55 protein-coding genes and 1 tRNA gene (1 of these 56 cut by a window edge) are annotated in these 56,572 nt (G+C 63.1%); 13 read left to right on the top strand and 43 right to left on the bottom strand.

Features of this window, described 5'->3' with window-relative positions:
* The 7 genes from QQS14_RS05580 to QQS14_RS05550 all read right to left on the bottom strand — a co-directional run.
* On the bottom strand, positions 1-460 hold the 5' end (the start) of the coding sequence (locus tag QQS14_RS05580) for a 2-oxoacid:acceptor oxidoreductase subunit alpha (protein ID WP_285905954.1). The gene continues 1,244 nt to the left of window position 1, outside the view; 460 of the gene's 1,704 nt are visible here — the first part of the coding sequence; it begins with the start codon at positions 458-460; the stop codon falls past the left edge of the window.
* Between the two features lie 89 nt (positions 461-549).
* Positions 550-1,056: a ferritin gene (locus QQS14_RS05575; RefSeq protein WP_285905953.1), complete on the bottom strand. Its 507-nt coding sequence runs from the start codon at positions 1,054-1,056 to the stop codon at positions 550-552.
* 146 nt (positions 1,057-1,202) lie between these two features.
* Positions 1,203-3,413 carry an SF1B family DNA helicase RecD2 gene (gene recD2 / locus QQS14_RS05570; protein WP_285905951.1) on the bottom strand — a complete coding sequence of 737 codons (2,211 nt, stop codon included), beginning with the start codon at positions 3,411-3,413 and terminating at the stop codon, positions 1,203-1,205.
* A 16-nt stretch (positions 3,414-3,429) separates the two neighbouring features.
* Entirely contained in the window at positions 3,430-4,035 is a 606-nt protein-coding gene (gene recR, locus QQS14_RS05565; RefSeq protein WP_285905949.1) for a recombination mediator RecR, read from the bottom strand.
* 11 nt (positions 4,036-4,046) lie between these two features.
* The gene (locus tag QQS14_RS05560) at positions 4,047-4,358 is read right to left on the bottom strand and encodes a YbaB/EbfC family nucleoid-associated protein (RefSeq protein ID WP_285905947.1); all 312 of its coding nucleotides are present in this window, start codon (positions 4,356-4,358) and stop codon (positions 4,047-4,049) included.
* Between the two features lie 43 nt (positions 4,359-4,401).
* Positions 4,402-6,462, bottom strand: coding sequence for a DNA polymerase III subunit gamma/tau (gene dnaX, locus QQS14_RS05555; protein WP_285905946.1), 2,061 nt, complete (start codon positions 6,460-6,462; stop codon positions 4,402-4,404).
* 120 nt (positions 6,463-6,582) lie between these two features.
* The gene (locus QQS14_RS05550; RefSeq protein WP_285905945.1) at positions 6,583-7,506 is read right to left on the bottom strand and encodes a branched-chain amino acid transaminase; all 924 of its coding nucleotides are present in this window, start codon (positions 7,504-7,506) and stop codon (positions 6,583-6,585) included.
* A 190-nt stretch (positions 7,507-7,696) separates the two neighbouring features.
* Here QQS14_RS05550 and QQS14_RS05545 point away from each other — a divergent pair, with 190 nt between their 5' ends.
* The 6 genes from QQS14_RS05545 to QQS14_RS05520 all read left to right on the top strand — a co-directional run bounded on the left by QQS14_RS05545 (position 7,697) and on the right by QQS14_RS05520 (position 13,263).
* Entirely contained in the window at positions 7,697-8,908 is a 1,212-nt protein-coding gene (locus QQS14_RS05545; RefSeq protein ID WP_285905944.1) for an aminotransferase class I/II-fold pyridoxal phosphate-dependent enzyme, read from the top strand.
* 165 nt (positions 8,909-9,073) lie between these two features.
* On the top strand, positions 9,074-10,372 hold the full coding sequence (locus QQS14_RS05540) for a homoserine dehydrogenase (RefSeq protein ID WP_285905942.1): 1,299 nt from the start codon (positions 9,074-9,076) through the stop codon (positions 10,370-10,372).
* A gap of 11 nt (positions 10,373-10,383) precedes the next feature.
* Positions 10,384-11,583, top strand: coding sequence for a cofactor-independent phosphoglycerate mutase (locus tag QQS14_RS05535; protein ID WP_285905940.1), 1,200 nt, complete (start codon positions 10,384-10,386; stop codon positions 11,581-11,583).
* On the top strand, positions 11,580-11,999 hold the full coding sequence (locus QQS14_RS05530) for an acyl-CoA thioesterase (protein ID WP_285905938.1): 420 nt from the start codon (positions 11,580-11,582) through the stop codon (positions 11,997-11,999). Before QQS14_RS05535 ends, QQS14_RS05530 begins: the two co-directional genes overlap by 4 nt.
* Before the next feature lie 133 nt (positions 12,000-12,132).
* Positions 12,133-12,969: an amidohydrolase family protein gene (locus tag QQS14_RS05525; RefSeq protein ID WP_285905936.1), complete on the top strand. Its 837-nt coding sequence runs from the start codon at positions 12,133-12,135 to the stop codon at positions 12,967-12,969.
* A 66-nt stretch (positions 12,970-13,035) separates the two neighbouring features.
* Positions 13,036-13,263 (top strand): YgdI/YgdR family lipoprotein, encoded by a 228-nt coding sequence (locus QQS14_RS05520; protein WP_285905934.1) that lies wholly within the window; start codon positions 13,036-13,038, stop codon positions 13,261-13,263.
* 98 nt (positions 13,264-13,361) lie between these two features.
* Here QQS14_RS05520 and dgt read toward each other — a convergent pair whose 3' ends face one another.
* The 9 genes from dgt to QQS14_RS05475 all read right to left on the bottom strand — a co-directional run bounded on the left by dgt (position 13,362) and on the right by QQS14_RS05475 (position 22,949).
* Positions 13,362-14,639 carry a dGTP triphosphohydrolase gene (gene dgt, locus QQS14_RS05515; RefSeq protein WP_285905933.1) on the bottom strand — a complete coding sequence of 426 codons (1,278 nt, stop codon included), beginning with the start codon at positions 14,637-14,639 and terminating at the stop codon, positions 13,362-13,364.
* Between the two features lie 43 nt (positions 14,640-14,682).
* Positions 14,683-16,218, bottom strand: a complete 1,536-nt coding sequence (locus tag QQS14_RS05510) for an ABC transporter ATP-binding protein (protein WP_285905932.1) — start codon at positions 16,216-16,218, stop codon at positions 14,683-14,685.
* Positions 16,219-16,221: 3 nt separating this feature from the next.
* On the bottom strand, positions 16,222-17,139 hold the full coding sequence (locus QQS14_RS05505) for an ABC transporter permease (protein WP_285905931.1): 918 nt from the start codon (positions 17,137-17,139) through the stop codon (positions 16,222-16,224).
* 5 nt (positions 17,140-17,144) lie between these two features.
* On the bottom strand, positions 17,145-18,215 hold the full coding sequence (locus tag QQS14_RS05500; protein ID WP_285905930.1) for an ABC transporter permease: 1,071 nt from the start codon (positions 18,213-18,215) through the stop codon (positions 17,145-17,147).
* Positions 18,216-18,227: 12 nt separating this feature from the next.
* Complete coding sequence (locus QQS14_RS05495) at positions 18,228-19,412, bottom strand: BMP family ABC transporter substrate-binding protein (protein WP_285905929.1); 1,185 nt, start codon at positions 19,410-19,412, stop codon at positions 18,228-18,230.
* Between the two features lie 124 nt (positions 19,413-19,536).
* Positions 19,537-20,019, bottom strand: coding sequence for a xanthine phosphoribosyltransferase (gene gpt, locus QQS14_RS05490; protein ID WP_285905928.1), 483 nt, complete (start codon positions 20,017-20,019; stop codon positions 19,537-19,539).
* 142 nt (positions 20,020-20,161) lie between these two features.
* Positions 20,162-21,169: a glucokinase gene (locus QQS14_RS05485; protein ID WP_285905926.1), complete on the bottom strand. Its 1,008-nt coding sequence runs from the start codon at positions 21,167-21,169 to the stop codon at positions 20,162-20,164.
* Between the two features lie 149 nt (positions 21,170-21,318).
* Complete coding sequence (locus tag QQS14_RS05480) at positions 21,319-22,203, bottom strand: motility protein A (protein ID WP_285905924.1); 885 nt, start codon at positions 22,201-22,203, stop codon at positions 21,319-21,321.
* Positions 22,204-22,220: 17 nt separating this feature from the next.
* Positions 22,221-22,949 carry an OmpA/MotB family protein gene (locus QQS14_RS05475; protein WP_285905923.1) on the bottom strand — a complete coding sequence of 243 codons (729 nt, stop codon included), beginning with the start codon at positions 22,947-22,949 and terminating at the stop codon, positions 22,221-22,223.
* Between the two features lie 220 nt (positions 22,950-23,169).
* Between QQS14_RS05475 and QQS14_RS05470 the strand changes: the two genes are divergently transcribed.
* Positions 23,170-23,787 (top strand): Maf family protein, encoded by a 618-nt coding sequence (locus tag QQS14_RS05470; RefSeq protein WP_285905922.1) that lies wholly within the window; start codon positions 23,170-23,172, stop codon positions 23,785-23,787.
* Between the two features lie 83 nt (positions 23,788-23,870).
* On the opposite strand, the gene QQS14_RS05465 is transcribed toward QQS14_RS05470, so the two are convergent.
* Both QQS14_RS05465 and QQS14_RS05460 read right to left on the bottom strand, forming a co-directional pair.
* Positions 23,871-24,806: a hypothetical protein gene (locus QQS14_RS05465; protein WP_285905920.1), complete on the bottom strand. Its 936-nt coding sequence runs from the start codon at positions 24,804-24,806 to the stop codon at positions 23,871-23,873.
* 348 nt (positions 24,807-25,154) lie between these two features.
* Positions 25,155-25,805 (bottom strand): LysE family translocator, encoded by a 651-nt coding sequence (locus QQS14_RS05460; protein ID WP_285905918.1) that lies wholly within the window; start codon positions 25,803-25,805, stop codon positions 25,155-25,157.
* Positions 25,806-26,103: 298 nt separating this feature from the next.
* On the opposite strand from QQS14_RS05460, the gene QQS14_RS05455 reads away from it, so the two are divergent.
* Entirely contained in the window at positions 26,104-26,577 is a 474-nt protein-coding gene (locus tag QQS14_RS05455; protein WP_285905916.1) for a phosphatidylglycerophosphatase A family protein, read from the top strand.
* A gap of 113 nt (positions 26,578-26,690) precedes the next feature.
* Here the strand turns inward: QQS14_RS05455 and pal are convergent, their stop codons facing one another.
* From pal to cutA, 12 genes are all read right to left on the bottom strand, one after another.
* Positions 26,691-27,083, bottom strand: a complete 393-nt coding sequence (gene pal, locus QQS14_RS05450; RefSeq protein ID WP_345782787.1) for a peptidoglycan-associated lipoprotein Pal — start codon at positions 27,081-27,083, stop codon at positions 26,691-26,693.
* A gap of 287 nt (positions 27,084-27,370) precedes the next feature.
* Positions 27,371-28,681 carry a protein tolB gene (locus QQS14_RS05445; RefSeq protein WP_285905912.1) on the bottom strand — a complete coding sequence of 437 codons (1,311 nt, stop codon included), beginning with the start codon at positions 28,679-28,681 and terminating at the stop codon, positions 27,371-27,373.
* 6 nt (positions 28,682-28,687) lie between these two features.
* Complete coding sequence (locus QQS14_RS05440) at positions 28,688-29,599, bottom strand: TonB family protein (RefSeq protein ID WP_285905910.1); 912 nt, start codon at positions 29,597-29,599, stop codon at positions 28,688-28,690.
* A 23-nt stretch (positions 29,600-29,622) separates the two neighbouring features.
* Positions 29,623-30,048 (bottom strand): protein TolR, encoded by a 426-nt coding sequence (gene tolR, locus QQS14_RS05435; protein WP_285905908.1) that lies wholly within the window; start codon positions 30,046-30,048, stop codon positions 29,623-29,625.
* A 9-nt stretch (positions 30,049-30,057) separates the two neighbouring features.
* Positions 30,058-30,759, bottom strand: coding sequence for a MotA/TolQ/ExbB proton channel family protein (locus QQS14_RS05430; protein ID WP_285905906.1), 702 nt, complete (start codon positions 30,757-30,759; stop codon positions 30,058-30,060).
* 78 nt (positions 30,760-30,837) lie between these two features.
* Complete coding sequence (locus tag QQS14_RS05425; protein WP_285905904.1) at positions 30,838-31,500, bottom strand: histidinol phosphate phosphatase domain-containing protein; 663 nt, start codon at positions 31,498-31,500, stop codon at positions 30,838-30,840.
* A gap of 7 nt (positions 31,501-31,507) precedes the next feature.
* On the bottom strand, positions 31,508-32,002 hold the full coding sequence (locus tag QQS14_RS05420; RefSeq protein ID WP_285905903.1) for a bifunctional nuclease family protein: 495 nt from the start codon (positions 32,000-32,002) through the stop codon (positions 31,508-31,510).
* Positions 31,996-33,366 carry a tRNA (N6-isopentenyl adenosine(37)-C2)-methylthiotransferase MiaB gene (miaB, locus tag QQS14_RS05415; protein WP_285905902.1) on the bottom strand — a complete coding sequence of 457 codons (1,371 nt, stop codon included), beginning with the start codon at positions 33,364-33,366 and terminating at the stop codon, positions 31,996-31,998. Before miaB ends, QQS14_RS05420 begins: the two co-directional genes overlap by 7 nt.
* Positions 33,367-33,437: 71 nt before the next feature.
* Entirely contained in the window at positions 33,438-34,022 is a 585-nt protein-coding gene (locus QQS14_RS05410; RefSeq protein WP_285905901.1) for an adenylyl-sulfate kinase, read from the bottom strand.
* The gene (locus tag QQS14_RS05405; protein ID WP_285905899.1) at positions 34,019-35,110 is read right to left on the bottom strand and encodes an aminoglycoside phosphotransferase family protein; all 1,092 of its coding nucleotides are present in this window, start codon (positions 35,108-35,110) and stop codon (positions 34,019-34,021) included. Before QQS14_RS05405 ends, QQS14_RS05410 begins: the two co-directional genes overlap by 4 nt.
* 74 nt (positions 35,111-35,184) lie before the next feature.
* Positions 35,185-36,120, bottom strand: coding sequence for a carbohydrate kinase family protein (locus tag QQS14_RS05400; RefSeq protein ID WP_285905898.1), 936 nt, complete (start codon positions 36,118-36,120; stop codon positions 35,185-35,187).
* A gap of 90 nt (positions 36,121-36,210) precedes the next feature.
* On the bottom strand, positions 36,211-36,546 hold the full coding sequence (gene cutA / locus QQS14_RS05395; protein WP_285905896.1) for a divalent-cation tolerance protein CutA: 336 nt from the start codon (positions 36,544-36,546) through the stop codon (positions 36,211-36,213).
* A 143-nt stretch (positions 36,547-36,689) separates the two neighbouring features.
* Between cutA and nth the strand changes: the two genes are divergently transcribed.
* The 4 genes from nth to QQS14_RS05375 are packed head-to-tail and all read left to right on the top strand — an operon-like array spanning position 36,690 to position 39,975.
* Complete coding sequence (gene nth, locus QQS14_RS05390; protein WP_285905894.1) at positions 36,690-37,328, top strand: endonuclease III; 639 nt, start codon at positions 36,690-36,692, stop codon at positions 37,326-37,328.
* A gap of 1 nt (position 37,329) precedes the next feature.
* Positions 37,330-38,448 carry a tRNA guanosine(34) transglycosylase Tgt gene (gene tgt / locus QQS14_RS05385; protein ID WP_285905892.1) on the top strand — a complete coding sequence of 373 codons (1,119 nt, stop codon included), beginning with the start codon at positions 37,330-37,332 and terminating at the stop codon, positions 38,446-38,448.
* Between the two features lie 2 nt (positions 38,449-38,450).
* The gene (locus tag QQS14_RS05380; RefSeq protein WP_285905891.1) at positions 38,451-39,131 is read left to right on the top strand and encodes a YdcF family protein; all 681 of its coding nucleotides are present in this window, start codon (positions 38,451-38,453) and stop codon (positions 39,129-39,131) included.
* 52 nt (positions 39,132-39,183) lie between these two features.
* On the top strand, positions 39,184-39,975 hold the full coding sequence (locus QQS14_RS05375) for a TSUP family transporter (protein ID WP_285905889.1): 792 nt from the start codon (positions 39,184-39,186) through the stop codon (positions 39,973-39,975).
* Between the two features lie 81 nt (positions 39,976-40,056).
* On the opposite strand, the gene QQS14_RS05370 is transcribed toward QQS14_RS05375, so the two are convergent.
* The 12 genes from QQS14_RS05370 to lysS form a co-directional block, all read right to left on the bottom strand.
* A complete protein-coding gene (locus tag QQS14_RS05370; RefSeq protein WP_285905888.1) occupies positions 40,057-41,469 on the bottom strand; it encodes a YhjD/YihY/BrkB family envelope integrity protein in 1,413 nt (470 codons plus the stop codon).
* Between the two features lie 99 nt (positions 41,470-41,568).
* Positions 41,569-44,718 (bottom strand): AsmA family protein, encoded by a 3,150-nt coding sequence (locus QQS14_RS05365; protein ID WP_285905887.1) that lies wholly within the window; start codon positions 44,716-44,718, stop codon positions 41,569-41,571.
* Complete coding sequence (locus QQS14_RS05360) at positions 44,715-45,635, bottom strand: damage-control phosphatase ARMT1 family protein (protein WP_285905886.1); 921 nt, start codon at positions 45,633-45,635, stop codon at positions 44,715-44,717. The genes QQS14_RS05365 and QQS14_RS05360 overlap by 4 nt, the downstream gene beginning before the upstream one ends.
* A gap of 252 nt (positions 45,636-45,887) precedes the next feature.
* Positions 45,888-46,721 (bottom strand): LpxI family protein, encoded by an 834-nt coding sequence (locus QQS14_RS05355; RefSeq protein WP_285905885.1) that lies wholly within the window; start codon positions 46,719-46,721, stop codon positions 45,888-45,890.
* 200 nt (positions 46,722-46,921) lie between these two features.
* On the bottom strand, positions 46,922-47,734 hold the full coding sequence (lpxA, locus tag QQS14_RS05350) for an acyl-ACP--UDP-N-acetylglucosamine O-acyltransferase (protein ID WP_285905884.1): 813 nt from the start codon (positions 47,732-47,734) through the stop codon (positions 46,922-46,924).
* Positions 47,734-48,195 carry a 3-hydroxyacyl-ACP dehydratase FabZ gene (fabZ, locus tag QQS14_RS05345; protein WP_285905883.1) on the bottom strand — a complete coding sequence of 154 codons (462 nt, stop codon included), beginning with the start codon at positions 48,193-48,195 and terminating at the stop codon, positions 47,734-47,736. Before fabZ ends, lpxA begins: the two co-directional genes overlap by 1 nt.
* Positions 48,188-49,234 carry a UDP-3-O-(3-hydroxymyristoyl)glucosamine N-acyltransferase gene (gene lpxD, locus QQS14_RS05340; RefSeq protein ID WP_285905882.1) on the bottom strand — a complete coding sequence of 349 codons (1,047 nt, stop codon included), beginning with the start codon at positions 49,232-49,234 and terminating at the stop codon, positions 48,188-48,190. The genes fabZ and lpxD overlap by 8 nt, the downstream gene beginning before the upstream one ends.
* Before the next feature lie 5 nt (positions 49,235-49,239).
* Positions 49,240-49,761 (bottom strand): OmpH/Skp family outer membrane protein, encoded by a 522-nt coding sequence (locus QQS14_RS05335; RefSeq protein WP_285905881.1) that lies wholly within the window; start codon positions 49,759-49,761, stop codon positions 49,240-49,242.
* A 29-nt stretch (positions 49,762-49,790) separates the two neighbouring features.
* Positions 49,791-52,502 carry an outer membrane protein assembly factor BamA gene (gene bamA / locus QQS14_RS05330; RefSeq protein ID WP_285905880.1) on the bottom strand — a complete coding sequence of 904 codons (2,712 nt, stop codon included), beginning with the start codon at positions 52,500-52,502 and terminating at the stop codon, positions 49,791-49,793.
* Positions 52,492-53,175 carry an ABC transporter ATP-binding protein gene (locus tag QQS14_RS05325; RefSeq protein ID WP_425607915.1) on the bottom strand — a complete coding sequence of 228 codons (684 nt, stop codon included), beginning with the start codon at positions 53,173-53,175 and terminating at the stop codon, positions 52,492-52,494. Before QQS14_RS05325 ends, bamA begins: the two co-directional genes overlap by 11 nt.
* A complete protein-coding gene (locus QQS14_RS05320) occupies positions 53,168-54,397 on the bottom strand; it encodes a lipoprotein-releasing ABC transporter permease subunit (protein WP_285905878.1) in 1,230 nt (409 codons plus the stop codon). Before QQS14_RS05320 ends, QQS14_RS05325 begins: the two co-directional genes overlap by 8 nt.
* Positions 54,398-54,429: 32 nt before the next feature.
* Positions 54,430-55,938 carry a lysine--tRNA ligase gene (gene lysS, locus QQS14_RS05315; RefSeq protein WP_285905982.1) on the bottom strand — a complete coding sequence of 503 codons (1,509 nt, stop codon included), beginning with the start codon at positions 55,936-55,938 and terminating at the stop codon, positions 54,430-54,432.
* Between the two features lie 275 nt (positions 55,939-56,213).
* Between lysS and QQS14_RS05310 the strand changes: the two genes are divergently transcribed.
* Positions 56,214-56,289, top strand: a tRNA-Asn gene (locus QQS14_RS05310).
* A gap of 116 nt (positions 56,290-56,405) precedes the next feature.
* Here the strand turns inward: QQS14_RS05310 and QQS14_RS05305 are convergent.
* Positions 56,406-56,572, bottom strand: a 167-nt coding sequence (locus tag QQS14_RS05305) for a tail fiber assembly protein (RefSeq protein WP_285905980.1), incomplete at its 5' end; no start/stop codon positions are given.

Here is a 56,572-nt window from a genome sequence, read left to right as displayed (position 1 = left end):
TATCGCCCTTCTTGCCAAAGGTCTGCCGCAGCAGGTCCTCAAGGATGGTCACATCGCCGCACACGGCCGCGCCGAGCACGCCAAGGGCCACCACGTTGTGAAACAGCGGCTTGGGAGCCAGCTCCTTGAAGGGCACGCGCAATGCGTTCAGCCCGGCTGTGTCGAGGGCCTCCCCGGCGATGACGATGGCCCCCGCGTTGAGCTGGTCCCGGTGCTCGTCGATAGTCCGCCCGTCCAGGGCCACAAACACGTCGATACCCTCGGCGATTGCCATCACCGGCTCCGGCCCCATGCGGATGGAGAAGAAATTGTGCCCGCCCCTGATGCGCGACATGTAGTCCTGGTTGACCAGCAGATGATACCCGGCCCGCGTGGCCGCCCGAGCCATGAGCTGGCCCACCGTGGCCAACCCCTGCCCGGCTTCGCCGCCGATGACGATGTTGATGCTTGTGTCCGGCATGGCTGCCTCCCGTGGCTGTTTTAGCACCGTGTTTCCGTGAAGGAAAAGGCCGGAGGGATGCACCGTCCGGCCTTGTGGTTCAACCCGCTTTAGGCGTTGGTCGGCGGCGTGAAGACCCGGGTGCCCAGGTCGCGGTCGAGCATGAACAACCCGCCGCCGTCGCCCACCATCTTGAGCTTGCCCACGATGTCGCCCACCGAGTCCTCTTCCTCCACCTGCTCGGAGATGAACCACTGCAAGAAGATGCCCACGGCGTGGTTGCGCTCCTCGATGGCCAGGTCGGCCAAGGCATTGATGCGGGCGGTCACGCCCTGCTCGTGCTCCAGGGCCTGCTCGAAGGCGGCCAGGGGCGACTCCCACGAATAGGGCGGAGCCTCGATGGTGCCAAGCATGGCATGGCCGCCAGCCTCGTTGATGTAGTTGAAGAAGCGCATGGCGTGGAACATTTCCTCCTGGTACTGGGCGTTCATCCAGGTCGAAATCCCGGCCAGCCCGGCACCGGAGAAATGAGAGGCCATGGAAAGATAGATGTGCGCCGAATATATTTCCCAGTTCATCTGGGCGTTGAGCGCGTCCTGCATTTTTTCGCTGAGCATGAAGACTCCCGTGCCTTGCGGCGGATTGATTGGTTTATCCGGCCCGCATGACAACGGGCCGGGCATGGCTGCGTGACGTGAAACGTCACCAACCAATACACCATCTTTCAGGCCGGTTTGCAAGGGAATGCGAAGAAGACGATCCGTCAGGCGAGGCTGGCCTGGGCGAACCTGTTGCGCAGCCGGTGGGCCAGATTGGTGTTGCGCTGCCCGGCCGTGGCGTTGTTCAGGCCGATCTGGAAGGCGCGCTCGCTGCCGATAAGCACGGCCAGCTCGCGGGCGCGGGTCAGCCCGGTATAGAGCAGGTTGCGTTGCAGGAGCATGAAGTGCTGGGTGACGATGGGCATGACCACGGCCCGGTACTCGCTGCCCTGGGATTTGTGGACGCTCACGGCATATGCCAGCCCCAGTTCGTCCAGCTCCGAGGTCTCGTAGTGGACATGGTTGCCGTCGAACTCCGCGACCAGTTCCTGGGCCTCGGTGTCCACGTCCACGATCCAGCCGAGGTCGCCGTTGAACACTTCCTTGTCGTAATTGTTCTTGAGCTGGATGACCCGGTCGCCCGCGCGGTAGGTGACGAACTTGCGCTTGAGTTCGCGCACATGCGGGCCGGGCGGGTTGAGCCGCTCCTGCAAGGCGGCGTTCAGGGCCTGGGTGCCCACCTCGCCCTTGTGCATGGGGGTCAGCACCTGGATGTCGCGCAGGGGGTCGAGGCCGTAGCGCTCCGGGATGCGCTCGCACACGCTGTCGAGGATCAGGCGCTGCACCTTGGCCGCGTCCTCCTGCGGAATCCAGAAGAAATCCGCCTCCGGGGCCTGACACGGATGCTGCCTCGGGAACTGCCCGCTGTTGATGCGGTGGGCGTTGACCACGATGAAGCTCTCCTGGGCCTGCCGGAAGATATGGGTCAGCACCGCGCAGGGCACGCGCTCGGAGTTGATCAGGTCGGCCAGCACGTTGCCCGGCCCGACGCTAGGCAGCTGGTTGATGTCGCCCACCAGGATCAGGCGGCAAGTGTGCGGCAGGGAGCGCAGGATGGACACGAACAGGTGCGCGTCCACCATGCTCGCCTCGTCCACCACCAGCACGTCCGCCTTGAGTTTCTGGTCCTCGCAGTAGTGGAACCCGCCGTCTGGCTGGTACTGGAGCAGCCGGTGGACGGTCAGGGCCGTGTGGCCCGTGGCCTCGGCCATGCGCTTGGCCGCCCGGCCCGTGGGCGCGGCCTGCTTAATCTTGAGGCCCAGCTCCTTGAGGGTGAGCATGATGGCCCGGGTGATGGTGGTCTTGCCCGTGCCCGGCCCGCCGGTGATGATGAAGACCTTGTTACTGCACGCCTCGAAGACCGCCCGGCGCTGCTCGTCCGAGAGCTTGAAGCCGAGCCTGTCCTCCACCGTGGGCAGGGTCTTCTCGATCTTCTTGCGGCTCACGGGCGTGGGATGGCTGACGAGTTGATGGAGCCGCTGGGCTATCTCGTTCTCGTAGTGATAGAAATGCATCAGATAGACCGCGTCGGCCACGCCCTGGTCGGCCAGGGTCTCGATGCGCACCCGCTTCTTCTCCTCCAGCGAATAAAGCGCCAACTCCAGCCTGTCGAAATCCGTGGTGTCCAGCATCCGGGCCACGTCCGAGAGCAGCGTGTCCCTGGGGATGAACAGGTGCCCGCCCCGCTCGCAGGCGGTGAACAGGGTATAAGAGATGGCCGCCTCCAGCCGCTGGGCGCAGTCCGGGGCAAAGCCGAGCTTCATGGCCATCTGGTCTGCGGTGCGAAAGCCCACCCCGCGAATCTTGTAGGCCAGATCGTAGGGATTGTCGCGCAGCTTGCGCTCGGCCTGGGCACCGTGCAGGTGGAATATCTTCCCGGCAAAGGTGGTGGGCACGCCGTGGGTCTGGAGGAAGACGAGCAGGTTCTTGATCTCGCGCTGACGGCTCCATGAGTCGATGATGTCCGTGAGCTTGTTCTTGGAGATACCCTTGATGGTCAGGAGCTGCTCCGGGTCGTCGTCGAGCAGGTCCAGCACGGACACGCCAAAGGCCTCCACCAGCCTCGTGGCGGTCTTCTCGCCCACGCCCTTGATGGAGGATTGCAGGAAGCGGATGACCCCGTTCTCCGTGGCGGGCCGGGCCTGCTCAAAGGTGCGCACCTCGAACTGGCGTCCGAACTTGGGATGCGTGGTCCAGACGCCGTGCAGGTCCAGGGTGGACCCGGCGGTCAGCTCGCCCATGGTGCCCACGATGGAGAACTGACCCGGCTCGTCGCGCAGGCGGCAGCGGGCGATGGCGTAGCCGTTCTCATTGTTGTGGTAGACCACGGACTGCACCTCGGCACCAGAGAGGAAGGTCAGTTGCTCCCCAGTCATGGCCGCTGCCCGCCCCTCACACTTTCTGCCTGTGGACCAGGGATTGCCGCAGCGTCTCCCGGTCCATGAACTTGACCTCCCCGCCCATGGGGATGCCCTGGGCCAGACGGCTGACATTGACGCCGGAAAACTCCGCCTCAACCATGTTCTTGATGAAGGATGCCGTGGCCTCGGCGTCCAGCGTCGCGCCCAGGGCCAGGATCAGTTCGCGCACGTGCCCGGCGCGCAGGTGGCGGCGCAGGCGGTCGGTCTCCAAGTTGGCCGGAGACACGCCATCAAGAGGCGAAAGCAGGCCGCCCAGGACCAGATAGCGGCCCCGGTACACGCCCATATCCTCCATGGCCAGGAGCGCGTCCCACTCGGGCACCACGCAGAGCTGGTCGGTCTCGCGGGCCGGGTCCGCGCAGATGGCGCAGGGGCTGGCCTCGGCCAGACAGGCACACTCCTCGCACAGACACAGGTTCTCGCGCAGGTCGAGGATGGACCGGCCCACGCCGTTGGCCCGCTCGCGCGGCATCTTGAGCAGGGTCAGGGCAATGCGCAAGGCCGATTTTGGCCCCACCCCGGGGAGGCTGGAGAGTTGCTCCACCACCTCCCTGAGGGGACCGGGAATATTCTGCAACGCGGTTTCTCCTAGAACATCCCGGGGATGTTCAACCCGCCGGTCACGGCCGAAAGTTCCTTCTCCATGAGTTCCTTGGATTTCTTGAGCGCCTCGTTGGCTGCGGTCAGGACCAGGTCCTGGAGCATCTCCACGTCCCCGGCCTCGACCACGCTCGGCTCGATGGACACCCCGACCAGTTCCTGGCCGCCGGTGACCGTGACCGTGACCATGCCGCCACCGCTGGACGCCTCCACGGTCATGGATTTGAGTTGTTCCTGCTTCTCGCTCATCTTGCGCTGCATGATCTGCGCCTGACGAATCATCTCGTTCATGTTTTTCATGGAATTCTCCGTTGTGTCTGAATGGGGTTGCCCGATGTGTCGGTCACTGCCTGCGGTGGCCCACCGAGAGCATCTGCGCGCTGAAGGCTTCCATCACCTTGAGCACGCCCGGATGGTTCTCGGCCTCCTCCTGAAGCTGCCTGTCCGTCTTGGGGACGGCAATATCGCCTGTTTCCACGCGAACTTCAACCTCGGAGCCGAAATATTCCCCGGCAAGGGCCGCCAGAGAAGAAAACGTCGTATTGTCAGAAAGTTGCGAGCAATGCATCCGCGATTTGCAGCGGATGACCAACTCGGCGTCGCCCACCAGCCCCTCGGTCAGACGGAGCATGGCCACCCGCACCCCGGCCTGCCCGTTGCGCTCGGCAACGAAGTCGAGGAAGCCGTTCCAGTCACGCGGCCCGGCCAATCGAGATGGGACCGGTCGCGATGGAGCCGGTCGGGACAGGGGGACTTCCACCCGGGATAGCTCAGGCGCGGACGGCGCTGGCGTGTGGGCCGGGCCAGAGGCCGCATCCCACTGGTCATTGCCGGACGCAAAGGCCGGAGCCTCTGGCGGGCAGTCATGATCGTCGGGCGGTCCGTCATCGTAGGACGGCGGCATCGGCTCATGTGACGCGGAAGGCGATGCGGCCACGGGGGCCGAACTGACCGGGGCTGCGGCCGGATTCATGACGGAATGGGGTCGGGAATCGTCCTGACTGGCGGACGGCTCGCCTGCCGAAGCGTCCGGCTCGCTTCTCTGCCCTCCCCCGCCAGGAGCCCGGCCCTGGGGCGCGGACGGTGCCGGACGCGGCGACGCTGCCTGCGGAGGCATCTGGGTCGGGGAAGCCTGGGCCGGGGGCGCTTGCCGGGGCGGTGTGAACCGCTGCCCCGGGCCAGAGCCGGAAGGCGGACCTTGGGAAAAAGAGCCGGACGGCGGACCTGATCCGGGAGTGCGGCGCGGCGGGATACCCTGGCCGGGGGTGCCCCCCTGTGTTGCCGGGCCGGTCATGGCTTCAAGGTCGATCAAGTCGGGCAGGCTGGCCTGGTTGAGCAGGAGCAATTCAAGCGCCAGGGCGGGTTCAAGGCTGGTCATGACCTTGCGCTGGCCGTCCAGGGTCATCTGCCAGCAGGCGTGGATGTGGGCGGGCGAGAACTTCCCGGCCCAGTCCATCCAGGCCCGGCTCTCGTCGTCCGAGAGTCCGAGCAGGGGCAGCGCCTCCGCCCCTGCCTGTCGCAGCAGGAACATGTTGCGCCAGCAGGTGGTCAACTCGCGCAGGAAAAAGCCGAGATCAAGTCCCTGGTCGAGTACCTGGCGCAGGACCATGCCCACGGCCACGAGATTGCGCGAGTGCATGGCCTCCATGAGCCGGAAGAAGACATCCTGCCCGGCAAGGCCGAGGAAGCCGCGCACGCTCTCCTCGCGCAGCACCTCCTCGCCCATGGCCAAGGCCTGACCGAGCAGCGACATGGAGTCGCGCACGCTGCCCGCCCCGCGCTTGGCGATGATCTGGAGCGCGCCCGGCTCGTATTGCAAGCCTTCGGCGTTCATTATTTTTTCCAGATGGTCCACCAGCCTCTGCTGGGAGAGCATCTTGAAGGTGTAGTGCTGGCAGCGGCTGACGATGGTGGCCGGAAACTTGTGCGGCTCGGTGGTGGCCATGATGAAGGTGGCGCGCGGCGGCGGCTCCTCAAGGGTCTTGAGCAGCGCGTTGAACGCCTCCTTGGTCAGCATGTGCGCCTCGTCGATGATGAAGACCTTGTAGCGGCACTCCACGGGCGCGTAGCCGATGTCCTCCTTGAGGCGGCGGGCGTCGTCGATGCCCCGGTTGGACGCGCCGTCGATCTCGATGACGTCCACGGCCACCCCGGCGGTGATCTGTCGGCAGTTGGAGCACTGGTTGCACGGCTCGGCCGTGGGCGCGTTGACGCAGTTGAGGGCCTTGGCAAAGATTCGGGCGATGGTGGTCTTGCCCACCCCGCGCGTGCCCGAGAAGAGATAGGCCGGAGCGACGCGGTCCTGCCCGGCCGCCCTGGACAGGATGGCCTTGATGGCCTCCTGACCGGCCACATCGGCAAAGGTCTGGGGGCGGTACTTGGCGGTAAGATTCGATGTGCTCATGAGCCTGCCTGATGCTTGTGCGCGGCCACGCTGTCCGGGAAAAACGCATGGAAATGGGGGAAACCCGACCAGCCGCGCCGGATTTCCCCCTTGTCTAGCAGATGATGGACCGACTTGCCACTAGATGGTGTAGCGGTGGAGCCAGTGCTCGTAGTCGGGATTTTCGCCCTTGACGATCTTGAAGTACTCGGTCTGGAGCAGCTTGGCCACCGGCCCGGCCTTGCCCTCGCCGATCTCCCGGCGGTCGATGGAACTGACCGGGGTCAATTCAGCAGCGGTGCCGGTGAAGAAGACCTCGTCCGCGATATAGAGCATGTCGCGGGTGATGGGTTCCTCGCGCACCTCGTAGCCCAGGTCCGTAGCCAGAGTGATGATGGAATCGCGGGTCAGGCCGCCCAGCACGCCGTCGGAGTGCGGGGTATAGATGATATCGTTGACCACCATGAAGATGTTCTCGCCCGAGCCCTCGGATACGTGACCGGTGGTGTCCAGCAGCACTGCCTCGTGGTAGCCGTCGGCCACGGCCTCGGTCTTGGCCAGCACGGAGTTGACATAGTTGCCGCAGGCCTTGGCCTTGGTCATCATGACGTTGACATGGTGGCGGGCAAAGGTGCTGGTCTTGATCTTGATGCCCTTCTCCAGCGCCTCGTCGCCAAGGTACGCCCCCCAGGGCCATGTGGCGATGACAGTGCGGATGGGGTTGTTGCCCGGATGCACGCCCATGACCCCCTCGCCGATGAAGACCAGCGGGCGCAGGTAGGCCCCGGCCAGTTTGTTGCGCTTCAGGGTCTCGATGGCGGCCTCGCACAATTCGGCGGGGGTATAGGGCACCTTGATGCCCAGAATCTTGGCCGAATTCACCAGCCGAATCATGTGCTCTTCGAGACGGAAGACCTCGGAGCTGCCGTCCGCACACTGGTAGGCCCGGATGCCCTCGAAGACGCCCGCGCCGTAATGCAGTGTGTGGGTCAGGACGTGGACATTGGCCTCGTCCCAGGGGACCTGTTCGCCATCAAACCAGATGGTTTCCGATTTTTGAACCATGAAATTCGCTCCTTGGGAAGTGGGTGGCAACAAGCCGCAACAATGCACGAGTAAAAATTGAAAAGTATGAAAAAGCGACCACAAGGTCAAGACACGATGACGGCCACCACGGAATTTCATTTTGACAGGCATGGGCGTCGAGAGTAAGAAAACTACTCTTGCACCCATACATTTTCAGGAGTTTCTTGCCATGTCCAAATTCGCGAGAGTCGATCGGCTTCCCCCCTACGTCTTCGCCCAGGTCAACGAGTTGAAGATGAAGATGCGCCACGCGGGCGCGGACATCATCGACCTTGGCATGGGCAACCCCGACGTGCCCACCCCCAAGCCCATTCTCGACAAGATCACCGAGGCCGCGTATCGGCCGGGTAACTCCAAGTATTCGGCATCCAAGGGAATCAAAGGCCTGCGCAAGGCGATTCGCGACTGGTATCTGCGCCGCTACGACGTCTCCCTCGACGACAATCAGGAGGTCTGCGTGACCATGGGGGCCAAGGAGGGGCTGGCCCATCTGGCCCTGGCCATGCTCAGCCCCGGCGACGTGGTGCTCGCCCCGGACCCGGCCTACCCAATCCACCCCTACGCCTCCATCATCGCGGGCGCGGACGTGCGCCGCGTGCCCATCGGCCCGGGCCAGGACTTCTTCGAGAACCTGGAGACGGCTGTGCGCCACACATGGCCCAAGCCCAAGCTCCTGATCATCAACTTCCCGCACAATCCGACCACCCAGTGCGTGGAACTCCCCTTTTTCCAGCGCATCGTTGATTTCGCCCGCGAGCACGGGCTCTTTGTCATCCACGACCTCGCCTACGCGGACTTCGTCTTCGACGGCTACGTCGCCCCGAGCTTCATGCAGGCCGAGGGGGCCAAGGAAGTGGGCGTGGAGTTCTTCTCCATGACCAAGAGCTACTCCATGGCTGGCATGCGCGTGGGCTTTTGCGTGGGCAACCCGGACATGGTCCAGGCCCTGACCCGCATCAAGAGCTATCTCGACTACGGCATCTACCAGCCCATCCAGATCGCGGCCACCTGCGCCCTCAACGGCGACCTGGGCGAGAACCCCAAGTTCACGGTCGAGGACATGGATCAGGCTGTCAAGGACATCATGGCCGTGTACGCCGACCGGCGCGACGCCCTGTGCGAGGGGCTCAACCGCATCGGCTGGGCCGTGACCCCGCCCAAGGCGACCATGTTCCTGTGGGCGCCCATCCCAGAAGAATTCAAGCACATGGGCTCGGTCGAATTCTCCAAGATGCTCCTTCAGGAGGCCGAGGTGGCTGTCTCGCCCGGCCTCGGGTTCGGCGAATACGGCGACGATCATGTGCGCTTCAGCTTTGTGGAGAACCGCCACCGCACCAATCAGGCCGTGCGCAATCTTCGGAAATTCTTCGGAAAGGGTTAACAGACCGTTGAAAAAGTCCAAACATGCAGGCTGTTCAAAAATGGTGAGATGCTAGGCGCAAAAAAAGTTCAAGACTGAAGCGTACTTCCTGTACGCGAGGGTTTGAACTTTTTGAAGCAACGACGTAGATCGCCGTTTTTCGACAGCCTGATAATCGAGGTTTTCATGGACGTGATACGACTCGGCCTGGCCGGTTTCGGCACTGTCGGCTCCGGTCTGGCCCGGATACTGGATCTCAACGGCGAACGCATTGAAAAGCGGCTCGGCAAACGCATAGAAATCAGGCGCGTCCTCGTGCGCGATCTCGCCAAGGCGCGCGCCTTCGACCCCGGCCCGGGCGTGAGCTTCACCACCGACCCCGACGCCCTGGTCAGCGACCCGAACATCGACATCGTGGTCGAGCTGATGGGCGGGCTGGACGCGGCCAAAGCGCTGATCCTCAAGGCGTTTGCCGCGGGCAAGCATGTGGTCACGGCCAACAAGCACCTTTTGGCCGTGGACGGCCTGGAACTCTTCGAGGCGGCCAGCGCCAGCGGCACGGGTCTCATGTTCGAGGCCAGTTGCGCGGGCGGCATCCCCATCGTCCAGACCCTCAAGGAAAACCTGGCCGGTGACGAGATCGTCAAGATGCTCGGCATCATGAACGGCACGGCCAACTACATCCTCTCGGAGATGACGACCAAGGGCATGGATTTCACCACCGCCCTCGACGAGGCCAAGGCCCTTGGCTACGCCGAGGCTGACCCCACCTTCGACATCGAGGGGTTTGACACCGCCCACAAGCTCTGCGTGCTCATCCGCATGGCCTTTGGCGTGGACTATCCCCTGGACGAGTTGCCCGTGCAGGGCATCTCCATGGTCACGCCGCTGGACATCGAGTTCGCCCGCCGCTTCGGCTACCGGGTCAAGCTGCTGGCCCACGCCAAGGTGGTGGGCGACAAGCTCGAAGCGGGCGTCCACCCCGCCCTGGTGCCCTACACCTATCTGCTGGCCCGGGTGGGCGGCAACTACAACGCCGTGCGCCTGGAGGGCAACGCGGTGGGGCCGATCATGCTCCACGGCCAGGGCGCGGGCGATCTGCCCACGGGCAGCGCCGTGCTGGCCGACATCATGAGCCTCGCCCGGCAGACCAGCGGCCGCTGCGACATGCTCGACAACACCGGCTTCCGCAACCAGCCCATCCCCAAGGCCAGGATCGTGCCGCCGGGGGAATCCGAGTCCAAGTTCTATTTCCGCTTCACCGTGGCCGACCGCACCGGCGTCATGGCCGCCATTGCCAGCTCCATGGCCGTTCATGGCGTGTCCATCGCCCAGGCCGTGCAGGACGGCGAGGCCGGAGCCAAGGGCGTGCCGCTGGTCATCATCAGCCACGAGACCCGGGCCGAGGCCGCCGACGCGGTCATCGCCGAGGTGGACGCCATGGACTTCAGCGTCGAACCTTGCGTCTGCTTCAGAATCCTCTAACGGGACTATTCATGAAACTTCTCTATCTCGTAGCCGACGGCATGGGCGACTGGCCCCTTGAGGAACTGGGCGGCAAGACATGCATGGAGGCGGCGCACACGCCCCACATGGACGAGCTGGCCAGAACCGGCGTGGTCGGCCGCGCCCAGACCGTGCCCGTGGACATGCCCCCTGGCTCGGACGTGGCCAACATGTCCCTGCTCGGCTTCGATCCGGCCCGCCACCACACCGGACGCGGCCCCATCGAGGCGGCGGCCCAGGGCCTCGTCCTCGACCCGGACGACCTGGTCTGGCGGCTCAATCTGGTCACGGTCTCCAGGCTGACCATCGACGGCTACATGCGCGACTACTCCTCGGGTCACATCCCGAGCGAAGTCTCGCGCCCGGTCATCGAGGCCCTGCAACAGCGGCTGGGCAACGAAACCTATGTCTTTTACCCCGGCATCCAGTACCGCCACCTGCTGGTCCAGAAGGGCGGCGCGCTGACCGACGACGCGGGGCTCAAGATCAACCCGCCCCACGACATCACGGACAAACCCATCAAGTACGACCTGCGCGCCTTCTCACGCAGTTCCCCGCTGTGGGACCTGGTGTTCGAGGCCGCAGACCTGCTGGCCGACCGGGACATCAACATGAGCATGGCCAACGCCATCTGGCCATGGGGCCAGGGCCGCCCCCTCATGCTGCCCGACTTTGCCGAGACCTTCGGCCTGCGCGGCGCGGTCATCTCGGCCGTGGACCTGATCAAGGGGCTGGGCAACGCCTCGGGCATGCGCGTATTTGACATCGAGGGAGCCACCGGCCTGCTCGACACCAACTACCAGGGCAAGGTGGACGCCGCCCTCGACTTCCTTGAGGACAACGACTTCGCCTTTGTCCACCTCGAAGGCCCGGACGAATGCGGCCACGGCGGCAACGCGGCCGACAAGGTCGAGGCCATCAGCCGCTTCGACGCCCGGGTGGTGGCCCCGCTGCTGGCGGCCCTCAAGGGGCGCGACGTGGGCTTCATCGTCACCTGCGACCACTTCACGCCCATTGCCGAGCGCACCCACACCACGGACCCGGTGCCCTTCATCATCAACGGCCCCGGCTGCCCGGCCTCGGGCGTGGACGGCTTCTCCGAGAAGACCGCCGCAAGCACGGGCCTCATCCTGGACAAGGGGTACGAACTGCTGCCCTTTGCCCTCAAGACCCTGGGGATGCGACCATGAGCGCCATCGTGCAGTTCCCGGCCTCGTCCAGTTGGTATCGCCACTTTGTCTCCTATGGCGAGACAGACACCATGGGCGTGCTCTATTACGCGGAATACCTGCACATCTTTGAGCGCTCCCGGAGCTTCTTCATCCGCGAGCACGGCATGAGCTATGCCGAGGTAGAAAAGCGCGGCATCATCCTGCCCGTGCGCGAGGCTCAGTGCCGCTACCGGGTTCCGGTCCGCTTTGACGACGAAATCCTCGTCCATGTGGGCATCACCCAGTGGAAGCGCGCCTCCATGACCTTCAGCTACGAGGTCATGAACCGCGACAAGAGCGTGCTCCACGCCACGGGTATGACCGAGCACGCCGCCGTGGATTCAACGGGCAAACCGGTGCGCGTACCCGACTGGCTGCGCCAACTGTTCGACTGATCAAGCACCTGTTCCCCGATCGGTTCAATCCTTCCTTTTTTTCTCTGAACACTCTGGAATCGCGGCTGTTTCTTTTTCGGAACCACCTCAAACAACCGTTTACATACCGCCCCGCGTCTGGCACGGTTTCCCCATGTTCATCGATGTCCACATGCACGCCTTTCATCCCAAGATCGCGGACAAGGTGCTCAATCAGCTTGAGGATCACTACGCCATCGCTCCGGTGGGTACCGGCACGGTGGACGATCTGATTGCGCGGCTCAACCAGGCGCACCTGGACTCGGCCGTGGTCCTGACCGCAGCCACCACCCCGGCCCAGGTCATCCCGGCCAACAACTGGTCCCTGTCCATCAGGCGCGAGCACCCCCGGCTGATCCCCTTCGGCACGATCCACCCGGGCTTCGAGGGCATGGAGGACGAGCTGGACAGGCTGGAGAGAAACGGAATCAAAGGGCTGAAATTCCACCCGGATTTCCAGGGGTATCGGCTGGACGATCCGGCCCTGTACGATGTCATGGAGATGATCGGCGACCGCTTCGTCTGCCTCTTCCATGTGGGAGACACCCTGCCGCCCGAGGACAACCCGTCGTGCCCGAAGAAACTGGCCCAGCTGCGCAAGGTCTTCCCGGGCCCGGTCATGATCGCGGCCCACATGGGCGGCTACCGCCACTGGGAATACGCCCTGGAGCATCTGGCGGCCACGGACGTGCTGGTGGACTCGTCGAGCACCCTCGCCTTTGTGGACGACACCCTGCTGCTGCGCCTCTACCGCGCCTTTGGCAGCCGCCGCATTCTCTTTGGCAGCGACTATCCCCTCTTCGACCCGGGCCGCGAAATCGAGCAGCTCGCGAGGCGGCTCCAGCTCTCCACCGGCGAGCTTGAGGCCATTCTGGGCAACGCAGGAGACATCCTCATCCAGCATGCCGTAACCGCGCGGCCAAAAGAACAGCAACACACAAAAAGCTGTTGATGAAATCGTCCCCGAACGTGTATGGAAAAGATGTCACAGAATTTCAACCGGGGGGGGAAAACGGAAATGAAACGTTGCATCACGGCCTTGCTTGTGCTGCTCATGCTGGCTTTGCTGGCCGCCTGCGGCAGCAAGAACTATCAGGTCACCACAAAGACGGGCGAGACCTTCCACACCCAGGGCGCGCCAGAATACGACCTGAAGAGCGAGACCTACAAGTTCACGGACGAAAAGGGCGAGGAGGTCATCCTCAACCGGATTGATGTGGACGTCATCCAGGAACAGAACAAGTAGCGCCATCGCCACGAGGCCGCCGACCAGCCCCCTGCTTTCAGGCCGGGGGCTTTTTTACGCCGATCCTCCGACTCGGCCGCCGACAGGACGCCGCGCACTCAGATCAAGTCGATGATGGAGCCGAAGCCGGGGTCAAAGAGCCGCCTGTGGGTGCGGATGACGAAGCCGTCGGTCATACCCGAAACATAGTCGCAGAGCATGCGCCGCCGATGATGCTCGTCGTCGTGTTCGAGAATGGCCATGTGATAATGGTCCGGCAGCAGCCGCAGGGAAGGCTCCTGCTTGGCCACATACTCCTCCTCGAAGACCGCGAAGACCTTGCGCAGAATGGTGCCGCCCTTGTATTCGAGCTGGTGCACCTGCGGGGTGCGGAAGACAAGGTCCCTGGCCAGCTTCTGCATGAGCTTGCAGCGCTGGCGCAATTCCGGGATCACCGCGATGTCGTAGCGGTAGCGGTTGGTGCGGTCGGCCAGCGGATTGTCACGCCGGGCCAGAGTGGTGGCGTGGATGAACTCGCCGATGAGCCGGGCCAGGAAAGGGCCGAACCCATCGTCCATGACCGCCTCGGTCAACTCGTCGAGAAACAGGATGTCCGCCGCGTCCAGGCCTGACGCCTGGGCGTCCCGCCAGTTGCGCAGCTTCTTGACCGAGATGAACCCGGCCCGGATGGAGTCGTCCAGGTCGTGGACCGAGTAGGCGATGTCGTCGGCCCAGTCCATGATCCGGCACTCCAGGGACTTGAAGGTGTTCAACGTCTTCTCGGAGTCGAAGAGATCGCCAAAGCGGGCGTCCGGGCTGACGAAATCGAGTATCGCCTCCTGGGGATCGTAGAGAAAGTGCTTCTTCTTGTCGGCCGAATCCCGGAACAGGGTCTTGTACTTGAGCATGCCGTCGAGAAAGGCGCGGGTGGGCTTCATGCCGCTCCAGGTGGCCTTGTCGCGGTAGAACAGCTCCACCAGGATACGCAGGTTCTGGGCATTGCCCTCAAAGCCGCCGGACTCGCGCATCAGTTCGTTGAGCGCCCCCTCGCCCGCGTGGCCAAAGGAGGGATGGCCGATGTCGTGGGCCAGACAGATGGACTCCACCAGATCCTGGTCGATATGGAACCCATCGCCAAGCTCGTCTGACGAGCGATTGAGGTGGTTGACGATGGAGCGCCCGATCTGGGAGACCTCGATGGAGTGGGTCAACCGGGTACGGTAGAAATCGAACTCGCCGGACAGGAAGACCTGGGTCTTGGACTGCAGCCGACGGAAGGCCGGGGAATAGATGATGCGGTCCCGATCCTGCTCAAAGGGGGTGCGCCCCTTGTCGTGCCTGGATTGCCCGTGCCCGATGCTCTCGGTGTCGAACTCGTTGTAGAAGCTGTTTTCCACTCGTTCCTCCCGCGCTTCGGGCGCTGTTTCAGGGGGCTGCGGCCTAGTCCAGGACTCCGGCCATGAGCGGGCCTATCCGGCTGGCGGTCTCCGCTTCGGAGGTGGGCAGCATGCCGAGGATGCGGCCGCGATACATGACCGCGATCCGGTCGGCCAGTTGCAGCGCCTCGCCCAGGTCGCCCGTGACCAGGAGCACCCCGGCCATGGCTCGAGCATCCAGCAGCCGCCGCCAGACCTCTTCGGTGGCCGAGACATCCAGCCCCTGGGTGGGCTGCTCAGCCACGATGAAACGCGGCTGGCGGTAAAGCTCGCGGGCCAGCACGGCCTTTTGCAGGTTGCCGCCGGAAAGCTGCCAGGCCAGGGCATGGATGCGCCCGGGCCGGATGTCGTATTTCCTGATCAACTCTTCCGTATCGCGCTCGGCGCGCCGCTTGTCGAGCCACATGCCCCTGGCAAACCCCTTGCGCGTGGTCAGCAGCAGATTGTCCACGAGGTTCTGGTTGCGCATGGTGGCCAGGCCCAGCCGATCCTCCGGGATGTAGCACATGGAGCGGTTCCAGGTGGATTCGGCGAAGAACTTGCGCCAGGGCTGGCCCATGATGAAAACCGTATCCACAGGCGGCTTGACCAGACCCGTGACCGCCTCAACCAGCTCTTTTTGCCCATTGCCAGCCACGCCGACCACGGCCACGATCTCGCCCTGACGCACCTCGAGATTGACATCGGTCAGCCCGAGACCGGTCATGCCCTTGATTTCAAGGACCGGCTCGCCCACCTCGACGGGCTGGCGGTCCACCTCGAGCAGCACCTCCTTGCCCACCATGCGCGAGGCCAGCTCGGCCTTGGACTCGATGGCCGTGGGGTCCAGCTCGCCCTCGATCCGGCCGCGCCGCAGGATGGCGATCTCGTCGGCCAGGGCGATGACCTCCTCGAGCTTGTGGCTGATGAAGATGACGGACTTGCCCTGCTCAGTCATGCGCCACAGGGCCTCGAAGAGCCGGTTGGTCTCCTCGGGCGTGAGCACAGCCGTGGGCTCGTCAAAGATGAGGATGCGGCTCTTGCGGTAGAGCAGCTTGAGGATCTCCACCAGCTGGCGCTCGCCCATGGACAGGTCGCTGATGCGGGCCGAGACGTCCACGGCCAGCCCGTATTCCGTGGCCAGCGCGTCCACCCGCGCCTCCATCTCGCCAGGATTGATAAAGAATCCGCCTTCCTGGCCGAGCAGCACGTTTTCGGCCACGGTCATGGAGTCCACGAGCATGAAATTCTGGTAGACCATGCCAATCCCGGCGGCGATGGCGTCCTTGGAGGACTCGAACCGCACCGGGCGGCCGTCCACCTCCATGGTGCCCGAGTCGGGCTTGTAGCGCCCGGCCAGCATGCTCATCAACGTGGACTTGCCCGCCCCGTTCTCGCCGAGCAGGGCCTTGATGCGGCCGGAATGGATGTCCAGGGTAATGGCGTTGTTGGCAACCACCTTGCCGAACCGCTTGGTCACCTCCTTGAGCCGGACCACGGGCACGGCACCCTCGGGCAGCGGCCTCACCCGCGCGGGCCGGACATAGCGCAACTCGGACATGGGCTATGCCTCCGGCTCGATGTTGGTGCCCAGAGCGGCCGGGGCGTCGATGCGGCGGCCCCGCCAAGCCGAGAGGATGAGCACCAGGATGGTCAACAGGTACGGCAACATCAGGAGCAGCGACGACGGGATATGCGTGCCCATGGCCTGGAGCCGTAGCTGGAAGGCCATCACCCCGCCGAAGAGGTAGGCCCCGATCACGGCCCGACCCGGCCGCCAGAAGGCGAAGATGACCAGGGCCACGGCGATCCAGCCGCGCCCGCCGGACAGGCCGTTGGTCCACAGATGGGTGTAGGCCAGGGAGAGATACGCCCCGCCAAGGCCGATGAGGAAACCGCCGGTCAGCACCGCGAAATAGCGCAGGGCCACAGGCTTGAGCCCGGCAGCTGCTGCGGCGGCAGGCATCTCGCCCGTGGCCGCGACATGCAGCCCGAGGCTGGTGCGCCGGAAGAAGAACCAGAAGAAAAATGGGATGACAAAGGAAATGTAGACCAGCATGTCCTGGCGGAAGAAAATGTCACCCAGCACGGGAATGGACGAGAGCAGCGGAAAGGCGAAGGGGTCGAAGCCGGGGGCGGCCAGCCCCACGTAGGGCACGCCAAGGAAGGTACTCACGCCCAGACCGAGAATGGTCAGGGCCAGCCCGGAGACCACCTGGTTGCCCAGGCAGGTGATGCAGACAAAGGCGTGCAGCGAGGCAAAGGCAAGGCCCGCCGTGCCGCCCGCCAGAAAGGCGAGCCAGGGCGAGCCGGTGGCAAAGCTGGTGACAAAGGCGGCCAGGGCGGCCACGGCCATGATGCCCTCCACACCCAGGTTGAGCACGCCCCCCTTCTCGGTCATCATCTCGCCCAGGGTGGCGTAGAGGATGGGCGTGCCCGACTGCACGGCTGCGGCCATGAGCGGTATGATGAATTCCCACATGAGCATCACTCCCCCCCCTCACGCGGGGCGCGCTCGATGCGATAGGTCAGGAAGAACTGCCCGGCCAGCACGGTGAGCAGGATCATGCCCTCCATGATCACCCCGAAGGCGGCCGGAATCTGCAATTCGAGCTGGAGGTTCTCCACCCCCACCCGCAGGGCGGCAAGCAGGAAGGCCCCAAAGGCGATGTTGAGGGGTTCGAGCCGGGCCAGCCAGGCCACCACGATGGCCGTGTAGCCGTAGCCCACCATCAGGCTGGGTTGCAGCCGGTTGAGCACGGCCGAAGTCTCGATGCACCCGGCCCACCCGGCAAAGCCGCCCGACAACCCCATGACGAACATGGTCAACAGACCATAGCGAATCTTGGCGTAACGGGCCACGCGCGCGCCCTCGCCGCTGGCCTTGAGCTCGAACCCGAGGCGGGTGAAGCGCATGAAGGCCCACAGCCCGACACCCACCACGGCGCAAAAGAGCAAACCCCAGTGGACCCGGCTGGAGCCGATGCCCGCGATGACCGCCCCGGAGGTGAACTCGGGAGTCATGGGAAAGCCGAAGCTGGTCGGGTCCTTCCACACCCCGAAGACGAGGTAGTCGAGCAGAAGGATGGCGATGTAGTTGAGCATCAGGGTCGAGATGATCTCGTTGACACGCAACTTGAGCTTGAGCACGGCCGGAATGAAGGCCCAGGCCCCGCCCAGCAGGAAGGCCATGGCGAACATGAGGGGCATCAGCCCGTACCAGGGCAGCCCGGGGAAGCTGAGCGCCATCCAGGTGGCCCCGATGGCCCCCAGGGCGAACTGCCCCTCGGCCCCGATGTTCCATATCTGCATGCGAAAGGCCACGGCCACGCCGAGGGAACACAGGAAGAGGGGGATGGCCTTGAGCAGCGCGCCCTCAAGGGCCCAGAGGTTGCCAAAGCTCCCTTCCCAGAGGATGAACATCCCGTGCAGGGCGTCCTTGCCCTGCCCCGCCAGGAGCAGGCAGCTCACACCCAGCGAAAAGAGCAGGGCGCCCAGGAAAATGACCAGGGCGCCCCACTTCCAGGGTTCATCTCGTTTTCGTATCTTCAGTGCCATCTGTCCGAGACTTTACTCGGCCGAACCGACGACGCCTTCCACGAACCAGGTCATGCCGAGCATTTCACCGTCGGTCATGGAGGTTCCCTCGGGCACGGCGATCTCGCCCTGCTGGTTCTTGATGGGACCGGCGAACACGGTGTCAACACCGCTCATCAGTTCGTCGCGCTTGGCGAGCACCTGGGCCTTGACGTCCTCGGGAACCATCGGACCCATGGGCGCGATGTCAACCACGCCGTCCTGCATGGACCACCACAGGGCCTGATCGCCCTGCCAGGAGCCGTCGCGGACCTGCTCCACGGTCTTGACGTACATGGGAGCCCAGTTCCACATGGCCGAGGTCAGGTGCGCCCTGGGCGCGAAGGAGGACATGTCGGAATTGTAGCCGACGGAGTAGGCACCGGCCTCCTGGGCGGCCTCCTGCGGGGCCGGGGAGTCCTGATGCTGGGCGATGACGTCGCAGCCCGCGTCGAGCAGGCTTTTGGCGGCGTCCTTCTCCAGAGCCGGGTCATACCAGGTCTTGGTCCAGACCACACGCACCTCGGCCTCGGGGTTGGACTGGCGCACACCCAGGGTAAAGGCGTTGATGCCGCGAATGACCTCGGGGATGGGAAAGGCGGCCACGTAGCCGAGCCTGTTGGACTTGGTCATGGCACCGGCCACCAGACCGGTCAGGTAGCGCGCCTGATAGATGCGGCCGAAGTAGTTGTTGACGTTCTCGGACTTCTTGAAGCCGGAGCAGTGCATGAACCGGACGCCGGGGAACTCCTTGGCCACCTTGATGGTCGGGTCCATGTAGCCGAAGCTGGTGGTGAAGATGATGTCGAAATCCTTGCGGGCCATGTTGCGGATGACGCGCTCGGAGTCGGCGCCCTCGGGTACGGACTCGACGTAGGAGGTGGTGACGAAGTCAAGCGCCTCCACGGCCTTGCGGCCCAGATCGTGGGCATAGGAATAGCCCGCGTCGCCCACTGGCGAGACGTAGACGAACCCGACCTTGACGGTCTTCTCCTCGGCCGGGGCGGCTTCCCCTGACGCATCGGGAGACGCCTCGCCGGAGGCTTCGGTTGTCGCCTCGGACTGGGTGGCGGGAGCCTCTGCCTTCTTCTCCTCCGGAGCCTCGGCGCAGGCGAACAGGGACAGCATCAGCGCCAGCGATAGGGCGGATGCGGCGAACAGTTTCATCATTTTTTTCATCGTGGACCTCTCCATGTGCGTTTGTATCAACTGCCAATATCCCAGCATGCCTTTTTGGGCAACACCCGCTTTCTCGAAGCGAGTTCCATCACATCATAATACTTGAACAACTATTTTTGCGACCCTACTCGGAAGCCTGGATGATGGGCTGGACGAACTGGGAACCCGCGTCCCACGGGAAGAGTATCCAGGTGTCCTGGCTGACCTCGGTGATGAAGGTTTCGACCATGGGCCGCCCGGCGGGCTTGGCGTAGACCGTGGCAAAGTGGGCCTTGGGCACCATGTCTCGGGCGATCTGTGCGGTCTTGCCCGTGTCCACGAGATCGTCGATGAGCAGCCATCCCTGGCCGTCGTTGTCCACGGACTTGAGCACCGTGGCGCTGCCCTGCGCCTTCCAGTCGTAACTGGAGAGGCAGATGGTGTCGATGAGGCGGATATCAAGCTCCCGGGCGATGATGGCCGCTGGCACGAGGCCACCCCGGGTGATGGCGATGATCCCCTTCCACGGCCCCTTTTCCATCAAACGCCACGACAGGGCGCGACAGTCGCGGTGCAACTGTTCCCAGGAAACGGGATACATCTTCTGGTAGCGGCTCTTGTCACCCATGACGGTCGATCTCCTGGCGTTTTCCCGAGGGGAGGAACGGAAGAACCGTGCATTTACCCTTGTTCGACCGATTAATCAAGAGTTCAAATCATGCCGCAACCGGCAAAGGAGAAATCCTTTTTTTCCGGCGTGATGGGCCTGCTCAACCCTCCCCGGCCAGCGTCGCATCCGCCAGCCATAGGCTGCCAAAGGCCGCCGCGCCGAACAGACCGCTCCTTTCGTCGGCATTGAGCAGCACCGGCAGCGAGCACAGGAAGTCCGCATGGGTGGCGCAGTTGCGGAATTCGTCCAGAAATTCCGGGATGTTGACGAGCATGGGATTTCGGGCGGCCACGCCCCCGCTGACCACCAGCCCGCCACGGGGCATGACCGCCAAGGCCCAGTTGCGGCACGCCCGGCCATAGAACCGGGCGAACCATCGGGCCGTGGGGCTCTCGGGGGTGATGGAGGCGGAGATGTCGGCGGGCGTCAACCACTGGCCGGTGAGGTGGGCATGAAGCAGGCGCAGCCCGGGGCCGGAGACCACGACATCGCCCTCGGCGCAGCCCCGCCCTGTCTCCCGGCGCACGAACGCCTCGAATCCGGCCTCGTCGGATCCGGTGAAGGGAAAGGCCATGTGCCCGGCCTCGGACGACAGGGCGATCCATCGCCCCTGGTCGGGAATCAGGGCCGAATGACCGAGCCCGGTGCCCGCGCCTATGACGCCGATGACGGCATCCGCTTCGGCCCCGTCCACTTCGGCTCCGCACGACCCGGCCCTGCCCTGCCCGGCCCTGCCCGACTGGAGAATACGCGCCCCGTCCATGACCCGGGTGCGGCAGGCGTGGGCCTGGGCCGCAAAGTCGTTGATCAGACAGGCCCGGCGCGCCCCGAGTTCCACATCGCCCAGGTCCACGCTCCAAGACACGTTGGGCAGCCTGCACCTCGTGGCAGCGACCACCGGCCCGGCCACGGCCAGCACGGCCGCGTCGAAGCCGTGCTCAAAGGGAAAGCCGCTGTCGCGAAGCTGGTCGAGCAGGTGGACAAAGGACGTCGCAGCGCGGGTTTCGAGCCACCGGGAGTCCTCCATGTCAAGGGGGCCGCCCGTCGTCTCGAAGACCGCGAATCTGCTGTGCGTGCCGCCGATGTCGGCGGCCAGAATCCTTGCCATGTCCAGCCCTCCGTCCTGGAGGCAACCTAGCACAATCGGGCGCGAAAGCCAGCCCGCCGCGGCCGAAACGAGCGAATCCGCCCGTGGGCGGATTCGTGCTCGCGATGCCTGTGCGACCGGACGCTGCCGGCTGTCCCGGAGACTGCGGGTTATGCGACCCGGCCCGCCTCGGCAACGGTTTCGGCGCGGGCTTCATCGGGCGCGAGGAGGTCTTCCAGATCAAGGGGGCTGTTGCGCTTTTCCACATACTTGCGCGTGATGCGTCGCAGGGTCTCGGTCTTGCCCTCGCGCTCGCTGGGGCTGAGGAACGAGGCCAGCTTGCGCTCCAGCTTGTAGGAGTTCTGCTCCTTGCTGATGGCCACTATGCCCTCCAGGACCAGCTTCTGATTCAGAAGCTCCACCCGCGTCGAATAGTTGATGTTTTCCGCGATGGGCGAAAAGACGAGATTGCTGAGGACCAGGCCGTAGAGGGTGGAGATGAAGGCCACCGGGATGTTCTTGAGAATCACGGCCGTATCGTTGATGCCCATGAGCAGACCGATGAGGCCGATGACGCTGCCCGCCACGCCAAAGGCCGGGGCCATGCGCGCCATGGTCTGGAAAAACCGCTCGCTCTGCTGACGGCGCAGGTTGAAGAAGGCCATCTCCGCGTTGAGGGTCTCGCGGATTTCCTCTTCCTTGTAATTGTCCACCAGGAGAATCAGGCCGTTTTTGAGGAACGAGCTGGTGGCCTTGGCCTCGTTGCGCTCCAGGGAGAGCAGGCCGTCCACCTTGCTCTTGACCGAGAGGTCGAGCAGGGTGTTGACGATCTCCCCGGAGGTGGCGTGGCCGTTGGTATAGGCATTCTTGGCCACTCTGAAGGCGTTGCGGATGTGGGCTGTCGGATAACTGACGAGCATGGCCGCGCACAGACCGGACACGACCACCAGGAAGGCGGCCAGATTCCAGTAGGCCGAGGCCGCGCCCGTCAGCAGGAAGCTGCCCACGAAGAGCAACAGGCTGAGGATCACGCCGATGATATTTTTCCTGTTCATGCCATCCTCCGACCGGTTCAAATTTCGTTGGTGATGAGAATTTCCACGCGCCTGTTCATGGCCTGATTGCCCGCACTCGTCCCGGGCAGTTCGGGATGCAGCGAGCCTCTGCCGGTGATGGTCACCCGCCTCGGGTCCACGCCGAACCGGTTCATGAGCAGGTCCGCCACCCCGGCCGCGCGGCCCGTAGACAGGGCAAAGCCGCTCATGGCGCCGTCGGACGCCTCATCCTCGGACGCATGACCCAGCACATGGACCATACCCACGCTCAGGCGGACAACATCCGATATTTCCTGAAGATATTCATCAGACTCGGGTCTGAGGCCCTGCTCCCCGGCCGTGAAGAAAAGATCGCCGCGCAGGCTGACGCGCACGCGGCCAGCCCCCTCGCGGATCACGGTCACGCCGTCGACGCGGGAGCGATAGAGCACCTGGTTGTCGGCCATGCGCACCGTATCCCGCGAGCCAAGCATGTCGGCCCGGCTTGACAGTTGGCCGATGAGCCCGATGAGCGGGTCCAGGGCGCCCATGTCCCTGGCCTCTTCCGCGCTCTGTCGGCTGAAAAGCACCCGCACGTCCTGATGGGTGCTGGCATAGATGAACAGGACCACGAAGAGCACGAACATGACCATCATCAGGTCGGCCCAGGGCACGGCCCAGTCGTTCACGCCCGTGGCGCGAGGCGCTCCCTCGATCTGCTCGAAGGAGGAAAATCCCTTGGTGAAATTGGCGTCGATGTCTCGCATGGTTCTCCCGCGCTTGGTGCGCACACGCGACCAAGCAAGAACCACGCCACGTCCACAACCATTCGGAATAGCGACACTCCGCCCCCGGCTGCTCGCAACACCACTCCCCAGCCCGCGCCGAGCGGCAAAATTCCGTCATCCGGGCGGCCCCTGCGGCAAGTGTCCGTCCCGGAGTCCGTTATTGACTCGCCGCCGGTTCTGGGCCAGTTTCAGGCCCATCATGACACAGCGCACTCCCGGTCCCTTCACGTCCACGGTTCCCATCGTCCTGGCCTCGACCTCGCCCCGCAGGCGCGAGCTGCTGGCCGATCTCGGCCTCGATTTCGAGGTGGTGCCCAGCCGGGCCGAGGAGCCCGCCCCCCTGCCCGGCGAAAAACCGGCCGATTACGCGGCGCGCATGGCGCTGATGAAAACCATGGAGGTGGCAGAGCGCCATCCGGGCCGCACCGTGCTCGGCGCGGACACCATCGTGGTCCTTGGTGACTGGATCATGGGCAAACCCGCCGACCCGGACGAGGCCCTGACCATGCTCACCGCGCTCTCGGGCCGGACCCATCAGGTGATCAGCGCCTTCTGCCTGACGGCCCCCGGCCACGACGCCCTCACCCGCGCCGTGACCACGGACGTGGACATGCGCGTCTCCACCGAAGCCGAACTGCGCGCCTACATCGCCACCGGCGAACCCACGGACAAGGCCGGAGCCTACGCCATCCAGGGCGTGGGCACCTTCCTGGTCACAGCCATCAGGGGGTCATATACCAACGTGGTAGGATTGCCCGTGGCACGGGTGCTGGAGGCGCTGATCGAGCGGGGGCTCGTAGAGCCTCGAAGAGGCTGAATGTCCCCGCTCCGTCATTTCCCCCGGGGACAAGCGTAGAGGATGGTCTCGTGCAAAGCTTGATGTGGAGATAAGTCTCAAACTCAGTAAAAATCGACATTGGGAATCTTGAACTTGTCTACAAGTTCCTTGGATACCCCAAGCAATCCTGCCGTCCTTGGTTCAAATTTCACCTTGAAATTGAACTGCAACAATTTCTCTCTGTTCGTCAGCAGCGATTCCTTGAATCGCAGCTGGCATCTACGAATAACCTGCGACCAATATGGAATGGCGCGCGGCTCCTTTGCATAGCTATTGATATCACAGTCAGCATAAATGACATGACTATCTTTAAACCCTGCGGCAAAATCAAGAAAATCTCCAGCCTCGATCATGGTAAGTGGAGTGCATATATATCTAAATCCAATTTTCCCAGTACGTCGGTGAACTTCTACGGAAAAATTTTTAGTTACATCAACATCGAGCATCGTCTCATGATAATAAGTATTTTTTGATATCCCCATGTAAGAAACAGTAAAGTCGGTAAACATATCTGACAAAGTCTTTGCCGTATTTGTATTATAGCATCCGTTTGTAAGAAGATGCAATTTTTGAGGTGCAATCCCCTTTTTAACTTGTGCTACAAATTCAAGTGCCTTTTTTTGTATCGGGACTTCTCCACCTTCATAATACAAGACATTTGGATTGAGTTTTTCTAAAAAATTGTAAGCTTTTTCATAATCCAATTCTATATTTTCTTTTTTCAGTGGAGCAGAAACATAACAGACTGCACACTTTCCATGACAGCTGAGCGATGTCTGAATATTCAAAAGATTTAATTTGTCTCCTTTCTGCCACTTTCTGAACTTGAGAAATCCACATTGACACGCCTTGTCATAAGAATACATTTTATCTAGAAGGTCTTCATCATCTACGGATCCTATTTTAAACTCTGGCTTCATGTTTACAAAGCAACATGGGTACAAGTCGCCAAACCTGTCTAAAAACGGTCTCACAAAATGACACGGAGCTTCTTTCATGGCATCTACTTTCTTTTTAAAGAATTGAACACACCTAAAATTTCAAGCTGCAACTCAACACGTTGCAATAAAAACATAATCTATATGACCTTATCCAGGGAAAAAACTCTCTCACATTGAGTATCATTCTGTTTTTCTTATAATAACATCCATCCGCAACGTCATGATTCGTCGTTTGATCCTCTTGGTTGCGGGTCAAAGCCCAAGTACAAAAATACCAAAACAATGTCCATCGACTGTCCCCAGATCACGAACGACCATATAAACACGTTCTGACGGACTTGGATAAAATCGTTACCCGAGCCGGGGAATTAACTCAACGAAAGATTGCCATGCCCCGGAAACACCTCATTTTTCGCTCACCGCCAGCAAGCCCCCGGCGCAGAAGAGAATCACGGCCGTGACCCGGTTCTGGAGCCGGGTCAGGCATCGCTCGCGCAGCCAGCAGAAGGTCCTGGCCCCGAACAGGGCATAGGCCACGGCGCTGCTGCCCTGGATGACGAAGAAGCTCGCCGCCAGGATGAGGAAATGCCCGGTGTAGTGGGCCGGATCGATGAACTGCGGAAAGAGCACCGTGAACACCAGAACCGACTTGGGGTTGGACATGCCCGTGGCATAGCCGAGGCAGAAGAGCCGCAGCAGGGGCGTGGTCGGCCTCGCCTCGGCCCATGGGGCGTCCATGGGCGGCTGCCGCCAGTTCCTGACGGCGAGGACCACGAGATAGGCCACGCCGACCCATTTGATGATATTGAAGACCATGCTCGAACTCTGGACCACCACGCCAAGGCCGAGATAGACGATGACCATCTGCGTGACATAGGCGCACGAGCCGCCCGCAATGGCTGGCAGGGTCCGCACGAACCCGTTGCGCACGCTCGATGACATGGAGAACATGGTCATGGGCCCGGGCGTGTAAGCGATGGCGGTCATGAGCAGGAAATAGGCGAACCACGTGTTGAAAGCCATTGTCGGCCCCTCGCTGAGAATGATGTCAGCCATGGACCCTAATCCACTCCCCGGATGGTGTAAATACGCCCCTCCCGGAATGCCCCTTTTCTCCTGCGTATTGACAATCTTGCCCAAGCGAGGCGACCCGAGCGAGTCGGGTCAAAAGGGCTCAGGAGGCCGAACTCATCGCCTGGTGGCAACGCCCTTTAACGACACCATGACACACAAGATCAAACGATTTGAAGCACATCCAATTCCTGTTGTACAGCTGCGACACATGCGTGTACACAGGGGGCGACAGCGCTTCCAGACGCGGCAACGGCGAGCAGCCGACAAGGAGACCACGAGAATGAAATCCAAATCCCCCCTCGACACCCTGGGCACGGCCCTGGCCACCCTTGGCCCCATCGGGCATTTCCCGAAGGCTCCGGGCACATGGGGATCGTTGGCCGCCGTGGTGGCCGCGCCCTGGCTCTTCCTGCCCCTGCCGCTGTGGGGACGGCTGGCCGCGCTGGCGGCGGTCTTCGCAGTGGGGGTCTGGGCCTGCGCCGTGGCCGAGCGGACCATGGGCCGCAAGGACCCGGGCTGCGTGATCATCGACGAACTGTTCGGCCAGTGGCTGACGCTGCTCTTCTTCTCGGCCATGCCCATCTGGTATTTGGGGCTCGCCTTTGTTCTCTTCCGGGGTTTTGACATCCTCAAACCCTGGCCCGTGCAGTGGGCCGAGACAGCCTTTCCCGGCGGGCTCGGGGTCATGGCCGACGATGGCGTGGCCGGGCTCTACGCCCTGCTCTGCCTGCACCTGATCGCCTGGATTCTTTGAGGTTTCCACCCGCGCCTTCCCTTCCCTGCCAACGCTCCCAGCGCATCCCTCGTAAGCCCAAAAAAAAGGCCGCCCCCTTGCGGGAGCGGCCTGAGAATCCATACCTGCGACAGTTACCGGACCACGAACTCTGCCCGGCGGTTCTTGGCCCAGGCGGTTTCGTTGTGGCCGGGGTCGAGGGGACGCTCCTCTCCGAAGCTGACGATGCTCATGCGGCTGGGGTCAACACCGAGGATGACCAGATGCTCGTAGGCGGCACGCGCCCGGCGTTCGCCCAGGGCGAGGTTGTATTCCTCGGTGCCGCGCTCGTCGCAATGCCCCTCGATGACGACACGGACATCGGTGAACCGGCGCATGATGTTGGCCTTCAGCGCCAGAATGGAGCGGGCCTCGGTGTTCAATTCATAGGAATCGAAGGCGAAGCGGATGGTGACGCTGGTCAGCTCCTGCACAGCCTCGGCCTTGGCGCGGCGCTCGGCCTCGGAGGCCAGCGTGGCTTCATCCACGGACGGTTGTCCGGACGTGGACGGTTGCGCCCATCTGCTTTCGTCCGTCACCTCGACCTGCGTGCCGGGAGGGGTGCTGGTCGACGTTTTCTTGGAACAACCGGCCCCGGCGCCGAGCGCGAGGACCAAAAGAATCATTGCCGCGAGATACCATTTCGAGTTCATGCCCACTCCTTGAGGTAGGGCCGTTTTTTTCGGCCATTGACGTTTGAGCTGCCCGGAAAAAGGGGTTTCCAGTATATGTGTACCCTTTCGCCGTGAAAAATCAACCCTGATTCAGTGACGATTCACCATTGCAACGCCGTATCCCACGCAGGGGCAAAGGCCTGCCCCGGCCCGGTGGAGAGCATCCTTGGCGTATCCCCGTGCCGCGTGGTGAGGTAGAGCTTGAACTCTCCGGTGCGGCTGGAGGCAAAGGCCAGGAAATATCCATCCGGGTCGAATGCCGGATATTCATCGTTTCCGGGGCCGAACGTCAACTGTTTCTCACGTCCGGTCGAAAGATCGTGCAAAAATATCCGGTGCCCGCTTCCGGTGCGGGCGGTGTAGGCGATGTAACGACCGTCCGGGCTCATGCAGGGATGGGTGTTGTATGTGCCGGTCATGGTCACACGGCGGACCTCGCCGGACTTCATGTCCATCAGGTAGATGTGCGGGTTGCCCGCCCGGCCCGAGGTGAAGGCCATCTTGGAGCCGGTGCGGTCAAAGCTGGGCGACACCTCGATATAGGGGCTTTGCGCCAGCTTGCGCTTGGGCCGGTAGGATTCGTCAAGCTCGTGGATGTCCGTAGTGCCGTTGAGGTTGAGAGCCGCCACCGGCCTGTCGCCAGGGCCGAACATGGGGCTGATGACTGTCTGGCCGAGCCCCTGCGAGTACAGGGTGATCTTCTGGGTCTTGCTGTCGTACACCCCGAGTTCGTGACGGGTCTTGGCAATATGGGTGAAGATGATCTTCGAGCCGTCTGCCGACCAGGAGGGACTCAGGTTGAACCCGCCAAGCTTGGTGATGCGCTTGAGTTCGCGCCCCTGGGGGAGCACGGTGAAGATCTCCTTGCCCTCGCCCTCCTGCTTGACAAAGGCCAGGGGCGAGTCGAAGAACCCCTTCTTGCCGGTCAGGGCCTCGAGAAAGGCGGAGCAGAAGCGGTCTGCGGCCTGGGCCAGGGTGATCTCGCCCACGTCGTTGTATGCCTTGCCCACCACGCGGCGGCCGCCAAAGGTCTCGAAGACCCGGGCCTCCACGGAGCGCCCGTTCCAGCCCGTGGTCATGCACAGATCGATGCGGGCCAGCTGCATGGGCCGGAAGTCAATGTCGCCTGCGCCCACCCCCCGGCTCGGGTCGCCGCCGAGCAGCTCCGGCATGGGGATGATCTTCAGGAAGGGGATGTAGCTTAAGTTGTTGGCCACCAGTTCCTCGAAGGCCCTGGCCTGGGGCTGGGGCAGTTCGTTGCCGCCCAGACTCTTGGGCGGCAGGAGGATGATGTTGACCATGCGTTGGCCCGGACCGTGGATATCCACTGTGAGCGGTCCGGAGGCAAGGGCCGAGGTCGCGGCGCACACCGCGATGACAAAAGTGGCGCAAAGCGTCAGAATGCGTTTCATTGCTGTTTACTCTGAAAGTTCCTGGCTGTTGAAATTGATGCGGAGGACACGATCCCTGTCGGTCCTTGGCCGCTCCACGATCTCGGTTTCCTTGATGGCTCGCAGGGCCGAGCTGTCGAACTCGGGATTGTTCGACGACTGCGTGACCCTGGAGGAGAGAATCCTGCCCTCACCGTCAAGAATGATTTCCACGGTGACGACCATGTTCGCCTCTCCGGCAAAGCTCGGATAGCGCCAGTTCCTCTTGATGGCCGTGCCCACGATGAGGGCATAGACCTCGGACAGGCCCGACCCGCTGCCGCCGACGACTCCCCCGGCCACGCCGCCCTCCTGGCCACCCTGCTGGCCGCCGTGGGCATAGACCTGTTCGCCCTCGCGCTTCTTGATGGCCGCCAGTTCCTTGGCGATGGCCGCGCCCTGCTGCTTTTCCTGGGCTGTGGCCTTGGCCTGGGCTGCGGCCAGCCCTTCGGCCAGCATCTGCTCCGCCGTCTTTTGCGGCTTGGCTTCGGGTTTGGGCTCCGGCTTTTTCGGCTCCGGCTTGGGCTCGGGCTTTTTCGGCTCGGGCTTGGGCTTGGGTGCTTCTTCCTTCTTGACGACAGGCTGCCTGTCCACCTTGGTCGGGCTGATGTCCTTTGGCTCGGGCTTGGCCTCGACCACCGGCACGGGTTTGATCTCGGCCACCGGCTCGGGCGCGGCTTCAACCACGGGAGCCTGCGCCGCCGCCGTCTCCCGCGCGCCCACGGCCTCCACCACCGGAGCCGGGCCGGGCGGCGGCGGAGCCAACGTCACCAGATCGACCGAATAGACCGGCCGATCCATGTTCACCCGCACCGTCTGGCCGCCCGCCCAGAACAGGGCAAAGGCCAGAAATGAGGCGTGGAGCACAAAGGAAATCGTGAACCCGAGACTTTGCCGCATAGGGAGATGTCATCCGGAGCTGATTATTTCTTGTCCTGAGCCTTGCGGGCCGAGGTTTCCTCGGCCACGATGCCCAGCCTGTCGATGCCCGCCGCCTTGATCTCGCCCATGATCCTGACCACGGTGCCGTAGGGCACGGCCGCATCGGCCCGAAGATAAAGCTGCTTCATCTGCCCTGAGACCAGCCGTGTCAGGTGGCCTTCCAGCTCGTCCTCGGCCACCTGGTACTCGTCGAGAAACAGGCTGCCGTCGCCCTTGACCGTGAGCACGAGGTGCTCGGCGTCCTGGGGCAGGTTCTTCACCGTTCGCGTGGTGGGCAGGTCCACCTCCACCCCCTGGGTCATGAGCGGCGCGGTGACCATGAAGATGATCAGCAGCACGAGCATCACGTCCACGAATGGGGTGACATTGATTTCATTGAGGAAACCGCCGCCCGTCTTGATAGCCATGACGGCCTCCTACTGCTCGCCCTTGGTGGCCCAGGTGATTTCTCGCTCGGCGCGATTGAGGAACGCCCCGGCAAAGTCGATCATCCCGGTTTCCACCTCATTGAGCTTGCCAAGGAAGTAGTTGTAGAAAATCGTCCCCGGGATGGCCACCAGCAGGCCGATGGCCGTGGCCACCAGTGCCTCGGAGATGCCCGGGGCCACGGTGGCCAGGGCGGCGGACTGGGTCAGGCCGATGGAGTGGAACGAGTGCATGATACCCCAGACCGTGCCGAACAGGCCGATGAACGGGGCCGCGTTGGCACAGGTGGCCAGAAAGGGCAGGTTGTGCGTCAAGGACCGCATTTCCTTGGATATGCCCTGCTTGAGCACCCGGCGCAGGGTATCCTTGACCAGCAGCCGCTTGCGGTCGCGGTTGACGTCCGCCTTTTCCAGCAGGCGGAATTCCTTGACCGCCAGGGTGCTCACCCGGGATAGGGGGGACTGTTCCCTGGACCCCAGTGCCTTGAGCCCGGACGAGAGGTCGCCAGACGACATGAAGGCCTCGTATCCCTCCATGACCTTCTTGCGGGCCGCGCCGATGGTGAAGAATTTGTGAAAGATGATGGCCCAGCTCCACAGGGACATGCCCCCAAGCAGGAGCATCACCATTTTCACGGCCAGGGTCGCCCCGGCCAGAAGCGAGAAAAGATCGCTGTCAGGAAGCATGTTCATGCTGTCACCCCACGAATACGAATGTTGCGGACCGCATCGGGCAGGTCCGAATCGACTGGTTCAAATCTTGCGCCCCGGTCATCGGGTCGCCCCGCGCAGACAGCGCTGCACGATCTCATGGGCATTGGCCTCGGTCTGGCGGTATTCCTCGGCCGTCAGGCCCGCGCCCAGCGCGATGGTCCTGCGCAATTCCTTGGAAACAAGGTCCCTCGGTGCATGCGCGTCATTGTTCACCACCAGCTTGGCCCCGAGCCTGCGGGCCAGCGCGGCCACATGGCCGTTGGTTAAGCTGTGGCCGCCCCGGGTGGTGATCTCGAGGGCCACGCCCTTTTCGGCGGCCAGGGCCACCTCCTCCTCGGTGATCAGCCCGGGATGCGCCAGGATGTCCACCCCGGCCTCGATGGCCGCCAGATTGGTGCCCGGGGCCACGGGCTCCACCGGGGTCTCGCCGTGCATGACAACCACCTGCGCCCCGGCCTCGCGCGCCTTGATCACCATCTCGCCAATGAGCGGCGGCGGAATGTGGGTCAGCTCCACCCCGGCCAGGACGATGATGTCGTAGAAATACCCGTGCCGCTTCACGAACCGGAGGATATTCTCCAGAGTGAAGTAGAGGGTGCTCTCGTCGGCGTGGTCGGTCATGCACAGGGCCTTGTAGCCGATGACCTCGGCCCGGCGGACAAGCTCCGCCGGAATGAGTTCGCCGTCGCTGAAGACCGTGTGCGTGTGCAGGTCGATCATGGGGGGCCTACATCTTGTATTTTATATCGTCTTCAGAAAATTTCTCAAGCTCATCCGCCCACTTGTCGGCGCTTTCGGTCTTTATGACCCGCTCCGCGCCATGCTGTATGGGACCGCCGCCCTGATCAAGGACATGCCCGGCCACCCGGATGGGGCACTTGGCGCGCACGGCCAGGGCGATGGCATCAGAGGGACGGCTGTCCAGCCGACGGGCCTCGTCGCCCAAAGTCACGACGATCTCGGCAAAGAAGGTCCCCTCGCGGATGTCCGTGACCTCCACGGCCTCGACGCGCCAACCAAGGCCGACAATGGCCCCGAGGAGCAGATCGTGGGTCATGGGCCGGGGAAAGGGAACCGCGTTGATGGCCACGGAAATGGCCATGGCCTCCATGGCCCCGATCCAGATGGGCAACACGCGCTCGCCCCCCGCCTCCTTGAGCACGAGGATGGGCGCCTTGCTGTTCTCGTCCAGGGCGAGCCCGAAGATGTCCATCGTTACCACGGTGTTCCCGTCCCTTCTCCCATGAGCGTGTACTTCTTGGCCTCGGTGATCCTGACCGGCACCATCATGCCGACCAGATCGCCCGCATCCTCGCAGCCACCGTATTCCATGCGCACATTGACGACGCGCCCGGCCGGATCACGCCCCTTCCACGAGGGGGCGTCCCCGCCCTGGATGCGGCTCAGGCCCTCGACAAACACGTCGGTTTCGGTGCCCACAAGCATTTTTAGACATTTTCTAGTAATACTATTTTGCAGAGTCTGCAAGCGCATCAGACGTTCCGCGGCCACTTGGGGGTCCACTTTCGGCTCCATGTTCACGGCGGCCACGCCCGGGCGGTCGGAATACTTGAAGGAAAAGCTCGAATCATAGCCCACTGCCGCCAAGGCGTCGAGGGTGGCCTGAAAGTCCGCCTCGGTCTCGCCGGGAAAGCCGACAATGAGGTCCGTGGTCAGGACGATGTCCGGCCTGGCCTGCTTCAGGGCCTCGACGATGCCCATGTAGTGGCCCAGGGTGTAGCGGCGGCGCATGGCCTTGAGCATCGCGTCGGAGCCCGATTGCAGGGGCAGATGCAGCGAGGGGCACAGGGTCTCGAACTCGCCGAAGGCGGCGATGACCTCGGGCGCGATGTCCTTGGGGTGGGAGGTGGTAAAGCGCAGCCGGTCGAGCCCCTTGATGGCCGCCACCTGCCGCAGCAGGCCGCCGAAGCTGACGCCCGCCCCGCCCTTGTCCATGCCGAAGCTGTTGACGTTCTGCCCGAGCAGGGTGATCTCGCGCACCCCGGAATCCACCAACGCCCGGCACTCCTCCACCACCGCGTCCGGGTGGCGCGACTTCTGCCGCCCCCGGGTGTAGGGCACGATGCAGTAGGCGCAGAAGTTGTCGCACCCCTGCATGATGGTGACGAACGCCTGCCGGCCAGACCCGGCCGCAGACCCAGCCGACTGCTCCAGTGCGGCCTCTCGCTCTTCGTAGGCGGGCATGAAGTCGAGCAGGGCCGCCCGCTCGTCGCTCCCGGCCACGATGCGCTCCAAGGCGTTGGGCGCGCCCGCGATGCCGTCCGAGCCGAAGACAAGCCGCACAAAGGGAAAGCGCTCGAAGAATCCCCGGCCGATCTGCTGGGCCACGCAGCCGCCCACGGCGACAAAAACCCGTGGATCGCGCCTCGCATGGGCCGCGATACGGCCAATTTCGCTGTACACCTTCTGCTCCGGCTTATCGCGGACACTGCATGTATTGAAAATATAGACCAGCGCCTCGTCCTCGCCCGCCTCCTGCCAGCCCCGGCTCTCCAGGGCGCGGGTAAGCCATTGCGAATCGTGGACGTTCATCTGGCACCCGAAGGTGGTGATGTGGAATTTCATGAAAACGTATCCTGCCCGGGATTGCCGGGCAATTGCGGGTTTATCGGAAATGCATCACGGTGAACTGAGACTTAAGCACTGGCGAACCAGGTGTCCAGAAAGTGCAGAACCTTGCCCAGGGTCTGCTCGCGGGTCAGGCGGGTGTTGTCGATGGTGAACTCAGCGCCCGGGTCTTCCTCAAAGGGTACGTCCACGCCGATGACCTCACCGAGCCCCTGGCACGGCTCGCCGGTCTGTCTGCGCCGCAGCGCCCTGCGGTAGAGATCGGCGGCCACGAGCCCCTCGGGGCGTCCGGCCTCGCGCCGGATGGCCTCGTCCAGTTCGCAGCGCACAAAAACCTCGGCAAACCGGGGGATGCGGCTTCTGGCCCTGTCGCGCATGGACACCGTGTGGGCCGAGCCGTCCATGAGCACGTTGTGCCCCTGCCCGACCAACTCCACGGCCTCGTCCACAAACATGGCATAGGCCGCCTCGCGCTCCCGGGCCGTATACTGCGGCTCGGGAAAATATGCTTTTCTTCGCTCATCCATCTGAAGCAGGATCACGTCCACCCCGCGTCCGCGCAGATGGTCGGCCACGCCCCGGGCCAGCGCGCTCTTGCCGCTGCCCGGCAGGCCCACGAACCAGACCGCGAAACCCTGCGCGCCCGGTTTCACGCCTTCTGCTCCATGTACTTGTTGATGTTTTCCCAGTCGAACACGTCGTCTTCAAGCACGTTGACCATGAGGTTGAAGAGTCCCTGGCGCACACTGGCCGGGTGGTCCGGGTACCACTCGGGCGAGGCGATGACAAGGGCGCGGAAGACGAAGAACGGGGCCAGGACCTCCAGCACCTCACCGTCGCCGGTCTGCTCCAGGTATTCGGCGAAATAGGCGCGGTAAAGGCGCTCGAATGGCCCGGCCAGCCGGTCGTGGCCGTACAGACTCCACAGCAGGTAGTTGACGGCCATGGTGGCCAGATCACCACCCGGCTCGCCCCACTCGCCCCGGCTACGGTCAAGGACCGAGAACTCGCCCTGGTCCGTAACCAGCACGTTCCAGGGGTGGAAGTCGCCATGCACCGCGCTGAGGCGGTGGGCATAGCCCCGGAGCTTCCACCGCCAGTCCACCAGCCGCTTCTCCAGAGCCATGAACCGGGCATCGTCAAAGGCCGGATACGGGTGCGGATACGCCTCGTCGATCATGCCCAGGATGCACTCGCTCGACCCGATCAGATTGCGGATGCGGCGATGATACAGCGGCACGTCGTCGAGCTTGCGCGAATGCACGCGGGCCAGCCAGCGGGCATACTCACGGGCCAGCGCAAGGTCCGAGTCGCGAAAATCGCCGGAGCGGATGCGCTCCAGATCGAGAAAGTAGTCGTACCCCTCCAGCTTCTCGTTGACGATGAAGAATTCCCTGGGCTGGTCCACAGGAATCAGGGCGTTGTCCCCGTCCACGTAGCCGAGCCCCAGCGGCCGGACATGGCGCTCCATGCGCGCCGAGGTCTCGTGCTGGAACATGAGGATGGCTGCCCGGTCCCAATAGAACTGGTGGCCGTACTTGTCGCCCTTCATGATGGAGAGCACGGCCTCGCGAACCTCGCCGTCCACGGAAAACCGGATCAGCAGGGGCTTGCCGTAGCCAAAGCCCTTCATGCCCTGAGCATCGAGGGTGCCGATGTCGCCAGCGGCCAGCAGCCGGGCGTCGTCGCCGTACACCCGCCTGAGATAGGCTTCGATGTTGGCGGTTTCCAGTCGGATCATGACGCCTCCCTGCCCGATTTTACCAAGTCTTGGGCCGAATTCCGGGCCGAGTCCCGGCCGAGGCGACGCCGGACCTACTCCAGGGGTCCGAAGCTCGCCTCGTAGCGCGTGGTGAATTCCTCGAAGGTGAAACGGTGCTCCTGGGTACCCTTGTGCTCCACGGCGTAGGCCGCGCACACCGAGCCAAGCCGGGCCGCCTCGGCCACGGTCATTTCCATGGCCAGCCCCTTGAGCAGCCCTGAGCGATAGGCGTCGCCCGCCCCGGTGGGATCGACCACGGCGCGCACGGGCACGGCAGACACATGGGTCTCCTCGCCCTTGCAATTGACCACCGACCCCTTCTCGCCCAAGGTGGTGATCAGATAGGCCACCCGCTCCACCACTTCGGCCTTGCTCATGCCAGTGGCCTTGAGAATCATCTCAAGCTCGTAGTCGTTGGTGATCAGGATTTCCGCGCCGTCAAGCGCCTCGGCCAGCTGGTCGCCGGTAAAGGCGGGTATCTGCTGGCCCGGATCAAAGATGAAGGGGATGGCGTTTTCCCGGTAGTAACGGGGGTGGTCCATCATGTCGCCCAGGTTGCCGGGGGAGATGATGCCCAGGGCCTCGGCCGGGTCGATGGTGGTCATGTCGAACTGGCAGGGGTATTTCATGGCCCCGGGGTTGAAGCCGGTGATCTGGTTGTCCGCCTGATCCGTGGTGATGTACGCCCCGGCGGTGAACTCCTGCTCCACGGTGCGGATGCCCTCCACACCGATGCCGTGCTCCTGCAACCATGTGTCGTAGATGGCGAAATCCTTGCCCACCTGACTGAGCAGGACCGGCTTTTCGCCCAGAAGCGACAGGTTGTAGGCGATGTTGCCGCCCGTGCCGCCGAACTTCTCCTCCAGCCCGTCCACCAGGAAGCAGACATTGAGGATGTGGAGCTTGTCGGGCAGGATGTGGTTGGAAAACTTGTCGGGAAAGGTCATGATGCGGTCAAAGGCGAGGGAGCCGGATATGTAGATCTGCATTATTCCTCCTGAATGTGGCTGGCCGAAAACGGCTGATTCGGTGACCGGGACAGTAAGGCCAGCCGTCGGCGCGTGTCAACGGTCCCGCCGTCACTCGCCGCCCGTGTCCCCCGGCCGCGTCTCCCGTCGAATCCATGCAAGAAAGTCCGGGTTGCCGCCCTCGATGGACAGGGCCGCGACGCAAGGCACGTCGTACCCGTGCATGGCCCGCACCGCCTCGGTCAGTTCCGGCACCAGCTCGGTGCGGGTCTTGGCGATGAGCGCCACCTCGTCGCCGCGCTCCACCCGACCCTCCCACCAGTAGAGGGAACGCACGGGGCCGAGGATGTTGACACATGCGGCCAGCCTGCGCTCCACCAGCACGGTGCCGATATCCTCAGCCTCCTGCGCCGTGGCACAGGTCATGTACACGAACGATTCCGCCATCCGGGCCTCCCTGGGGTTTCGTGGTTCCACACCTCAATGATACATTTTTCCCGCAGCGGCGCAAAGCCTGTTCACCCATTTGTCCCTTGAGCCCCGGCCCCGGTGATGCTAACCAGTGACCGTCAATAACCACGGAGACCCCCATGAACACCAAGGATCACGCCTGCGAGATACACGCCCGGCTCAAGGACCGCTATCCGGCCCCGGCACCAGCCCTGGACTGGACCGACGCCTGGGAGCTGCTGGTGGCAACGGTGCTGGCCGCCCAATGTACCGACGAGCGGGTGAACAAGGTCACGCCAGTGCTCTTCGCTCGCTGGCCGGACATCGCCTCCCTGGCCGAAGCGGACGTGACCGAAATCGAGGCCGTGGTCCGCTCCACCGGATTCTTCAGGAACAAGGCCAAGAACCTCAAGGCTGCGGCCCGCCGGATCATGGAGATCTACGGCGGCGAGGTGCCCCGGACCATGGCCGAGCTGATCACCCTGGGCGGCGTGGCCCGCAAGACAGCCAACATCGTCCTCTCCAACGCCTTCGGCGTCCACGAGGGCATCGCCGTGGACACGCACGTCAAGCGCCTCGCCTTCCGCCTGGGCCTGACCGCGAACACGGACCCGGTGCGCATCGAAAAAGACCTCATGCCCCTCTTCCCGCGCGAGGCGTGGGGCGAGATCAACCATTTTCTCGTCTATTTCGGCCGCGAGGTCTGCCCGGCCCGCTCGCCCCGCTGCGCCGCCTGCAAACTCGACGACATCTGCCCGAAACACGGAGTCAAGAAATAACATGAGCATTCCCGGACAGTTCACGCTCCACACCACCGACGGAGCCGCCCGCCGGGCCACCCTGACCACGGCCCACGGCGAGATTCAGACGCCCATCTTCATGCCAGTTGGCACCCAAGGCACGGTCAAGAGCTTAAGCCCGCTGGACCTTGAGGAAATGGACGCCCAGATCATCCTGGGCAACACCTACCACCTCTACCTGCGCCCCGGCGACGAGCTGGTGGCGCGGCGCGGCGGCCTGCACCAGTTCGCCAACTGGAAGCGGCCCATCCTGACCGACAGCGGCGGCTTCCAGGTCTTCAGCCTGCAATCCATCCGCAAGCTCTCCGAGGAAGGCGTGGAATTCCGCTCCTACATCGACGGGTCCAAGCACTTCTTCTCGCCGGAAAAGGCCATCGACATCCAGAAGAACCTCGGCTCGGATATCATGATGGTCCTTGACGAGTGCGTGGGGTACGGTGAAGACAGGGCCTACACCGAAAAATCCCTGGAGCTGACCACCCGCTGGGCGCAGCGCTGCCGCGACCACCACCCCCGAGGCAGCAACGGCCAGATCATGTTCGGCATCGTACAGGGCGGATTCTTCAAGGACCTGCGGGAAAGGAGCCTTGAGCAGCTGCGCACCATCGACTTCGAGGGCTTTGCCATCGGCGGCCTGTCTGTGGGCGAATCCACGCGGGAGATGTACGACATTCTCCACCACATCACGCCCCTGATGCCCGCCGACAAGCCGCGCTACCTCATGGGCGTGGGCACCCCGCTGGACCTGCTCGAAGGTGTGTCCGCGGGCGTGGACATGTTCGACTGCGTGCTGCCCTCGCGCAACGCCAGAAACGGCACGCTCTTCACCTCCCGGGGCAAGGTGAACATCAAGCGGGCCGAATTCGCCGAGGACGACTCGCCCCTTGACCCCGACTGCGGCTGCTACACCTGCCGCAACTTCACCAAGGCGTATCTGCGCCACCTCTACATGGCCAAGGAACTGCTCTCGTCCCGTCTCAACACCTACCACAATCTGTACTTCTACCTCGACCTCATGAAGCAGGTGCGCGCGGCCATCGAAGGCGGCACCTTCGCCGAACTCAAACGACGGTATGAAGCCGCCTACGCCACGGAGTGACCATGCGCCGCCTGTTCGACACATTCCTCAGGCTCGTCGGGGCCGTTACCCTTGCCGGACTGGTTCTGGGCCTCACCCTGATGATCGGCGCCGGGTACTGGATGCGGGTCAACGACACCCCGAGGCAAGCGGACTACATCATCCCCCTGGCCGGGAACGAGGGCAGGCTGATCAAGGCGGCCGAACTGATCCACCAGGGCTTTGCCCCGGTCATCCTCATGAGCAGCGCCCACGAGCTTCCCCCCTCCAGACTCGATCAGTTGCGCTGGGAGATCGGGTTCCCCAACTACGAGAGGGATGAATATCACGCCCGCCTCGCCGCCATGCTCGGGGTCGCCGGGGCCATGGGCGGCTCCTTTGGCAACGGCCACATCAGCACCGTGGAAGAGGCCGAAGCCCTCAAGGCCTACCTTGACGGGCGTACCCCCAGGCTGCTGCTGGTCACCTCGCCCACCCACGCGCGCCGGGCCAAGATGATTTTCGAGAATGTCCTTCCCGAGTGCGAAATCACCGTCGTGGCCACGGACGAGGACGTGTTTGACAACACATGGTGGCGCGACCAGCACATGGCCCAGCACCTGGTCCTGGAATTCGCCAAGACCGCCCACTACCTGCTGGGCGGAGTGTTCCGGTCTACTGACCAGGGCGCGGCCAAGGCGGCCGATTCCGGCACGTCCAACTGAAAATGACACGGATTCCACAAGGCATCACCTGCCTGGGGAGAAGAAAACTGCAATGACAGCATACATCGTGGTATTTCTCGCCTCCATCGCCGCATCAGGACTGACCCTCTATTCGGGCTTCGGGCTAGGCACCCTGCTGCTGCCGGTCTATTCGCTCTTTTTCCCCCTTGAGGTCGCAGTGGCCGCCACGGCCGTTGTCCATGGTGCCAACAACGCCTTCAAGATAGGCGTGGTCGGAAAATACGCGGACAAGTCCCTTGTCACCCGGTTCGGAATTCCCGCCATCCTGGCCGCCTTTGTCGGAGCCGGGCTGCTTGGCTACGTCTCCCATTTCGGGGAGATCGCCAGATATTCTCTCGGCCCCCGCGAGGCCGTGATCACGCCCATCAAGCTCTCCATCGCCCTGCTCATGCTCGCCTTCGCCCTCTTCGAGCTGCTGCCCTCCCTGCGCAAACTGAAGTTCGACAAAAAGTATCTCTTTCTGGGCGGCCTGCTTTCAGGATTTTTCGGGGGGTTTTCAGGCCATCAGGGCGCGCTGCGCTCCGCCTTTCTGGCCAAGGTCGGCATCTCGCCCCAGGCTTTTGTGGGAACCAACGCCGTGATAGGGTTTCTGGTGGATATGGTCAGGATAGGGATATACGCCATCGCCTTTCTGGCGGCCGGGACGGCCGCTCAGGTCAGCACCGCCCCGTGGCCGCTGATCATCACGGGGATAGTGGCGGCCTTTGCCGGGGTGCTGCTCGGCAAGCGCTACCTGCACAAGATGACCATGAACAGCGTCCAGGCCATCACCGGGGCTTTCCTGCTCGGCATCGCCATCGCATTGGGACTTGGGATTGTTTGATATTCCCAAATGGATGCATCATTTCGAATAGGGATGCACCATGATGCGGTGCGCCCCGGGTCGCCCGCCATCCGACCCTGACTACCCGATCACCTCGCCCCCGCTCGGTTCGAGCTTGTCAGCCACAGCGTGCGACGGCGGCATGGGCGCGGGGTCGGGATAGCGCTCGGCGCATTCGAGCAGGGTCATGTTGGACGAGCTGGTGACGGCATCGCCGCCGAGCTTCCTGAACAACTCGTCGATGAAGCCGAACTTCTCGGCGAACTCGCGAAACACCCGGTTCTCGGCGTCCATGTTCACGGCCCTGACCACGTCCAGCACCCGCACCTCGTCAAGGGCGCGGGCCGGGGCGTAGACCTCCCGGTCGTGGTCGTCGGTCAGCACCGTGTACCCCGCCTTTTGCAGCACCCGGAATATGTCCGAAACCAGCGTGGCCGGGGCCATGATTCCCTCGGATATCTCCTCCACCGAGGGCAGCGGCCTGCCGTGATGGAAGCGCTTGGCCAGCAGGCTCATCATCAGCACCGCTATCTTCTGCCGTTCAAAGGGCGTGGCCTTGCCGAAATAGCGCTGCCTGACAAAGGAGTTGAGGTTCTGCCAGGCATAGCTGACCTCGCAGCCGAGCAGCACCACCAGCCAGCTTATGTATATCCACATGAGCAAAAGCGGCAGTTGGGCAAAGCTGCCGTAGATGGCGTTGTACCTGGCCGCCCCGATCTGCCAGTGGATGTAAAACCACTGGGCGGTCTGCCACAGCACGCCGCCCACCACGCCCCCCAGGGCCGCCGCCGTGAAATGGACCTTGGTATAAGGGATGAAGGCATACATGAAGGCAAAGGCCATGGCGATGAGCACATAGGGCGTTGCCTTGAGAAAGGCCGCCTCAAGCAGGCCGATGGCCTCCACGCTGAGCAGCCCGGTGACGACCTGCTGTTGCTGCAGACTCAGGTTGAAGCTCGAGGCGATGAGCAGCACCATCGGGCAGATGACGATGACCGGGAAAAAGTCCGCCACCTTGCGCCAGGTAGTGCGTCCCTTGGTCACGCCCCATATGGTATTAAACGCCTTCTCGATGGTGCCCACCAAGGAGAGCACGGTGAACAGCAGCGTGGCCACGCCCACCCAGCCAAGGGCCTGGACGTTGGTGCGGTCGATGTATTCGATGATCTTGTCGGCCACTTCGGCCCGGCCTGTGGTCAGCTTGAGGATCAGGGTGCGGATGAACTCGGTGTTCTGAAGCCCGAACCCCTTGGAGATGGAAAAGGCCACGGCCAGGAACGGGACAATGGACAAGATGGTGGTGAAGGTCAGGGCTGCGGCCCGGATCAGGCACTGGTCCTTGATGAACCCGAAACCCACAAGATAGAGCAGGCGCGAGACCGACCGCCACATCCTGACCAGCACCGGGGTATCCGGAACGTTGCGCGTCCAGATGCCTTCGGAAAAGTGTCGCTTTATTTCCCTGACCTTGCGTTCGATGTCTTCCCTGGTCATGGCCGCTCCGTATGCTGGTAGGGATCACCCGGTCTCATGATAGCCCCGGACAAGGCCGACCATACCCGGCTTTGGCCCTTGCAGGCAACCCGCCATGTGTCATTTGAAGATATCCCGCAGAAAATTGAAGGATCTTTCCGGCAGGCTCAGGATATTGCGCACCGTGTCGTTGAGAATCCTGTCCTTGGGAATCCTGACCTCGGGGTCTGACAGCTTGCCGAATATCTCCATGGTCAGGCTTGGCACGGCCACGAAATCGTTGCGTATGGACAGATCAATGGCGTCATCCGGCAGGCTGAACCAGCCCGAGCCATAGCATTGCAGCACCGGGGGTGCCTCCACGCGGAAAGTTTGGGCCGTGAACACGCCCTGCTGGACAGCGAACTCGCCAAGCGCCTTCCAGAACACGGTCCGGCGTGTTCTCGGATCGTCGGCCATCTGCCCCCGGGAGCGATCCGGCTCGGGTGCGGGCTTGGCGTCGTAGCCCGTGAACTTGAAGGACCCGTTGCGAATCTGCGCCCGCGCCGCGCCGCTCAGGTTGGCCAGGATGTCGTCGTCCGTGCGACCCGTGCTTTCGAGGTCGAAGAACACGTTGGTGGTGCCGCGCACATAGTCCCTGCCAGCCATGTCCTCCAAAAGCAGCCCTGCCTGCATCTGGTTGATGTCCAGGCGCAGCTTGACGGCCAGGGAGTCCTGCCCCACCTGCCCCGAAAGCTCTCCGGCCAGTGCGCCCTCGTGGACCGTGCCCGTGGCATCGTGAACGCGGATGTTCCCTGCGTCGGCCGCGACCTTGGCCGAGAATTCTCGCGCCCGCACCCTGCCCAGCCTGAATTCATCGAACCGTCCCTGGCCATCAAGACGCAAGGCGCGCAGAAATTTCAGGGGCAGATCCACCGGCGGCTTCCGGGTCACGTTTCCGGCCCGCTTTTCCTCCTCGGTCAGGGGTGGCGGCAGGTACCTGTCGATATTGAGCGCCCCGGCGTCGAAGTCGAAGGAAAGCATGGGGTCGTCAAGCCCCGTGCCCACGACACGGCCCCGGATGGGCATGCCGTCGAACTGCGCGATCACGTCGTCCAGGGTGAAGCCCTCGGCGTCAAGGGTGAACCGGCTGGCGAAACTGGCCGCCCCGAGGGCCTCGGGGTCCCTGGTGGCGATGGTTCCGCCGCCAAGCTCGCGAATGATCTGCCCCGGATCGGCCGATGGCACGGAGAGGCTGCCCGAGGCCTTGAATTTCCTATCCAAGTTGGTGACATGGACATCCCCCTGTAGATCGGTGCCCAGTGCGGTCAGCACCCCCCTGGTCAGGGAAGCCGTGTGCGAGCGGGTGTCAAAGGCCAGTTCCCCGGCCAGCGAGGCCGCACCGTCGCGGTCAAGGAAGATCGGCCCTGCGACCTGCCCGCTGGAGCTCAACCCCCGGCTCGCGGCATATGGGCCATCGACGCCCACTGAGAGCGGCCCGGCCAGATTCAGGATCAGCGACTCGCCTTGGCGCGCCCCCTTGGCCTGGACAGTGGCCGACACGGTGAAATCGAAATTGTCGCCCGAGGTGCCCGCACGGGCCTTGAACGATGCGGAGGTCTCGACCCCGGCCACTTCTCGCAGCACATTTTGGCCGTCCCTGCCCGTGATGCCCACCCGCCCCTTGCCCATGCTCAGGGACGCCTGCCCCGAAACGGCGCGCAGGATACCGATGGACCGGACATCGGGCGGGCAGACCAGAGGCGTCGTCTCCACCCTCGCCACAAGGGTGGACGGACCTCTCAGACGCACCGGAGCCGAGCCAAGGGCCGCGAAGCCCGCAGGGGCGGACACGGCCCTGACTTCGCTGCGCAGGGCCAGGGTCGGATGCCCGCTGGCCTGGTCGCGGCCAATGGCGAAGTGCGCCCCGGCATCGAGCGCCACCCCGTCCGGGGCCACGGCCGAGGACTTGGACTCGATGCTTCCGTCCCGGGCTTCCATATCCAGCCGCACATCAGCGCTGGTGGTCCCAAGCAGGGTGAAGCTGTCCATGGCCAGGGTTCCCTTGCCCCGGAATCCATGGAAGAAATCAAGGGGATAATCGGCCCAGACAAAGGGCTCGTCGGTCATGATCAGGGGCAGGTAGCGATCCAGGTCAAAGGTGTCGCCCCGCAGATCAAAGGCCCAGGCCGGGGTGCCGAAATCCGTCACCGAAAGATCGCCGCGCAGGGTCAGATCGTCCAGGGTCAGGGTCAGCCCGATGAGGGAGAGCCCCTTCCCGTCCACCTTCATGGCCGTGGAGAGTGCGCCGCGGCGCAGGCCGTCCACCTTGGAGACCGGAGCCTTGGGCGCGTACCGGGTGATGATCTCGGCCGGGGTGAACGGATGCAGGGTGATGGTGCCGGTTGCGCCAAGGGAACTGGTCAGATCGTCGCTGCGCAGGCTGCCCTCGGCCATGAGCCCAAGGAAGCGCACGCGCATCCCGTCCAGGGCGACCACGCCCTTGTCCCAGTCCACCACCAACCGGGCCACAAGCTCCCCGGGCGATGCGCCCCGAGGCAGGAAACGACCGCCCACCGAAGCGTACACGGTGGCGTCCTCCATAGCGAAACCAGACCAGCCCTGGTCCACCCTGATCATGCCCTGAAGGGACAGCTTCGACTGCACCCCGCCGTGATCCCATGAAAAATGACTTCCCGCCACAAAGGAAACACGCTGACCGGAGCGCATGCCGCCGGTGCGCAGGTCGATCCCGCCCAGGTCGAAATGCACGCCGCTCTGAACATCCCGATAGGCGACCGAGGCGTTCGACACCTCAAGCTCGCTGAGGGAGACCGTGTCGATCCTGAACGATGCCGTATCGGCGCTTTCCATGCCCCCGAGATTATCCAGGAGCGCCAGCCAGTTGAACGTTCCCTCGGCCAAACGGATCACATTGGCCCGTACCCCTTTGATGACTATGGATTCTATCTCCACACTGCGGGAAAAAAGCGGCAGCAGGCGGACGCTGACATGCACGGTGTCGATCTCGGCCAGGGGGGCGTCGCCGAACTCGGGAGCATCGGCCACTGTCAGCCCGCTGACTTCAAGGGAAAGCATGGGATACAGGGCGATGTCCAGCCCGCCGTCGAGACGCACGGGGCGGCCCAGCGCCTCCTCGGCCAGGGTGGTGAAGCGGTGCCGGAACTCCTCGCTGTCCACATAATACGATGCCCACAGGAGCGCGGCCGCCACGGCGATGATGCAAACCACCGCCACCTCAAGGAGGATTTTGCCGATGCGCCCGATCATGATCGCGCGCCTCCGGCCGTCGTGAGACGGTTTGCCCAGTCAAGGCGGATCAAGGCGGAACGGCCAAGGGGCAGCCCTGTTTCGTCCGCCACCCGGTCGCACTTGACCTTGAATGCGCAGTAGACCCCGTCCATCGCGCCATGGAGCGCCTCGAAATTGCCCTGCCCCTTGGACAGGACGACGTCCGCATCGCGCAAGCGTTCCAGAAACTGGGGCGAACATCTGTCGAGCACGGTGCCGGGGGTGTCCACCCCGCTCTCGACCACACGGCACAGTTCGGTCATGCCGACCCGGGCCGCGTCCTCCAGGGTCGCGTCATTGATGACCGGGCATGAGCGGACCGCATAGGTCACGTCGCAGCCACGGGCGAGCATCTGGCGCACCAGCAAGGTATCCAGGGCGATTTCGCCCGCGTTGTCGCCGAGCACCACCACTCGCGCTCCCGGGACGATCCTGGCGCTGAACCGGGCCAGGGTGTCGGGATCAACGCTCTGGCCCACCGCGTTCAGCTCCGCCTCCCAGTCGATGTCGAGGTCCACGCCCCGGTCGATGGAGTTGCCGATGATGGCCAGCTCAAGGGCCATGGCCAGCGAATCACCGCCCGGCCGCGCTGCCTCGGCGTCAAGCCGCGCGGCCAGCGCGGGCAGCAGCCGCAATGCAGTCTCGTTGTCCCGGCGCTTGTCCTCGGCATAGTGATCAAAGGGCTGGCCGCCCATCTCGACAACCACCCCGGCCACGGTTTCGACCAGATGCCTGAAGATGACCGGCGGCGGCACGCGCAGGTCGAGCCCAGCCAGCCGGGCTGACCACGCCTCGACCACACGGCGTCGGCCCGCCTCGCTGTACGGCAGGGCCAGCTGCGCTTCCCGGTGCGCCATGCGCTCGAAGCACTCAAGGCAGGCTGTGGCGGTGTTCATCGTCCGTTTTCCAATGCTGCGATCACAAATCCCTCGCATTCCGGCGACCCGGAATCCGGTGTCCATGATTCCAACTAGTTGAGGGAAAAATGGCACAACACGCCACCCTTTGCAAGAAAACCCGGCATGGCGACCGCGCCAACGACAGCCCGGGCAGCGGACCGGCCACGGTTTTGCCAGCCGCCGGAAGGTCATGGCCGGGTATCTCGATGGGCACCGGGCTCGTCACACGCCCGGAGTTGAATGCGGAGATCAGGAACCGAACTGGTCGGAGGAGAGCCCGACAATGGCGATGCCGGCCGTGTCTGCCTGGGCCAGGGCGACATCGCGGTCGAAGAACAGGCTTTTGCCCGCCTCGATGCCGAGGCAGGTGGCCTTGCCCTCGGCCATGACCCGGACGGTGTCGAGTCCGAGGCTCGGCAGATCCACCTGTTCCTGCTGGCCGGGCTTGAATATCTTGACGACCACGCAGCCGGGACCACCCAGGGCGCACCCCCGGGCGATGGCCTGATCCGTGCCCTCCAGGGCTTCGACGGCGGAGATGATGCCCTCGCGCAGGACGAGGCACTGGCCGATGTCCATACGGCCGAGTTCCTTGGCGATCCGCCAGCCGAAACGCAGGTCTTCCCACTCCCGCTCGTCGGGTTCGCGCCTGGTCATGACCCCGGAGGGGGTGACCAGTTCAGGCAGGAACTCGTGGGCCGGGATGACGGGCATGCCCTCGCGCTCCATCTCTGCGGCCAGGGCGCCGAGGATGGCCGAGTCGCCCTTGTTCTTCTGGCTGAAGAGGAGCTTCACGGCGCGCATGTCCAGATGGCGGATGTCCATGACCTTGGGCTTGTCGATGGTCCCGGCCATGATTACCCGCTCCACCCCGTGCTCGCGGAAATAGTCAATGAGCTTGCCGAGCTTGCCCAGCTTGAGTTCACGCCAGACATCGGCATGGGCGGCCACCTCCATGTTGGTGTGGCCGGTGAACCCCGCCACCACCAGACGGCAACCGCGCGCCTTGACGCCCCGGGCCACCAGAATGGGAAACTGGCGGCCTCCGGCGATCAATCCGATGATGGGTACGGTTTCACTCATGACGTCGGTTTAACAGGCTGCTGAAAAACGGCGATCTGCGGACGTTAAGCGACTGTCGGCGAGTCTTCGAGCCGTACAGAAAGCTTATTCACAAAGTTCAAATCCTCACGTACAGGAAGTACGCTTCGGCCTTGAACTTTTTTCGCGCCTCGCACCTCACCATTTTTGAACAGCCTCCATTTTTTGACTTTTACGGACAGTTAATCATCCTCGTGGCCGTTGCGTTGCTTGTGGTCCGGGGTCACGCCGTTCTTGCTCTCGCGGATGAAAGCCACCAGCCGGTCCACCTGGGGTATGCCGACGATCTCGCGCTCCACCTGGGCCAGCCCCTGTTCGCGGGTCAGGCCCGAGCGGAAGATGATCTTGTAGGCCTTTTTCAGCCCCTTGCAGGCCGCCGCGTCAAAGCCGTTGCGGCGCAGGCCGATGAGGTTGGGGCCAAAGAGCATCCCGCGCACACCATGGGCCAGCATGAAGGGCGGCACATCGAGTTTGTAGCCGCTGGCACCGCCCAGGAAGGCGTATTCGCCGATGCGGATGAACTGCTGCACGGCGGAAAGGCCGCTGATGATAACGTTGCGCCCCACCTCGACATGCCCGGCCAGATTCACGGCATTGGCCATGATGACGTTGTCGCCGATGACGCAGTCGTGCGCGATGTGCGAGTAGGCCATGAACATGCAGTTGGAGCCGATGCGCGTCTCGCCCTGCCCCTGGGCCGTGCCCCGGTGGATGGTCACGCATTCGCGGATCTTGTTGTTGTCGCCGATGCGGGTGTAGGTCTTCTCACCCTTGTAGGCCGTGTGCTGCGGCTCGCCGCCGATGACCGCATGGGGATGGACATGGTTGCCGCTACCAAGCTCGGTGAACGCCTTGATCACCACATGGGATTCGAGCAGCGAACCGTCACCGATCCTCGCCTCGGCACCGACCACGACAAAGGGACCGATCTGGACATCGGCGCCGAGTTGGGCGGTGGGATCGATGACCGCCGTGGAATGAATCTCTGTTGCCACTACATATCCCCTTTATTGGCGACGGCGGCCGAGAACTCGCCCTGGGCCACCACGTGGCCGTCTACCTCGGCAACGCCCTGCATGCGCCAGATATTCATCTTGTGTCTCTCATAGGTCACGTTGAGCATCAGCCTGTCGCCGGGCACCACTGGCTTGCGGAACTTGACCTTGTTCAGACCGGTGAAAAGAAACACCTTGTCCTCCAGGGCCTCACGCACGGTGCTCATGACAAAGACGCCGCCAGCCTGGGCCAGGGCTTCGAGGATGAGTACGCCGGGCATGACCGGAAGGCCGGGAAAATGCCCCTGGAAAAACGCCTCGTTCATGCTGACGTTCTTGTAGGCCTTGAGCCTGACGCCCGGCTCGAACTCCAGCACTCGGTCCACCAGCAGGAAGGGGTAGCGGTGCGGCAGCATCTGCATGATCTGCCGAATGTCCAGAAGATGTTCGCTGTTACTCATGGTCGCTCCCCTTTTCCGCGGCCGCCCTGACCGCAGCAAGTTCCTTTTCCAGGGCCTTCACACGCCGGAAGAGTTCCGGCAGCCTGGGCATGCACGATCCGGCGGCCTTGAGAAAGGTGGTGGCGGGCATGACCGGGCTTCCGGCCAGCCTGCTCCCCCCTTCGATCTTTCCGGACACGCCACTCTGCGCCCCGATCATGGCCCCGTCGCCAATGTCCGCATTGTCGGCCACGCCCACCTGACCGGCCAGGATGACATTATCGCCCACCCGGGTACTGCCGCCGATGCCAACCTGACCGATGATCAGGCAGTTCTCGCCGACCTGCACGTTGTGTCCGATCTGCACGAGGTTGTCGATCTTGGTGCCGCGTCCGATACGCGTGGTGTCCAGGGCGGCCCTGTCAATGGCCGTGTTGGACCCGATCTCGACGTTGTCCTCCACGACCACGGTACCGATCTGGGGGATCTTCATGTGCCCGAGCGGTGTCTGGGCATAGCCGTAGCCATCGCCGCCAACCACCGCGCCCGGCTGGAGAATGACATTGTCCCCGAGCCGCACCCCGCCCATGACCACCGCGTTTGGATACAGCAGGCAGTCGGAGCCGACAACACAGTCCTCGCCCACGTAGCAACCGGGGAAGACCGTGCTGTTGGCACCGATCTCGGCCCGGGCTCCGATGAAGGCGAAGGGATAGACCGTGGCCGATGCATCGATGCGGGCTTCGGGGTGGATGAAGGCCAACTCGCTGCCGCCCGACAGGCAACCCTGGGGAATGGCGAACATGTTCACCACCCTGGACAGGTCCATATAGACATTGGCGCTGACCAGCGCACGGGCAACCCGGTCGGCATACGGGCCGGAGGTGAGAACACATCCGGCCCGGGTCGAATCCAGCAAATGCGCGTACTTGGGGTTGACGAGGAAGGAGATTTCGTCGGGTCCAGCCTTCTCCAGGGTGTTCACCCCGGCAATCTCCATGTCGTCCCCGGTGTGGTCAAGGCCAAGTTTTTCGGCAAGGGCCGACAACTTGATCTTCATCGTGATTATTTTCCGGCTTTTTTCAGCTTGTTCAACTCTTCAACGAGGTTGTCGGTGATGTCCACGCCCTCGGCGACGTAGGATACGCCGCTGCCACCCAGCTCGAAGATGGCGGTGTACTTGTTGGCCTTGGCGTATTCAGCCATGACCTTGATGATCTTCTCGATCACGGGCTGGCCGAGTTCCTGCTGGGCCATCTGCATCTTCTGGCGATACGCGGCGACACTGTCCTGATAGTCGCGGGTGATGCGACGGAACTCGCGCTGCTTGTCCTGCTGGGCCTCGAGCTTCAGGGCCATGTCCTGGTTGCGCAGTTCGTCCTCAAGCCTCTGGATGCTCTGGGCCTCTTTCTCAAGGCTCTTCTCCAGGGGCTCGAACTGCGCCTTGAGCTTGGCCGCCACGGCCTTGCCGTAGTCGCAGTTGACCATCACTGCCTGCATGCTGAACACGCCGATCTTGACCTCGGCGAACGCCGCCGAGTGAAACAGAAGGACACAGGCGATGGCCAGAAACAAAACCTTTTTCATATAAAATCTCCTTGCAATAAATGCCCTGTCTAGAATTGCTGCCCCATTAGCATTTCGATCTTGTGACGTCCAGTGCCGCCGATACGGTCAAGCCCGTAGCCGTAAACAATGCCGACAGGTCCCATCGGCGAGTACCAGTTGATACCCGCGCCAACGCTCTTGTACAGGCCCAGCGCGGGGGCCGTGCCCTTACGGACAGGCGAGGAGAAGAACATCTCGCTCTCTTTCCACGAGTTGCCCGCGTCAAAGAAGACCAAGGAGCCGATGCCGTACTCCTTGCTCAGTTGCCGCCTCAACTCGAGGTTCAGGTAGAACGCCTTGTTGCCGCCCTCGGTCGCGTCGGTCGAATCCAGAGGCGAGATGGAGTAGGAGGAGTAGCCCCGGACCGTACCCACGCCGCCAAGCTCGAACCGCTGATCCGTCGGCACCTTGGAGTTGCCGAAGTTTCTGTGCAGGTAGCCAGCCCAGACCTTGGAATGGAACACGACCTCTTCCAAGGTCGGAGTGTACCACTGGAACGCACCGGTGTACTTGACGAAATCATCCGTTCCGCCCAGAGGGCCGCCGCCGTAGGCGATGGCCATGGAGGTGACCGTGCCTTCGGTGGTGTGTATGAAATTGTCACGGGTGTCGCGGGTTATGCCAGCCGCCAGCTGGCTGAGGAAGTGCGAGCCCTTGTCGTCCTTGACGGTCTGGGAAGCGTTATCGCTGATGTTGGTCAGCCGGTAATACTCGCCAGTGTAGTCCCAGGCGACCGTGGTGTATTCGCCGACCGGATAGTCGAAACTTATGATGCCACCCACCGAGCGCTTGGTGAAATCAGTGTAGTCCTCGTCGCGCTTGTGGGCCTCTGCGGTCATGCCCACGTCGGAATCATTGAGGTTCGGATTGCGGAAGGTCAGGGTGTACACGGTCTTGCGGCCGCTGAACGCGCCGTTCAAGGCGAGCAGATATCCCTTGCCAAAGAGGTTGGACTCGGACACCTGGGCCGCGAGGTAGACGCTGTCGTAGGTGGAGTAGCCGATACCGCCACCGATGCGCCCCGTGGGCTTGTCCTTGACCTTGACCACCAGGTCCATCTCCTCCGGGTTGCCGGTGGGAACCGGGGAGATGTCGACCCGCTCGAAATAGTCGAGGTTGGTCAGACGCCCGTGCGAGCGCTTGAGTTTTTCGCCGCTGAACATGTCACCATCGGCAAGCCGCATTTGGCGCATGATGACGTTGTCGCGGGTGACGGTGTTGCCCTCGATTAGCACGCGGCGGATGTAAACCCGCTGATGCTTGGAGATGGTGTAGACGACATCGACCACCTGGGTCTCGGGGTTGTCCTTGAGGTTCACCTTCACGTCCGCGTAGGCGTACCCATAGTCATTGTAATGTGTGGTCAGGCTGTCCACATCGGCCTTGAGCAGGGAGCGGTCGAAATAATCGTCCTTTTCCTTGAGCTTGCCGATGGCCGTTATGTTCGCGAGTACGGCGGGATCATCAATCAGGTCGCCCTTGAAGAGCGTGTCGCCCATCTTGTAGCGCTGGCCTTCCCATACCTGATAGACGACTGTGATGCCCTTGTCCTTGATCTCCACCTCGGGCCTGCCCACGCGGACCTCGATGAAGCCCTTGCTGTTGTAATAGGCCTCGATGGCTGCGGCGTCGCGGTCCAGAAGTTCTTCCTTGAGCACACCGGTATTGGTGATCCAGGAGAACATCCCGCGCTCCTTGAGGGCCAGCACACCCTTGATATCCGAGGGATCGAGCTGCTTGGCTCCGTCGATGACCACGTCGGTGATGTAGAGCTTGGGACCTTCGTCCACCACAAAGGTCAGCCGGGCCACGCCGGTTCCGGCGTCCTCGACCTCATGGGAGACCCTGGCCTTGTAGTAGCCGTCCTTGCGGTACATCTCGCGGATGACGCGGATGTCGTCGGCCAGCACCTTGGGGTTGACCACGCCGCCCTTCTTGGTGGACACGGCCTCAAGGATGTCGCCGGAACTGATGGCGTCGGCCCCGCGTACGCCCAATGCCTGGATGCGCGGTTTTTCCACCACCACAAAGACCACGCGCTTGCCTTCGGACACATCCTCGATGCGCACCTTGACGTCATCGAAGTATCCGAGATCGTAAATGTTCTTGAGCGCGGTATTGGCGGCCCTGGCCGTGAGCATGTCGCCCCTCTGGAGGGTCAGGCGCATGAGGACCACGTCCTTGTCCAGCACCTTGGTCCCCTCCACATCCACCTCGGCCACCACTTCGAGCTTGAGCAGGTCCACCCGCATGCGGGCCACCAGGTCGTCCACGGCGGGCAGCAGATTGATCAGCCCGTCCTTGGTCACGGAAATGGATTTTCCAGCATCGCTGCCGTAGGCGTCCGCGAGGCGCGCGTCAAGGGAGATGGCATCGCCTATCTGGTTCATGGCGCCGAACACGGCAAACCCGGCCCCGGTAAGCAAGGCCACTTCCCGCGCCGAGGCGGCGGTCACGGTGGTGATGTTCTTGTCGTGAAGCACGCGCCTGACCTCGGCCAAGTCCACCACGTTGAAGCCCACGTCGCGCAGCCGGTCAGCCAGGAGTTCCGGCAGGCTGTCCTTGAGGTAGGAGAAATCATCGCCCGCATTGATGACAAAGGGGAGCACCGCGACCCTGACGTCCCCCGCGACGCTGTCCGCGCGGGCAGCACCCGCCGGGATGAGCAGGAGCGTTACCAGGACCAGGATCGCCATCATGCGAACGCGACTAATGAGCATACAATTCTCCTGAGCGCAATTCCAGCCGCCTGTGCATCATTCCGGCCAGAGCCGGATTGTGCGTCACGACGACAAAAGTCATACCCAATTCATTATTCAATGAGACGAGAAGCTCTCCGATCATGGAGCCATTCTCCTCGTCGAGGTTACCCGTTGGCTCGTCTGCCAGCAGCACGGCCGGTCTGAGCAGGATTGCCCGGGCAATGGCCGCCCGCTGGCGCTCTCCGCCCGAGAGGGTCGTCACCTTGTGCTGCAATCTGTGGCCAAGGCCGACCATGTCCAGCGCCTCGGCTGCCATCCTGGTTCCCTCACCCCGCCCCTTGCCGGCTATGAACGCGGGCAGGGCCACATTCTCCAGCGTGGTGAACTCGGGCAGCAGGTGGTGGAACTGGAACACGAACCCTATGTCGCGGTTGCGAAGCCGGGCCCGCTGCCTGCCGCCCAGGGTGCTCAACTCGACGTCGTTGAGAAATATCTTGCCCGAGGTGGCCGTGTCCAGCGTCCCGAGCAGATGCAACAACGTGGTCTTTCCCGATCCCGACGACCCGAGAATGGCCAGGGACTCGCCCCGGGGTATGGTCAGATCGACGTTCTTGAGCACTCGCACCGTTTCCGAAGGTCCTTCAAATTCCTTATCCACGGCAACCAACCGGTATATAGCCTCTTTACTCATAACGCAAGGCATCGCTCGGGTTCAGGGCGGCAGCCCGTCTCGCCGGGTAAATGGTTGCCAGAAAACACAAAAGGAACGCCGCGCCGCCGATGGCCATGAGGTCCAGGGCCTCAAGGCGCACGGGCAGGTAGTCCACCGGGTAGACATTGCTCGGCAGCTTGATGAACTGGTACTCCTTGAGCAGCAGGCTCACCGGCACGCCGATGAGAAAACCGAGCACGGTCCCGGCCAGACCGATGAACGTGCCCTGAAGCATGAAGATGCGCCGGATGCTGGAAACATCCGCGCCCAGCGACATCATCACGGCGATATCCTTGGTCTTTTGAATCACCAGCATGACCAGCGTGGTGACGATGCTGAAGGAGCCGACAAGGACGATCATGGCCAGGATGATGAACATGGCCGTCTTTTCCAGCTCCAGAGCGGCGAAGAGGTTGGCGTTCATCTCCTGCCAGTGGCGCACATGGACAGTGAAGGTGCCGATGCGGTCGCGCAGCAGCGCGGAGATGGCCTCCACATTGTAGACGTCGTTGACGCTGACCTCAAGCCCGGAGACCACGTCTTCCTTGAAGCCGAGCAGTTGGCGGGCAGCGGGAATGGTCACGTATCCAAGAGATGAGTCGTACTCGAACATCCCTGTCCTGAAGATTCCGGCCACCACGAAGGGCCTGATCTTGGGTGTGAACCCCGCCGCACCGGCACGGCCCGAGGGCGACAGCAGGTTCACCTCGGACCCCTGGGCCAGGCCAAGCCTGTTGGCCAGTTCCGAGCCGATGATGATGCCCGGCACCTCGGCCGAATCGTCGAGGTTGGCGATGCCGCCGCTGATCATGTCCTTTGAGAGGCTGAGCACCGAGTCCGAGGTACCGGGGTCGATGCCCCGCAGGACCACGCCCTTGACCCCGTTGCGGGTGGAGAGCATGACCTCGGAATAGACAAAGGGGGTCACGCCGATCACGCCCGGAACCCGGGCGGCCTCATCGGCCATCTCCCGATAATCCTTGATGCCTCCTCGCAGGGACGAGATGAGGATGTGGGCGTTCACGCCCAGGATCTTGTCGCGCAGGTCGGTCGAAAAGCCGTTCATCACCCCGATGACCACGATGAGGGCGCCAACCCCGATGCCCACGCCGAAGACGGCGAAGAGCGAGATGATGGATATGAACGCCTGCCTGCGCAGGGCGAACAGATATCTCAGTGCGACAAACGTCTCGAATCTCATAGGCTCGCTCGTGTCATGTGACGCATGGGACCTTATCCAACCTCCGGCCGCAGCAGCGGAAACAGGATGACCTCGCGGATGGAGGCGCTGTCGGTCAGCAGCATGACCAGCCTATCGATGCCCACCCCCTGCCCAGCAGCTGGGGGCATGCCGTATTCCAGGGCGCGGACGTAGTCATCGTCCATGAAATGCGCCTCGTCGTCTCCCGCCTCCTTCTCGCGCACCTGCTCCTCGAACCGGCCGCGCTGGTCCACGGGGTCGTTGAGCTCGGAAAAGGCGTTGGCCATCTCGCGGCCGGTCATGAACAGCTCGAAGCGGTCCGTGATGTCCGGATTCTCCTCGTTGCGACGGGAAAGAGGCGAGATGTCCGTGGGGTAATGATATATGAAATGGGGCTGGATCAACTTCGGCTCCACCAGGATGTCGAAGAGCTTGGCCTGGAGCTTGCCGAGCTTCTCCCCCTCGGCCACCTTCTCGCCTCTGGCCCTGACAGTGGCCTTGCACTGCTCGTAATCGACGAACATCTCGCGCGGCAGGCCGCCGATCTTCTCCAGCGAATCGTGGAACGACATCCGGGTCCAGGCCCCCACGGAAAGATCGATCATCTCGCCCTGGTACGGAACCACCGACGAACCCGTGACCTTCTCGGCGACCCGGGAGAACATCTCCTCTGTCAGGTCCATCAGGTCCTCGAAGTTGGCGTAGGCACAGTAGAATTCAAGCATGGTAAATTCGGGATTGTGCTGGGTCGAGATGCCTTCGTTGCGGAAGTTGCGGTTGATCTCGTAGACCTTCTCGAACCCGCCCACCAGGAGCCGCTTGAGGTAAAGCTCGGGCGCGATGCGCATGTAGAGCTTCATGTCCAGGGCGTTGTGATGGGTCTCAAAAGGCTTGGCAGTGGCCCCGCCAGGGATGGCCTGCATCATGGGTGTTTCCACCTCCATGAAGCCCTTCTCGTCCAGGAAGCGGCGCAATTCACCCACCACGGCCGTGCGGGCCATGAAGATGTCCTTGGTCCTGGGCGTGACGATGAGGTCCACGTAGCGCTGCCGGTAGCGCGTCTCCACGTCCTTGAGGCCGTGGTACTTGTCCGGCAATGGACGCATGGACTTGGTGATCAGCTTGAACTGCCGGGTCATGACGGTCAGTTCGCCGGTCTTGGTCCGGAAGAGAGAGCCCCGGATGCCGACGATGTCGCCAATGTCGGTCTTCTTGAAGAGCTGGTACTGCTCGACGCCGAGGTCGTCCCGGGCCGCGTAGACCTGGATGCGTCCGCCCCGGTCCTGCAAATGGAAGAAGGTCACCTTGCCAAAGGAGCGATAGGACACCACCCGGCCCGCCAGGGCAAAGTCGTGATCCGCCGCCTCCAGGGTCTCGGCGTCCACATCGGCAAAGCGGGCCCACAGGGTTTCTATCTCCGTATCGCGTTTGAAATCATTGGGATACAGATGGATGTTTTCATCCAGAAGCTGACACGCCTTCTCGACGCGGGTCTTGATGACCGAGTTGAGTTCGTCCCTGGCATCAAGGGCGGTGAGCATGGGCACGAACCGCTCCGCATGGACGGACTTGGTCGCCAGCTTGATTTTCTTATTGATTTTCGTATCGTTTGACAATGTTGCTTTCCCTGTCCCCTGCAAAGTCTAGAAAAAAACAAGAGACGTTGACTGCGTAAGCCAAATATCAGTTCCCGTCAAGAAAATGAACCTCTTAACCCTGACATAATCATGTCGGGGAAAAGTTGATAATCCATTTTTTTCCCCTTGACCCTGCCGTAGGTTTTGTTTAAACACTCTTTCGCCTTGACGGCAAATGTTCCCCAGTAGCTCAATCGGCAGAGCGGGTGACTGTTAATCACTAGGTTCGCGGTTCAAGTCCGTGCTGGGGAGCCAAGGAAATCAAGGGCTGATAGGGGTTAATCACCGTATCAGCCCTTTTCTTATCCTCCCAAAGTCTACCAAAATCAACCACCGTTGTGCGCGCTCTGCGCACAAAATGCACACAGATTTTATGGCCTCTCCGGCCACTCCACCGACCCGGGGAAACCGGCCTGCCCCGGCAGATCGCGCAGGGCTTGGCGATAGTCCGCCCACAGACCGATCGCCAGGGCATCCAGCGGCACGTCCGCCAGCTGGGTCCAATCGCACCCGGCCAGCAGCCGGTCGCGCTCGGCGA

The sequence above is a fragment of the Pseudodesulfovibrio pelocollis genome, assembly GCF_030282845.1.
Classification (GTDB): domain Bacteria; phylum Desulfobacterota; class Desulfovibrionia; order Desulfovibrionales; family Desulfovibrionaceae; genus Pseudodesulfovibrio; species Pseudodesulfovibrio pelocollis.
This window is presented reverse-complemented; position numbering and strand designations above follow the sequence as displayed.

Bases quoted from the DNA above. Each gene is read 5' to 3' on its own strand.
- QQS14_RS05470 (WP_285905922.1), top strand. From the start codon at position 23,170: ATGACACAGCGCACTCCCGGTCCCTTCACGTCCACGGTTCCCATCGTC.
- QQS14_RS05440 (WP_285905910.1), bottom strand. From the start codon at position 29,599: ATGCGGCAAAGTCTCGGGTTCACGATTTCCTTTGTGCTCCACGCCTCA.
- QQS14_RS05425 (WP_285905904.1), bottom strand. From the start codon at position 31,500: ATGATCGACCTGCACACGCACACGGTCTTCAGCGACGGCGAACTCATT.
- QQS14_RS05380 (WP_285905891.1), top strand. From the start codon at position 38,451: ATGCGCCGCCTGTTCGACACATTCCTCAGGCTCGTCGGGGCCGTTACC.
- nth (WP_285905894.1), top strand. From the start codon at position 36,690: ATGAACACCAAGGATCACGCCTGCGAGATACACGCCCGGCTCAAGGAC.
- QQS14_RS05460 (WP_285905918.1), bottom strand. From the start codon at position 25,805: ATGGCTGACATCATTCTCAGCGAGGGGCCGACAATGGCTTTCAACACG.
- QQS14_RS05575 (WP_285905953.1), bottom strand. From the start codon at position 1,056: ATGCTCAGCGAAAAAATGCAGGACGCGCTCAACGCCCAGATGAACTGG.
- QQS14_RS05480 (WP_285905924.1), bottom strand. From the start codon at position 22,203: ATGAACAGGAAAAATATCATCGGCGTGATCCTCAGCCTGTTGCTCTTC.
- QQS14_RS05545 (WP_285905944.1), top strand. From the start codon at position 7,697: ATGTCCAAATTCGCGAGAGTCGATCGGCTTCCCCCCTACGTCTTCGCC.
- QQS14_RS05540 (WP_285905942.1), top strand. From the start codon at position 9,074: ATGGACGTGATACGACTCGGCCTGGCCGGTTTCGGCACTGTCGGCTCC.
- QQS14_RS05505 (WP_285905931.1), bottom strand. From the start codon at position 17,139: ATGTGGGAATTCATCATACCGCTCATGGCCGCAGCCGTGCAGTCGGGC.
- QQS14_RS05525 (WP_285905936.1), top strand. From the start codon at position 12,133: ATGTTCATCGATGTCCACATGCACGCCTTTCATCCCAAGATCGCGGAC.
- QQS14_RS05400 (WP_285905898.1), bottom strand. From the start codon at position 36,120: ATGCAGATCTACATATCCGGCTCCCTCGCCTTTGACCGCATCATGACC.
- lpxD (WP_285905882.1), bottom strand. From the start codon at position 49,234: ATGAAGATCAAGTTGTCGGCCCTTGCCGAAAAACTTGGCCTTGACCAC.
- tgt (WP_285905892.1), top strand. From the start codon at position 37,330: ATGAGCATTCCCGGACAGTTCACGCTCCACACCACCGACGGAGCCGCC.
- miaB (WP_285905902.1), bottom strand. From the start codon at position 33,366: ATGAAATTCCACATCACCACCTTCGGGTGCCAGATGAACGTCCACGAT.
- QQS14_RS05355 (WP_285905885.1), bottom strand. From the start codon at position 46,721: ATGAGTGAAACCGTACCCATCATCGGATTGATCGCCGGAGGCCGCCAG.
- dnaX (WP_285905946.1), bottom strand. From the start codon at position 6,462: ATGAGCACATCGAATCTTACCGCCAAGTACCGCCCCCAGACCTTTGCC.
- QQS14_RS05485 (WP_285905926.1), bottom strand. From the start codon at position 21,169: ATGGCAAGGATTCTGGCCGCCGACATCGGCGGCACGCACAGCAGATTC.
- QQS14_RS05325 (WP_425607915.1), bottom strand. From the start codon at position 53,175: ATGAGTAAAGAGGCTATATACCGGTTGGTTGCCGTGGATAAGGAATTT.
- QQS14_RS05335 (WP_285905881.1), bottom strand. From the start codon at position 49,761: ATGAAAAAGGTTTTGTTTCTGGCCATCGCCTGTGTCCTTCTGTTTCAC.
- bamA (WP_285905880.1), bottom strand. From the start codon at position 52,502: ATGCTCATTAGTCGCGTTCGCATGATGGCGATCCTGGTCCTGGTAACG.
- QQS14_RS05320 (WP_285905878.1), bottom strand. From the start codon at position 54,397: ATGAGATTCGAGACGTTTGTCGCACTGAGATATCTGTTCGCCCTGCGC.
- QQS14_RS05370 (WP_285905888.1), bottom strand. From the start codon at position 41,469: ATGACCAGGGAAGACATCGAACGCAAGGTCAGGGAAATAAAGCGACAC.
- lysS (WP_285905982.1), bottom strand. From the start codon at position 55,938: ATGCTCACCGCCCTTGATGCCAGGGACGAACTCAACTCGGTCATCAAG.
- gpt (WP_285905928.1), bottom strand. From the start codon at position 20,019: ATGGGTGACAAGAGCCGCTACCAGAAGATGTATCCCGTTTCCTGGGAA.
- QQS14_RS05560 (WP_285905947.1), bottom strand. From the start codon at position 4,358: ATGAAAAACATGAACGAGATGATTCGTCAGGCGCAGATCATGCAGCGC.
- QQS14_RS05430 (WP_285905906.1), bottom strand. From the start codon at position 30,759: ATGAACATGCTTCCTGACAGCGATCTTTTCTCGCTTCTGGCCGGGGCG.
- QQS14_RS05510 (WP_285905932.1), bottom strand. From the start codon at position 16,218: ATGTCCGAGTTGCGCTATGTCCGGCCCGCGCGGGTGAGGCCGCTGCCC.
- QQS14_RS05475 (WP_285905923.1), bottom strand. From the start codon at position 22,949: ATGCGAGACATCGACGCCAATTTCACCAAGGGATTTTCCTCCTTCGAG.
- QQS14_RS05520 (WP_285905934.1), top strand. From the start codon at position 13,036: ATGAAACGTTGCATCACGGCCTTGCTTGTGCTGCTCATGCTGGCTTTG.
- QQS14_RS05445 (WP_285905912.1), bottom strand. From the start codon at position 28,681: ATGAAACGCATTCTGACGCTTTGCGCCACTTTTGTCATCGCGGTGTGC.
- QQS14_RS05465 (WP_285905920.1), bottom strand. From the start codon at position 24,806: ATGAAAGAAGCTCCGTGTCATTTTGTGAGACCGTTTTTAGACAGGTTT.
- QQS14_RS05495 (WP_285905929.1), bottom strand. From the start codon at position 19,412: ATGAAAAAAATGATGAAACTGTTCGCCGCATCCGCCCTATCGCTGGCG.
- QQS14_RS05455 (WP_285905916.1), top strand. From the start codon at position 26,104: ATGAAATCCAAATCCCCCCTCGACACCCTGGGCACGGCCCTGGCCACC.
- tolR (WP_285905908.1), bottom strand. From the start codon at position 30,048: ATGGCTATCAAGACGGGCGGCGGTTTCCTCAATGAAATCAATGTCACC.
- QQS14_RS05365 (WP_285905887.1), bottom strand. From the start codon at position 44,718: ATGATCGGGCGCATCGGCAAAATCCTCCTTGAGGTGGCGGTGGTTTGC.
- QQS14_RS05360 (WP_285905886.1), bottom strand. From the start codon at position 45,635: ATGAACACCGCCACAGCCTGCCTTGAGTGCTTCGAGCGCATGGCGCAC.
- QQS14_RS05530 (WP_285905938.1), top strand. From the start codon at position 11,580: ATGAGCGCCATCGTGCAGTTCCCGGCCTCGTCCAGTTGGTATCGCCAC.
- QQS14_RS05500 (WP_285905930.1), bottom strand. From the start codon at position 18,215: ATGGCACTGAAGATACGAAAACGAGATGAACCCTGGAAGTGGGGCGCC.
- QQS14_RS05375 (WP_285905889.1), top strand. From the start codon at position 39,184: ATGACAGCATACATCGTGGTATTTCTCGCCTCCATCGCCGCATCAGGA.
- recD2 (WP_285905951.1), bottom strand. From the start codon at position 3,413: ATGACTGGGGAGCAACTGACCTTCCTCTCTGGTGCCGAGGTGCAGTCC.
- fabZ (WP_285905883.1), bottom strand. From the start codon at position 48,195: ATGAGTAACAGCGAACATCTTCTGGACATTCGGCAGATCATGCAGATG.
- QQS14_RS05535 (WP_285905940.1), top strand. From the start codon at position 10,384: ATGAAACTTCTCTATCTCGTAGCCGACGGCATGGGCGACTGGCCCCTT.
- cutA (WP_285905896.1), bottom strand. From the start codon at position 36,546: ATGGCGGAATCGTTCGTGTACATGACCTGTGCCACGGCGCAGGAGGCT.
- QQS14_RS05550 (WP_285905945.1), bottom strand. From the start codon at position 7,506: ATGGTTCAAAAATCGGAAACCATCTGGTTTGATGGCGAACAGGTCCCC.
- QQS14_RS05405 (WP_285905899.1), bottom strand. From the start codon at position 35,110: ATGATCCGACTGGAAACCGCCAACATCGAAGCCTATCTCAGGCGGGTG.